Annotated in this window: 50 protein-coding genes and 1 pseudogene (1 of these 51 cut by a window edge); 27 read left to right on the top strand and 24 right to left on the bottom strand. The window is 66.8% G+C overall.

Annotated elements, in window-relative coordinates:
- The first annotated feature begins 100 nt into the window (after positions 1–100).
- On the top strand, positions 101–1,033 hold the full coding sequence (locus ACFVJ5_RS06070) for a fatty acid desaturase family protein (RefSeq protein WP_379218772.1): 933 nt from the start codon (positions 101–103) through the stop codon (positions 1,031–1,033).
- Between the two features lie 41 nt (positions 1,034–1,074).
- Positions 1,075–1,845, top strand: coding sequence for a hypothetical protein (locus ACFVJ5_RS06065; protein WP_379218771.1), 771 nt, complete (start codon positions 1,075–1,077; stop codon positions 1,843–1,845).
- On the opposite strand, the gene ACFVJ5_RS06060 is transcribed toward ACFVJ5_RS06065, so the two are convergent.
- A complete protein-coding gene (locus ACFVJ5_RS06060; protein WP_379218770.1) occupies positions 1,823–2,965 on the bottom strand; it encodes a hypothetical protein in 1,143 nt (380 codons plus the stop codon). The genes ACFVJ5_RS06065 and ACFVJ5_RS06060 overlap by 23 nt on opposite strands.
- Positions 2,966–3,248: 283 nt before the next feature.
- Between ACFVJ5_RS06060 and ACFVJ5_RS06055 the strand changes: the two genes are divergently transcribed.
- Both ACFVJ5_RS06055 and ilvD read left to right on the top strand, forming a co-directional pair.
- Positions 3,249–4,088 carry an acyl-CoA thioesterase domain-containing protein gene (locus tag ACFVJ5_RS06055; RefSeq protein ID WP_379218769.1) on the top strand — a complete coding sequence of 280 codons (840 nt, stop codon included), beginning with the start codon at positions 3,249–3,251 and terminating at the stop codon, positions 4,086–4,088.
- 72 nt (positions 4,089–4,160) lie between these two features.
- Entirely contained in the window at positions 4,161–5,852 is a 1,692-nt protein-coding gene (gene ilvD / locus ACFVJ5_RS06050) for a dihydroxy-acid dehydratase (RefSeq protein ID WP_379218768.1), read from the top strand.
- 24 nt (positions 5,853–5,876) lie between these two features.
- Here ilvD and ACFVJ5_RS06045 read toward each other — a convergent pair whose 3' ends face one another.
- On the bottom strand, positions 5,877–7,004 hold the full coding sequence (locus ACFVJ5_RS06045; protein ID WP_379218767.1) for an NADH:flavin oxidoreductase: 1,128 nt from the start codon (positions 7,002–7,004) through the stop codon (positions 5,877–5,879).
- A gap of 114 nt (positions 7,005–7,118) precedes the next feature.
- Between ACFVJ5_RS06045 and ACFVJ5_RS06040 the strand changes: the two genes are divergently transcribed.
- Positions 7,119–7,550: a MarR family winged helix-turn-helix transcriptional regulator gene (locus ACFVJ5_RS06040; RefSeq protein WP_379218766.1), complete on the top strand. Its 432-nt coding sequence runs from the start codon at positions 7,119–7,121 to the stop codon at positions 7,548–7,550.
- Between the two features lie 314 nt (positions 7,551–7,864).
- Positions 7,865–8,860: an AraC family transcriptional regulator ligand-binding domain-containing protein gene (locus tag ACFVJ5_RS06035; protein WP_379218765.1), complete on the top strand. Its 996-nt coding sequence runs from the start codon at positions 7,865–7,867 to the stop codon at positions 8,858–8,860.
- Here the strand turns inward: ACFVJ5_RS06035 and ACFVJ5_RS06030 are convergent.
- The gene (locus ACFVJ5_RS06030; RefSeq protein ID WP_379218764.1) at positions 8,850–9,041 is read right to left on the bottom strand and encodes a hypothetical protein; all 192 of its coding nucleotides are present in this window, start codon (positions 9,039–9,041) and stop codon (positions 8,850–8,852) included. The genes ACFVJ5_RS06035 and ACFVJ5_RS06030 overlap by 11 nt on opposite strands.
- A gap of 216 nt (positions 9,042–9,257) precedes the next feature.
- Between ACFVJ5_RS06030 and ACFVJ5_RS06025 the strand changes: the two genes are divergently transcribed.
- A complete protein-coding gene (locus tag ACFVJ5_RS06025; RefSeq protein ID WP_379218763.1) occupies positions 9,258–11,093 on the top strand; it encodes a glycoside hydrolase family 15 protein in 1,836 nt (611 codons plus the stop codon).
- Between the two features lie 74 nt (positions 11,094–11,167).
- On the opposite strand, the gene ACFVJ5_RS06020 is transcribed toward ACFVJ5_RS06025, so the two are convergent.
- Positions 11,168–11,536 carry a VOC family protein gene (locus ACFVJ5_RS06020; protein ID WP_379218762.1) on the bottom strand — a complete coding sequence of 123 codons (369 nt, stop codon included), beginning with the start codon at positions 11,534–11,536 and terminating at the stop codon, positions 11,168–11,170.
- A gap of 67 nt (positions 11,537–11,603) precedes the next feature.
- On the opposite strand from ACFVJ5_RS06020, the gene ACFVJ5_RS06015 reads away from it, so the two are divergent.
- The gene (locus ACFVJ5_RS06015) at positions 11,604–12,839 is read left to right on the top strand and encodes an AI-2E family transporter (RefSeq protein WP_379218761.1); all 1,236 of its coding nucleotides are present in this window, start codon (positions 11,604–11,606) and stop codon (positions 12,837–12,839) included.
- 17 nt (positions 12,840–12,856) lie between these two features.
- Here the strand turns inward: ACFVJ5_RS06015 and ACFVJ5_RS06010 are convergent, their stop codons facing one another.
- A complete protein-coding gene (locus ACFVJ5_RS06010) occupies positions 12,857–14,110 on the bottom strand; it encodes an MFS transporter (RefSeq protein WP_379218760.1) in 1,254 nt (417 codons plus the stop codon).
- Between the two features lie 75 nt (positions 14,111–14,185).
- Positions 14,186–15,169 (bottom strand): helix-turn-helix transcriptional regulator, encoded by a 984-nt coding sequence (locus ACFVJ5_RS06005; RefSeq protein WP_379218759.1) that lies wholly within the window; start codon positions 15,167–15,169, stop codon positions 14,186–14,188.
- Positions 15,170–15,232: 63 nt separating this feature from the next.
- Between ACFVJ5_RS06005 and ACFVJ5_RS06000 the strand changes: the two genes are divergently transcribed.
- Together ACFVJ5_RS06000 and ACFVJ5_RS05995 are read left to right on the top strand one after the other, a co-directional pair.
- Positions 15,233–16,375, top strand: a complete 1,143-nt coding sequence (locus ACFVJ5_RS06000) for an epoxide hydrolase family protein (RefSeq protein WP_379218758.1) — start codon at positions 15,233–15,235, stop codon at positions 16,373–16,375.
- A 40-nt stretch (positions 16,376–16,415) separates the two neighbouring features.
- A complete protein-coding gene (locus ACFVJ5_RS05995; protein ID WP_379218757.1) occupies positions 16,416–16,823 on the top strand; it encodes an SRPBCC family protein in 408 nt (135 codons plus the stop codon).
- Between the two features lie 135 nt (positions 16,824–16,958).
- On the opposite strand, the gene ACFVJ5_RS05990 is transcribed toward ACFVJ5_RS05995, so the two are convergent.
- Positions 16,959–18,404: an MFS transporter gene (locus tag ACFVJ5_RS05990; protein WP_379218756.1), complete on the bottom strand. Its 1,446-nt coding sequence runs from the start codon at positions 18,402–18,404 to the stop codon at positions 16,959–16,961.
- A gap of 84 nt (positions 18,405–18,488) precedes the next feature.
- On the opposite strand from ACFVJ5_RS05990, the gene ACFVJ5_RS05985 reads away from it, so the two are divergent.
- Positions 18,489–19,247 (top strand): helix-turn-helix domain-containing protein, encoded by a 759-nt coding sequence (locus tag ACFVJ5_RS05985; RefSeq protein WP_379218755.1) that lies wholly within the window; start codon positions 18,489–18,491, stop codon positions 19,245–19,247.
- 58 nt (positions 19,248–19,305) lie between these two features.
- On the opposite strand, the gene ACFVJ5_RS05980 is transcribed toward ACFVJ5_RS05985, so the two are convergent.
- From ACFVJ5_RS05980 to ACFVJ5_RS05970, 3 genes are all read right to left on the bottom strand, one after another.
- The gene (locus ACFVJ5_RS05980; RefSeq protein ID WP_379218754.1) at positions 19,306–19,638 is read right to left on the bottom strand and encodes a hypothetical protein; all 333 of its coding nucleotides are present in this window, start codon (positions 19,636–19,638) and stop codon (positions 19,306–19,308) included.
- A 131-nt stretch (positions 19,639–19,769) separates the two neighbouring features.
- Positions 19,770–21,362 (bottom strand): MDR family MFS transporter, encoded by a 1,593-nt coding sequence (locus tag ACFVJ5_RS05975; RefSeq protein ID WP_379218753.1) that lies wholly within the window; start codon positions 21,360–21,362, stop codon positions 19,770–19,772.
- Positions 21,359–21,997 (bottom strand): helix-turn-helix domain-containing protein, encoded by a 639-nt coding sequence (locus ACFVJ5_RS05970; protein ID WP_379218752.1) that lies wholly within the window; start codon positions 21,995–21,997, stop codon positions 21,359–21,361. The genes ACFVJ5_RS05975 and ACFVJ5_RS05970 overlap by 4 nt, the downstream gene beginning before the upstream one ends.
- A 133-nt stretch (positions 21,998–22,130) precedes the next feature.
- On the opposite strand from ACFVJ5_RS05970, the gene ACFVJ5_RS05965 reads away from it, so the two are divergent.
- Positions 22,131–23,300 carry an AI-2E family transporter gene (locus ACFVJ5_RS05965; protein WP_379218751.1) on the top strand — a complete coding sequence of 390 codons (1,170 nt, stop codon included), beginning with the start codon at positions 22,131–22,133 and terminating at the stop codon, positions 23,298–23,300.
- On the opposite strand, the gene ACFVJ5_RS05960 is transcribed toward ACFVJ5_RS05965, so the two are convergent.
- On the bottom strand, positions 23,297–23,935 hold the full coding sequence (locus ACFVJ5_RS05960; protein ID WP_379218750.1) for a TetR/AcrR family transcriptional regulator: 639 nt from the start codon (positions 23,933–23,935) through the stop codon (positions 23,297–23,299). The genes ACFVJ5_RS05965 and ACFVJ5_RS05960 overlap by 4 nt on opposite strands.
- Before the next feature lie 203 nt (positions 23,936–24,138).
- On the opposite strand from ACFVJ5_RS05960, the gene ACFVJ5_RS05955 reads away from it, so the two are divergent.
- From ACFVJ5_RS05955 to ACFVJ5_RS05940, 4 genes are all read left to right on the top strand, one after another.
- On the top strand, positions 24,139–25,560 hold the full coding sequence (locus ACFVJ5_RS05955; protein ID WP_379218749.1) for an NAD(P)/FAD-dependent oxidoreductase: 1,422 nt from the start codon (positions 24,139–24,141) through the stop codon (positions 25,558–25,560).
- The gene (locus ACFVJ5_RS05950; protein ID WP_379218748.1) at positions 25,553–27,343 is read left to right on the top strand and encodes an FAD-dependent oxidoreductase; all 1,791 of its coding nucleotides are present in this window, start codon (positions 25,553–25,555) and stop codon (positions 27,341–27,343) included. Before ACFVJ5_RS05955 ends, ACFVJ5_RS05950 begins: the two co-directional genes overlap by 8 nt.
- Before the next feature lie 239 nt (positions 27,344–27,582).
- On the top strand, positions 27,583–28,995 hold the full coding sequence (locus ACFVJ5_RS05945; protein ID WP_379218747.1) for a hypothetical protein: 1,413 nt from the start codon (positions 27,583–27,585) through the stop codon (positions 28,993–28,995).
- Between the two features lie 5 nt (positions 28,996–29,000).
- On the top strand, positions 29,001–29,561 hold the full coding sequence (locus tag ACFVJ5_RS05940) for a DUF5134 domain-containing protein (protein WP_379218746.1): 561 nt from the start codon (positions 29,001–29,003) through the stop codon (positions 29,559–29,561).
- Between the two features lie 68 nt (positions 29,562–29,629).
- Here the strand turns inward: ACFVJ5_RS05940 and ACFVJ5_RS05935 are convergent, their stop codons facing one another.
- The 3 genes from ACFVJ5_RS05935 to ACFVJ5_RS05925 form a co-directional block, all read right to left on the bottom strand.
- The gene (locus ACFVJ5_RS05935) at positions 29,630–31,786 is read right to left on the bottom strand and encodes an MMPL family transporter (RefSeq protein WP_379218745.1); all 2,157 of its coding nucleotides are present in this window, start codon (positions 31,784–31,786) and stop codon (positions 29,630–29,632) included.
- Complete coding sequence (locus ACFVJ5_RS05930) at positions 31,783–32,040, bottom strand: hypothetical protein (RefSeq protein WP_379218744.1); 258 nt, start codon at positions 32,038–32,040, stop codon at positions 31,783–31,785. The genes ACFVJ5_RS05935 and ACFVJ5_RS05930 overlap by 4 nt, the downstream gene beginning before the upstream one ends.
- Positions 32,041–32,187: 147 nt before the next feature.
- The gene (locus ACFVJ5_RS05925) at positions 32,188–32,640 is read right to left on the bottom strand and encodes a hypothetical protein (RefSeq protein ID WP_379218743.1); all 453 of its coding nucleotides are present in this window, start codon (positions 32,638–32,640) and stop codon (positions 32,188–32,190) included.
- A gap of 315 nt (positions 32,641–32,955) precedes the next feature.
- Between ACFVJ5_RS05925 and ACFVJ5_RS05920 the strand changes: the two genes are divergently transcribed.
- On the top strand, positions 32,956–33,711 hold the full coding sequence (locus ACFVJ5_RS05920) for an oxygenase MpaB family protein (RefSeq protein WP_379218742.1): 756 nt from the start codon (positions 32,956–32,958) through the stop codon (positions 33,709–33,711).
- A gap of 63 nt (positions 33,712–33,774) precedes the next feature.
- On the opposite strand, the gene ACFVJ5_RS05915 is transcribed toward ACFVJ5_RS05920, so the two are convergent.
- The gene (locus tag ACFVJ5_RS05915) at positions 33,775–34,689 is read right to left on the bottom strand and encodes a hypothetical protein (RefSeq protein ID WP_379218741.1); all 915 of its coding nucleotides are present in this window, start codon (positions 34,687–34,689) and stop codon (positions 33,775–33,777) included.
- Positions 34,690–34,920: 231 nt separating this feature from the next.
- On the opposite strand from ACFVJ5_RS05915, the gene ACFVJ5_RS05910 reads away from it, so the two are divergent.
- Positions 34,921–36,450: an aldehyde dehydrogenase family protein gene (locus tag ACFVJ5_RS05910; protein WP_379218740.1), complete on the top strand. Its 1,530-nt coding sequence runs from the start codon at positions 34,921–34,923 to the stop codon at positions 36,448–36,450.
- Positions 36,451–36,543: 93 nt separating this feature from the next.
- On the opposite strand, the gene ACFVJ5_RS05905 is transcribed toward ACFVJ5_RS05910, so the two are convergent.
- The 5 genes and pseudogenes from ACFVJ5_RS05905 to ACFVJ5_RS05885 all read right to left on the bottom strand — a co-directional run bounded on the left by ACFVJ5_RS05905 (position 36,544) and on the right by ACFVJ5_RS05885 (position 43,180).
- Positions 36,544–37,209 (bottom strand): TetR/AcrR family transcriptional regulator, encoded by a 666-nt coding sequence (locus tag ACFVJ5_RS05905; protein ID WP_379218739.1) that lies wholly within the window; start codon positions 37,207–37,209, stop codon positions 36,544–36,546.
- Positions 37,210–37,280: 71 nt separating this feature from the next.
- Positions 37,281–38,147, bottom strand: coding sequence for an oxygenase MpaB family protein (locus ACFVJ5_RS05900; RefSeq protein ID WP_379218738.1), 867 nt, complete (start codon positions 38,145–38,147; stop codon positions 37,281–37,283).
- Positions 38,148–38,330: 183 nt separating this feature from the next.
- The gene (locus ACFVJ5_RS05895; RefSeq protein WP_379219792.1) at positions 38,331–40,001 is read right to left on the bottom strand and encodes a GMC oxidoreductase; all 1,671 of its coding nucleotides are present in this window, start codon (positions 39,999–40,001) and stop codon (positions 38,331–38,333) included.
- 8 nt (positions 40,002–40,009) lie between these two features.
- Positions 40,010–41,661 (bottom strand): annotated as a pseudogene (locus ACFVJ5_RS05890) (acyl-CoA synthetase).
- 34 nt (positions 41,662–41,695) lie between these two features.
- The gene (locus tag ACFVJ5_RS05885; RefSeq protein ID WP_379218737.1) at positions 41,696–43,180 is read right to left on the bottom strand and encodes a flavin-containing monooxygenase; all 1,485 of its coding nucleotides are present in this window, start codon (positions 43,178–43,180) and stop codon (positions 41,696–41,698) included.
- 135 nt (positions 43,181–43,315) lie between these two features.
- Here ACFVJ5_RS05885 and ACFVJ5_RS05880 point away from each other — a divergent pair, with 135 nt between their 5' ends.
- Positions 43,316–44,350 carry an AraC family transcriptional regulator gene (locus ACFVJ5_RS05880; protein ID WP_379218736.1) on the top strand — a complete coding sequence of 345 codons (1,035 nt, stop codon included), beginning with the start codon at positions 43,316–43,318 and terminating at the stop codon, positions 44,348–44,350.
- Between the two features lie 103 nt (positions 44,351–44,453).
- Entirely contained in the window at positions 44,454–45,602 is a 1,149-nt protein-coding gene (locus ACFVJ5_RS05875) for an acyl-CoA dehydrogenase family protein (protein ID WP_379218735.1), read from the top strand.
- A gap of 71 nt (positions 45,603–45,673) precedes the next feature.
- Here ACFVJ5_RS05875 and ACFVJ5_RS05870 read toward each other — a convergent pair whose 3' ends face one another.
- Together ACFVJ5_RS05870 and ACFVJ5_RS05865 are read right to left on the bottom strand one after the other, a co-directional pair.
- Positions 45,674–47,839: a 3-hydroxyacyl-CoA dehydrogenase NAD-binding domain-containing protein gene (locus ACFVJ5_RS05870; protein WP_379218734.1), complete on the bottom strand. Its 2,166-nt coding sequence runs from the start codon at positions 47,837–47,839 to the stop codon at positions 45,674–45,676.
- Positions 47,840–47,876: 37 nt separating this feature from the next.
- The gene (locus ACFVJ5_RS05865; protein ID WP_379219791.1) at positions 47,877–49,091 is read right to left on the bottom strand and encodes an acetyl-CoA C-acetyltransferase; all 1,215 of its coding nucleotides are present in this window, start codon (positions 49,089–49,091) and stop codon (positions 47,877–47,879) included.
- Between the two features lie 76 nt (positions 49,092–49,167).
- On the opposite strand from ACFVJ5_RS05865, the gene ACFVJ5_RS05860 reads away from it, so the two are divergent.
- The 7 genes from ACFVJ5_RS05860 (at position 49,168) to ACFVJ5_RS05830 (ending at position 55,972) form a co-directional block, all read left to right on the top strand.
- Positions 49,168–49,824: a TetR/AcrR family transcriptional regulator gene (locus tag ACFVJ5_RS05860; protein WP_379218733.1), complete on the top strand. Its 657-nt coding sequence runs from the start codon at positions 49,168–49,170 to the stop codon at positions 49,822–49,824.
- 218 nt (positions 49,825–50,042) lie between these two features.
- Complete coding sequence (gene hpnE, locus ACFVJ5_RS05855) at positions 50,043–51,452, top strand: hydroxysqualene dehydroxylase HpnE (protein WP_379218732.1); 1,410 nt, start codon at positions 50,043–50,045, stop codon at positions 51,450–51,452.
- 124 nt (positions 51,453–51,576) lie between these two features.
- A complete protein-coding gene (locus ACFVJ5_RS05850) occupies positions 51,577–52,806 on the top strand; it encodes an acyl-CoA dehydrogenase family protein (RefSeq protein ID WP_379218731.1) in 1,230 nt (409 codons plus the stop codon).
- Positions 52,806–53,954, top strand: coding sequence for an acyl-CoA dehydrogenase family protein (locus tag ACFVJ5_RS05845; RefSeq protein WP_379218730.1), 1,149 nt, complete (start codon positions 52,806–52,808; stop codon positions 53,952–53,954). Before ACFVJ5_RS05850 ends, ACFVJ5_RS05845 begins: the two co-directional genes overlap by 1 nt.
- Positions 53,955–53,956: 2 nt before the next feature.
- Positions 53,957–54,577, top strand: a complete 621-nt coding sequence (locus tag ACFVJ5_RS05840) for a QsdR family transcriptional regulator (RefSeq protein ID WP_379218729.1) — start codon at positions 53,957–53,959, stop codon at positions 54,575–54,577.
- 13 nt (positions 54,578–54,590) lie between these two features.
- Positions 54,591–55,415, top strand: a complete 825-nt coding sequence (locus ACFVJ5_RS05835) for an enoyl-CoA hydratase-related protein (protein ID WP_379218728.1) — start codon at positions 54,591–54,593, stop codon at positions 55,413–55,415.
- 86 nt (positions 55,416–55,501) lie between these two features.
- Entirely contained in the window at positions 55,502–55,972 is a 471-nt protein-coding gene (locus ACFVJ5_RS05830; RefSeq protein WP_379218727.1) for a MarR family winged helix-turn-helix transcriptional regulator, read from the top strand.
- A gap of 67 nt (positions 55,973–56,039) precedes the next feature.
- Here ACFVJ5_RS05830 and ACFVJ5_RS05825 read toward each other — a convergent pair whose 3' ends face one another.
- Entirely contained in the window at positions 56,040–56,321 is a 282-nt protein-coding gene (locus ACFVJ5_RS05825) for a hypothetical protein (RefSeq protein ID WP_379218726.1), read from the bottom strand.
- 700 nt (positions 56,322–57,021) lie between these two features.
- Positions 57,022–57,671, bottom strand: partial view of an MFS transporter gene (locus tag ACFVJ5_RS05820; RefSeq protein ID WP_379218725.1) — the final stretch only. The gene runs 892 nt beyond the window's last position; only the last 650 of its 1,542 coding nucleotides appear in the window; its start codon lies off the right edge, out of view — the gene reads right to left on this strand; it ends in the stop codon at positions 57,022–57,024.

Below are 57,671 nucleotides of genomic sequence, written 5' to 3'. Positions count from 1 at the left end.
GAACACCAGGTTCGCGGTGCCTTCGTGCCTGTCACGCGTGGTGCGCTGATGGCAGGATAGGGGCGGAGTTTGCCTGATCTATCCGGAGCACCGCTGCACCATGACTCGAACTCGCACCCCGCGCCCCTCCGATGTGCCGCGAGCTGTCGGCGGCGACCTGGTGAATGTGCGACTCATCGCGGCGGCGTTGACAATCGGCGTCACCCAGCTGTTCGTGATCCCGCTGCTACTGCTCCCACGGAATGCCGCGTGGGGCTGGGCCCTGGTGCCGCTGACACTCACCATCACGCCGTTCTGGTCACTGATCCACGAGGCCGTTCACGGGTCGCTGCTACGGAATCGGACCCGCAACGACCGGATGGGACGCATCCTGGCGGTGGTGTACGGATCGCCTTTCGCGATGCTGAAAGTGGGCCACCTGCTCCACCATCGATACAGCCGGGTCCGTGAGCGCAGCGAGATCTACGACCCGGCGACGACCACTCGGCGGGCCGCCGCTCCCCCGTTCTATCTCAAACTGTTCGGCGGTTTGTACCTACTCGAAGTGCTCACGTTGCTGCTCGCGCTGATGCCCGAGCGAACCATCCGCGCACTGGGCCGTCGGGTGGACGCACCGGATTCGGTCGGTGGTCTCGTACTCGAACGAGTCGCCCAGCCGGTGGTTCTGGGAAAGGTCCGCACCGATGCCGCCGCGATCGTCGTCCTCCACACCGCCGCGTTCCTCGCCTACGGCGCACACGGCTGGATGCTGCTCGCCGCGCTCGGCGGCCGCGCCCTCATCATCTCCCTCTCCGACAACGCCTACCACTACGGCACCGACCTCGAATCACCCAGAGCGGCAATGAATCTGCGCCTGCCCCGCACGCTCGAACGCTTCGCCCTCAGCTTCAATCTGCACGACGTGCACCACCGCCACCCCGGCCTGCGCTGGTACGAGCTGCGCTCCCGATTCGACTCCGAAGGCGCTCACTACCACCTCGGCTGGTTCCGCGCGGTTGCCCGTCAACTCCGCGGTCCGATCGAACTGACCTGATCTCGCTCGATCCGCGGCGCCGGGTGAGGCATCGTAGATCCATGCCGCTGACGATTTCGGTTCTCGCGGACCGCCCCGACCTGTACGACGCCTTCACCGAAATGGCCGACTCCTGGCCTGAATTCATGCGCCACGACCCCGTCGGCAACCTGTACTACTCGATGCTGGATCGGTTCGCCGACTACATCCTGGTCTGCCAGGACGAGGCCGGCGAGGTGGTCGGTCGAGCCTATTCCGTCCCGTTCCGGCTCGGTGCGGCCGACCTCCCCGACGACGGCTGGGACGGCGCGATTCGGCGCGGCATCCACACCTCGGCGACCGGCGCACAGCCTGACACGGTGTCCGCGATCGAGATCGTCATCGAGCCGAGCAGGCAGGGCACCGGGCTGAGCGCGGAAATCCTCGCCGCTCTGCGTGACAACGCCGCTCGGCTCGGATTCGCCGAACTCGTGGCACCCGTGCGCCCCAACGGAAAAGCCGACATCGAACAGCCGATGAGCGCCTACGCCGGGCTGACGAGGCCGGATGGGCTGCCGGTCGACCCGTGGCTGCGCGTCCACGTCCGTGCCGGCGGCACGATCGACAGGATCGCAGCGCGATCCATGGTTATTCCTGGGACGCTGGAGGAATGGCGTGCGTGGACCGGCCTGCCGTTCGACACCAGCGGGCCGGTGCTCGTGCCGAAAGCGCTGGCCCCGATGTCCTGTTCGGTCGAGCACGGTGTCGCGGTCTATGTGGAGCCCAATGTGTGGATCCGGCACCCGACAGGAGCGACGGCTTCATCGCGGATCAGCGCAGGTCGAGGTCGGTGACGGTTTCGGGACCGAGTGCGATGCGGGCGTGCCAGGTCGATGGCTCCCACGGATCGGGAGCCATGCCCTGATAGCGGGCCGACAGGTCGAGGTAGCGGGAGCCACCCACCTCGGCGGCCACGAATTCGTAGTCGTACCAGGTGAGGTCCGAGCCGGTCGGCACGTGGAGTTCGGTGCTGTCGCTGGTCCCGTCCGCGTCCTCGACCGCCTCCCTGGCCTCGAGCTCGCGGACCAGAATCGGCACCGACGCATAGAGTTCCAGGCTGGTGGCGGTGGCGAACCGGTCGGCCGGATAGTGACCCTGCCAGGCCGACGGATCGGCGAGTGCCACGTCCTGGAGCGGCTCGACGACAACATGATTCGACGGCGCCGGGGCTGACGGGACTGCGCTGCAACCAGATCGACCGCGCAGGAGTGCGTTCACGGTCACCAGGACCGAGGTGGGTTGCCCGGAGCCCGGTGTCGCCCCGGTGGACCAATGCGGTGGGGTGTCCCCGTCGTGTCCGGCCATGAGCTCGACGATCGTGGCAGCCTCGGCACCGTCGACAGTGGCGCACAGCGCTCTGCCGTAGCCGCCGACACCCAAGGGGCGCTGTGTGAGTGGGATGGCGAACGGCCATCTGGTCGGCTCGGGCAACGGCTCGTCGTCCTGTGACACCGCGGGCTGGAACGCGATGTCGAGGGCGGTCGGCGTGTACGGCGCACGACGCTGCACCGTGAGCTGCGAGTCGTCCGGCAGTGCTCGCAGACGGTCGATCACGTTCCCCAACCGGCGCATCTCACCATTGCCGGAACGCGTCCGCGACTCGGTGTCCAGGCCGTAGACCGAGACACCTACCGGCCCATCGAAGTTCGCGTACACCACTGTCGTCGGCTGGTCTGTCGGCGGCGAGAACTCGCGGTAGTGGGCATCGTCGAAGGAGAGTTCGTCGAACCACGCACGAACCTGCTCGATGCCATCGTCGGTGAGCCGGGCCCAGTACACGCCGAACACGCTCTGCTCGGCACCGTCGTCCACAGTGGTGAAAACGGTACCGTCGCGACGCAATTCGAAGAACGGAACCCGTCGGCTCCCGACCCGCTCGGCCTCCAGGAATCCCGGGGACTCCGCGATCGACACCAACACATCCGCGTCACGCGCGGTGGGCGGATCACTCTCGCCGCGGCCGAACACAGTGCACGCACAGAGCGACGACACAGCGAGGAGCATCGCACAGAGAGCAACAGATCGGTGGGCCATATCCGAGCCTAACGCAGGCTGTGATCTTCCACGGCCGGGTAGCCGCCCCCTCCCGATGGCCGCATCATGGATGGATCGCCGACTCTCAGATCCGGGCATCTGTCAGTCGCGTGCCACCGGTGCCGCGCGTACGGCGAGACTGCCCATGCCTAAGGAGTCGCCGGTGAGTCATGCATTCTTTCGCGCCCAATTCGATCCGATCGGTCGCACCGAAGTACTCCATCCCGAACCCGAGGCGAGCAGCGGATGGATCGGTGGGCAGCTACGCGGGATGGCTGTCGGCGCGGTTCTGGCGCGCGCGGTGGAGCGCGAGCTCATCGTTCGCGAACGGACCGACTTGCGGCCGGTGCGGTGGACGCTCGACCTGTTTCGCCCGGTGTTCGTGCGGCCCTGTACAACTCGTGTCGAGGTGATACGCGACGGCCGCCGACTGTCGTTGCTGGATGCGATGCTGATCCAAGACGGCCGACCCGTCGCGCGGGCCGGCGCGCTGTATCTGCGCCCTGGCCCGACACCGGACGGCATCTGCTGGTCGCCGGAGACGGCCGCGGATCCGCCGCCAACCGACCGCGAACCTTCGGCCGGTCAGGATCGCGTGTACTTCAGCGAGGAACAAGGGTGGAGTCCCGACGCCCGCACCCACCACAACGCTGCCCGCACGGGGATCTGGCACCGACCGATCGCGGTCGTGGCCGGTGAGCAACCGACGCCGTTCCAGTTCGTCGCGGGACTCGCCGATGTGACGAATGTGGTCACCAACCTCGGCAGCAACGGCCTGGAATACATCAACGCCGATGCCACGCTCACGTTGACCAGGCTTCCGGAAGGCGACGAAGCCGGGCTGGTCGGCCTGGATCGGTTGGCCCAGGACGGCATCGCGCTGGGCACCGCGGCGATCTACGACCGCAAAGGCGTATTCGGTACCGCGACAGTCAGTTCGCTCGCCAACACCAGGGGCACCGCGGACCTGAGCGCTATCGGGGGGCTTCGTCATCGCCCGTGACCGCGGAGTAGTTCGCGCCGTTCGCGGCTGCGCCATCGTGGCGATTTCAACCCGGCCTCGTAGGCTTGCGCTATGGCACACGACACCGATCAGCCCGTCGACATCAAGCCACGCTCCCGCGACGTCACCGATGGACTCGAGAAAACTGCCGCTCGTGGCATGCTCCGCGCGGTCGGCATGGGTGACGAGGACTGGGTCAAACCGCAGATCGGTGTGGCCTCGAGCTGGAACGAGATCACTCCGTGCAATCTGTCGCTCGACCGGCTGGCCAAGGCGGTCAAGCGCGGCGTCCACGCCGGGGGCGGTTTCCCGCTCGAATTCGGCACGATATCGGTCTCCGACGGCATCTCGATGGGCCACGAGGGGATGCACTTCTCGCTGGTCAGCCGCGAGATCATCGCCGATTCCGTCGAGACCGTGATGATGGCGGAGCGCCTCGACGGTTCGGTGCTGCTCGCCGGCTGCGACAAGAGCCTGCCGGGCATGCTGATGGCCGCCGCGCGACTGGACCTGGCGAGCGTGTTCCTCTACGCGGGGTCGACCCTGCCCGGCAATATCGACGGCAAGGACGTCACGATCATCGACGCGTTCGAAGCTGTCGGCGCCTGCATCAAAGGTCTGATCACCCCCGCCGAGGTCGACCGCATCGAGCGGGCGATCTGTCCGGGCGAAGGCGCGTGTGGCGGCATGTACACCGCCAACACCATGGCCTCGGCGGCCGAGGCACTCGGGATGAGCCTGCCCGGATCGGCCGCGCCGCCTGCCCCCGACCGTCGCCGTGACGACTTCGCCGAGAAGTCCGGCGAGGCCGTCGTCGGATTGCTGCGCAAGGGAATCACGGCCCGCGACATCATGACGATGGAGGCGTTCGAGAACGCCATCACGGTCGTCATGGCACTCGGCGGGTCGACCAACGCCGTACTGCACCTGCTGGCCATCGCCCGCGAGGCCGGTGTCGGCCTCACCCTCGCCGACTTCAACCGGGTCGGTGACAAGGTGCCGCACCTGGGCGACCTCAAGCCGTTCGGCCGCTACGTCATGAACGATGTCGACAGGGTCGGCGGCATCCCCGTCGTGATGAAGGCCCTGCTCGACGCCGGTCTCATGCACGGCGACGTCATGACCGTCACGGGCGCGACCATGGCCGAGAATCTCGCGCACATCGAACTCGGCCTCGACGGCGATGTCATCCGCCGCCTCGACCGGCCGATCCACCGCACCGGCGGGCTCACCATCCTGCACGGCTCGCTCGCGCCCGAAGGCGCCGTCGTGAAGAGCGCCGGTTTCGACTCCGATGTCTTCCGCGGCACGGCTCGGGTGTTCGACGGGGAACGGGCCGCGATGAACGCGCTCGAGGACGGCACCATCGTGGCCGGTGATGTCGTCGTCATCCGCAACGAGGGACCCAAGGGCGGACCCGGCATGCGCGAGATGCTCGCCATCACCGGCGCGATCAAGGGCGCGGGCCTCGGCAAGGACGTACTGCTGCTCACCGACGGCCGGTTCTCCGGCGGCACCACCGGATTGTGCGTGGGGCATGTCGCCCCCGAAGCGGTGGACGGCGGCCCGATCGCCTTCGTCCGCGACGGCGACCCGATCGTCCTCGATGTCGCCAACCGCATCCTCGACGTCGAGATCGACGAGAACGAACTCGCCGCCCGCAAGGTCGGCTGGGAACCGCTGCCGCCCAAGTACACCTCGGGGGTGCTGTCGAAGTACCGCAAACTCGTCAGCTCGGCCGCACACGGCGCCGTCACCGGCTGACGGCGCCGCCTCGGCGAGTGTCGCTCAGCTCAGCGTCTTCAGCGCCGTTCCGTCGTAGGGCTTCACCTCGTCGATCCGCCCCGCCAGGACCTTGGAGGCCCACTCCGGGTCCTGGAGAAGGGCTCGGCCGACAGCGACCATGTCGAATTCGTCGCGCTCCATGCGATCGAGGAGGTTGTCGAGGCTGCCGAGCTCGGCGCCCTGGCCCGAGAACGCACGGAGGAAATCGCCGTCGAGGCCGACCGATCCGACGGTGATCGTGGGCTTGCCGGTGAGCTTCTTGGTCCAACCCGCCAGGTTCAGCTCCGAGTCATCGAACTCAGGGAGCCAGTAGCGGCGGGTGGAGGCGTGGAAGGCGTCCACACCGGCCGCGGCGAGCGGAGCCAGGATCGCCTCGAGCTCCTGCGGCGTCTCGGCCAGGCGTGCGTCGTAGGCCTCCTGCTTCCACTGCGAGTAGCGGAAGATCACCGGGAACTCGGGCGAGACGACCGCCCGGACGGCGGCCACGATCTCGGCCGCGAACCTCGTGCGGGCCACCGCGTCACCGCCGTACCCATCGTCGCGGCGGTTCGTGCGCTCCCAGAGGAACTGGTCGAGCAGGTAGCCGTGCGCACCGTGCAGTTCGACACCGTCGAAACCGATGCGCTCGGCCGCCGCGGCGGCCTCGGCGAAGGCGCCGATGACGTCGTCCAGGTCACGCTGGGTCATCGCCTTGCCGGCGCCCTCGGTGCCGTCGACGCGAATGCCGGAGGGGCCCACGGCGGGCGCGTCGACATAGGGCTGCTCGCCCTGATTGCGCACCATGCCGATATGCCACAGCTGCGGCACGATTGTGCCGCCCGCCGCGTGGACGTCCTCGGCGACCTTCGCCCACCCCGCCAACTGCTCCGCACCGTGGAACCGCGGCACACGATCGCTCTGCCCGGCCGACTGATGGCCGACATAGGTCCCCTCGGTGACGATCAGGCCGACGCCCGCGGCGGCGCGGCGGGCGTAATAGGACCGGACATCGTCACCGGGAACGCCGCCGGGCGAGAACATCCGCGTCATCGGCGCCATCACGATGCGGTTCGGGACGGTCAGGCCGTTCAGTGTGATGGGCCGCGAGAGGATCTCGGCCGTGCGGGAGGCCTCGGACTGGGTGACGATCACTGGATACTCCTCAGAGTTACTTGACAAAGTCGAAGGTTGAGAACTTCAAGCAATGCCCACACGCTAGAGGCAGATATTTGAGATAGTCAAGTTTCTGCGGATAAGCTGACTCGCATGGAAGAAGCTCCGCGCGTCGATACGGCCCAGCTCATGGAGCTGCTCTCGGTGGCGCTCGGTGTCTATTACGGGGACTTCACCGCGGCGGCGGCGAGCGAGAACCTCACGGCGAGCCAGGGCAAAACGCTGACAGTGCTGCGCCGAGGGCCTGTCGCGATGCGCGCCCTGGCCGAGACCTTGTCCTGCGACGCGTCCAATGTCACCGGGATCATCAACCGGCTGGAGAAGCGCGACCTCGTGCGCCGCGAAGCCAGTGCGTCCGACCGGCGCGTCACCCATCTCGTCATCACGTCTGAAGGCGAGCGTGTCACCGATACGATCCGCGCGAAGATGCACGCGACGCAAGACGGCCTCGCGAAGCTCAGCGACCGAGATCGAGATCGTCTGTTCGCCCTGCTGGAGCGCGTTTTCGTCACCGGCGCCGACTGAGCTGTCGATCGGGGCGCGGCGCCAGAAGGCCGAGGGAATCGAACGTTCGGACAGCACAGTTCCGCGGTCATGACTCACCTTTGGCACTCGAGTACTGGGCATCCATCGTTCCGCGGCGGCGATCGGAGCCGCCGGCATGATCGCCGACCAGAATCGCGATTGCTTTCGCGACCTGCGCGGAACTGGTAGAACCGGATCAAACACGAGGTGCCGATCTCGAAGCGCCGAGACGTTCGCCGACGGACTCTCCCGATCGGTCGACGCGTGCGGCTGAGAGACGTTCGTAGATCGGCATGCTGCCACGAGGAGACGTCATGGCTACCGACCAGAGCTTGCTGCACCGTTTCGTCATTTCCCAGCTCGGCGCAGCCGGGCTCGATCGTGCGCAGCTCATTCGGGATACCGGGGTGCCGGATTGGTCGATGACCGGCCACGACGTGCATCTACCCAGTGCGACGTTCTCCCGGCTGTGGGAGGTCGGTGAACACCGCCTCGGTCCCGACGTCGCCCTGCAGGTGGCCCGGCGCTACGAGCTGTCCAGCCTCGGGTTGTACGACTATCTGTTCGCGTCCGCGCCGACGCTCGGCGCCGGGCTGGCGACCTGCGGTCCCTACATCACCGCGGTTACCACCAATCACCGGTTCGACCTGGTCACCGAGACCGAGAGCGAATCCACCCTGTACCTCGAGATGCTCGATGGCGAAGGTCGTGGCAGGGACCACACCCAACTGTGGGGATTGTCGGCCGTCCTGAGTCGCGCGCGCCGGGTCCTCGACGATCCGTTGAACCCGGTGCGCGTCTCGCTGCGCCAGGCCGCTCCCGCGCATGTCGACGGCTTTCGCGCCGTGTTCGGCTCCGCCACGCTGGAATTCGACGCCCCCGCCGACTCGATGACCTTCCGCTCCGCGGACCTGGATCTGCCCCTGACCACCGCGGATCCCATCCTGGCCGCGGTCCTGGAACCGCTGGCCGCCGCCCTGGCGCCGCCGCCGACCCTTGCCTCGGCCTGGCCCGCACGAGTGGCCGACGCCTTGGACGAGGCCATCGAAGCCGGAGCGGTCTCCCTCGACAGTGTCGCCCAGATCCTCAACATCAGCCCTCGCACCCTGCAGCGACGGCTGGCCGAATCAGGCACCACCTGGCGGACCGAACTGGACCGGGCGCGCAGCGCGCGGCTGTCGCGAGCGGCAGGCTCGCTCAGCGGCACCAAGCAGGCGGAACTGCTCGGCTACTCCGATGCGGGCTCGCTGCGCCGGGCAGCCCGGCGCTGGTCGGCGGGTTCCCACTCGGTTCCGACCGTCACGTCCTGAGGTAGGTCGAGGCGATCTGCCAGAACGTTTCCCGCTCCAACAAGTGGAAGTCCCATCCGTCGATGAGGTCGCGGAACGTGGCGACAATTCCCGCTACGTCGAAATCATCGCGGGTCGCGGTTCCCTTCGACTCCAGCGCGGAAATCACGTAGACAGTGGCGCTCTCCCTGGTAACCGACACCGCACACTCCCATCGTTCAGACTGACCATCCGAACGTAAGTGTCGAATCGCAGCGCAGCCACGACAAGAACAGAACGCGCCAACCTCATGCCGAACGCGCCAACCTCGCCGCCGAGGCATGGGAATCACCCGTTCCGGATGAGGCCGACGCCACCCTTCGCTGGTTTGCTGAACCTCGCCGACCGCGCGAACGGCGGTCCGAGGCGAGGAGTGTCCGTGAACTCGTACCCGCCGATCGACGAGCACGGCATCGTCGGAGATCTACAGACCGCGGCGCTGGTATCGGCCGGCGGAACGATCGACTGGTGGTGCGCGCCACGATTCGACTCACCGAGTGTGTTCGCGTCGCTGCTCGACAGCGAGAAGGGCGGACATTGCTCGCTCGCCGTCGACACCACCAACCCGGTGACCATCCGGCAGCTGTACCTGCCCGACACCGCCATCCTGGTGACGCGGTTCTCCGGGCCCGACGGCGTGGGCGAGGTCGCCGACTTCATGGAGCCGATTCGCGGCACCGAGCCCGCCGACCGGCACCGATTGGTGCGAGTCGCGCGGGTGGTGCGCGGAAGTTTCACGTTCACTCTCGCGTGCCGCCCTCGGTTCGACTACGCACGCGCCACCCACACCCTCGACCGAGTCGATGAACGAACCGCCGTCTTCCGCTCCGACGTCGCCGATCTGCATCTGCAATCCACCGACCCGATCGCGCTGCACCCCGACGGCGCCGATATCACCGCGCGTTTCACCTTGGCCGCCGGTGAGCGAGCCGCGGTCGTGCTGACCACCGCCCCCGCCGGCGCGGATTTCTCCTCGGCACCGATGTGGGCGACGATCGCCCACGAGTTCGACCAGTGCCGTCGCTTCTGGCAGACCTGGTTGCGCTCGTCCACCTACCGCGGTCGCTGGCGGGACATGGTCAACCGCTCCGCGATCACGCTCAAACTGCTCACCTACGCCCCGACCGGCGCGCCGATCGCCGCGGCCACCATGGGGTTGCCCGAACAGATAGGCGGCGAACGCAATTGGGACTATCGCTACACCTGGATCCGGGATGCCTCGCTGTCGGTGCGGGCGCTGAGCGACCTCGGCTTCACCGAGGAGCCCTATGCCTTCCGTCGGTGGCTGCGCGACCGGGTCGACGCGGGCGGCACCGCCTCCGGCGAACCCTTGCAGATCATGTACCGCGTCGACGGCGACCCACACCTGGACGAGATAACGCTGCCCCACCTGGAGGGATACCAGGGTTCGGCGCCGGTGCGGGTCGGCAACGGCGCAGCTGACCAGATCCAGCTCGACATCTACGGCGAGGCAGCCGACGCGTTGGCGCAGGGGACCGATATGGCCGCCATCGCCGGCTGGCGGACATTCAGCGGCCTCGTCGACTGGCTCGCCGACAACTGGGATCGCCCCGACGAGGGCATCTGGGAAACTCGCGGCGGCCGCCAGGAATTCACCTACAGCCGGCTGATGACCTGGGTGGCCTTCGACCGCAGCATCCGCATGGCGAACGCGCACGCCAGGCCCGCCGACGTGGTCCGCTGGACCGCCGAACGCGACGCGGTATTCCGGCAGATCATCGACCGCGGCTGGAGCGAGAAACGCCGAGCGTTCGTGCAGCACTTCGCCACCGACGTACTGGACGCCTCGCTGCTGCTCATGCCCCGGATGAGATTCCTGTCCCCCACCGACCCGATGTGGCTGAGCACCCTCGACGCGATGGACAAGGAGCTGGTCAGCGACAGCCTGGTCTATCGATACGACCCCGAGGCCTCACCGGATGGCCTGCGCGGCACCGAGGGCACTTTCAACCTGTGCAGCTTTCTCTATGTCGAGGCCCTCGCCCGGACGGGCCGACTGCAACAGGCCCGCTACGCCTTCGAGAAGATGCTCACCTACGCCAACCATGTCGGCCTGTTCGCCGAGGAGATCGGTCCCTCGGGTGAGCAGCTGGGCAACTTCCCGCAGGCCTTCACCCACCTGGCCCTGATCGCCGCGGCCATCGCGCTCGACGAAGAACTCGATCGTGCCGAGGCCGAGCCGCCGTCGAACTGATCCGCTCACCAGCGGTGCGGGCACACACCTCCCAGGCAGCACTGCGTGCCATTGTGCACAGCGTGCCAGTTCGCTCAGCTCTCGGCGGCGACGACGCAGAACTCGTTGCCGTGCGGGTCCTGCAGGACGGTCCAGGCGAAACCGGGCAGTGAGTGTTCGCCGTGGACCGTGGCCCCCAACGCCGTCAGCCGGGCGACCTCGGCCGCGCGAGCCGTGGTCTGGAAATCGATGTGCACCCGGTTCTTGGTCACCTTCGGCTCGGGAACCAACTGGAACGCGAGGTAGCGCCCCTCCCCGAAACCGACGCCGGGCGGGGTGATCATGACGTAGTCCCCGGAGTCGACGAGGACCGAGTAACCGAGTGCGGAGCTCCAGAACTCGGCCAGTTCGGCAGGATCGCTGCTGTCGATGGTGATGCCGCCGACAGTGATGGTTTCCGACATGGACGAAACGCTAGGCCGTGGCACCGACAAGTTCCGGTGGACGCGGCGAGCGTGCCAGACTAGCGACGTGAGCGGGCCGGTGAAGAAGACCAGTGGGGCACATCCGAACGACAAGCCTTCGCCTGATCGCGGAGACGTGATCGGTGGCGGGATCCTGTGGCTGGCCAAATGGGCGCTGTGCATCGTGGCGATCGCGGCGGGCGCATGGGTACTCGGCACGATCACCGCCCGGCTGTGGGTCGTGATCCTGCCCGTGGCGCTGGCGATCGTGGTGACCACGATCCTGTGGCCACTGACCCGCTGGCTGACCCGGCGCAAGCTGGCACCCGCGCTCGCCGCGTCGATCACGCTGCTGGGGTTCGTCGCACTGCTGGCCGGGGTCGTCGCGCTGATCGTGCCCTCGGTGGCCGATCAAGCACCTCAGCTCGCCGACAAGGCCACCGACGGGGTCAACCAGGTTCGCGGCTGGATCCAGGGACCACCGCTGCGCATCCGTGACGAGCAACTCGATTCCGCGGTCGAGGCGATCATCGGACGACTCCAATCCAGCGGCGCGCAGATCGCCAACGGCGTGTTCACCGGCGTGTCCACCGCGACATCGCTCCTGATCACCGTGTTCTTGGTGTTGGTGCTGGTGTTCTTCTTCCTGAAGGACGGGCCGCGTTTTCTGCCCTGGATGCATCAGGTGTTCGGCAACCGCAGCGGGCGCCACGTCGAAGCCGTCCTGGAACGCGTCTGGGCGACACTGGGTGGCTTCATCCGGACTCAGGCGATCGTCAGCATGGTCGACGCCGTCCTCATCGGCGCGTCGCTGTTCATCCTCGATGTGCCACTGGCGTTGGTGCTGTCGGTGATCACCTTCATCGGCGGATTCATCCCGATGGTCGGCGCGTTCGTCGCTGGCGCGCTCGCCGTCCTCGTTGCGCTGGTCGGCAACGGGCTCACCACAGCGTTGATCGTGCTCGGCATCGTCATCGCCGTGCAGCAGCTCGAAGGCAATGTGCTGCAACCGGTCCTGCAAAGCCGCAGCATGGAGCTCCACGCCGTCATCGTGCTGCTCGCCGTCACCGCGGGCGGCTCGCTCTACGGCATCACCGGGGCCTTCCTCGCCGTGCCCGTCGTGGCGATGATCGCGGTGATCATTCGCTATATCGGCGAGCAGATCGACATCGCCACCGGAGCACAACCCGACGGCGACGAGCCCGACGGCGACGAGCCCGACGGCGACGGGTCCGATACCGGCGAGGCCGCGGTGGCCGCGCCGACATCCGACTCCGGAGCAGCGCCCGAACCGAGCACCTAGCGCCGCGCGCATCCGGCTCAGCGACCGCGCGAAACCTCCGCACGATCTCGGTCGTCCTCGCCGACCCCGAACGAACCCGAACCGATGCGCGACCGATCGGCCAGGGCGATCACACCCGCCGCGGCCGTCGCCGCCGCGGCGGCAGCGACCAGACCCGGCCAGCCGAACCAGCCGATCGCCGCGGCCCCGAACGCGGTGCCCAAACTTCCCCCGACAAAGTAGACCGACATATAGGCGCTGTTGAAGCGGGCAGGCGCGGCGGAATCGATGGCCAGCACCGCACTCTGATTGGCGACCTGCGCGGCGAACAGTCCGGCATCGAAAAGGCCGAGACAGATCAGAGTCACCACGGTGTTGGCCAGCGCGACGGACAAGACGACGACCGAGCTGAGAGCGAGCGCGAGACCGACCAGGATCACCTTCCGGTGGCCGACCCGATCGGTCCAGCTGCCGGCGATCCTGGTGGCGAAGACGCCCGCCAGCCCAGCGCAGGCATACAGGCCGATCCGTTCGGGGGAATACGAGTACGGCGGCTGCGACAGCGCCACCGCGAGCCCAGCCCACACCGCACAGAACGCGAAGAACCACAGCGCGCCTCGCGTCGCCGCCCAGCGCAGCGCGGCGACGCGGGCGAAGAGTTCCGGCATTCCCCGCACCGTATCCAGATATCCGGCACCTGCCCGCCCACGCGCCGCGGGCAACACGACATACGACACCGCCCCCACCACGACACAGGGCACCACGAACACCAACAGCATTGCGCGCCAACCGATCATCTCGGTGAGCCACCCACCGACGATGCGCCCCGCGAGGATTCCGGCCGAAATGCCCGCGGTGACGATCCCCAGGACAGTGGCCTGCCGACGAGGCGCCGCGAATCGCCCTGCCACCGAGCTCAACTGAGCACCGACAGCCGATCCCGTGCCGACAACACCGATGACGATCCCCAGGGCCCATGGCGAAGGGGCCACCGCCCCGGCGACCGACGCCAGCGCCAGCGCCGCGAACTGCGCCGCCACCACGGTGCGGGGCGCGACTCGGTCCACCAGCGGCACCAGCAACACCAGCCCCGCCAGATAGCCGATCGGGCCGCACGCCAACGCGGTGCCGATCGCCGTCACGGAGGTCTCCAGCGATCCGGCGACCTCGGCGACGGCCGGTTGCAGCAGGTAGACACTGGCAGTCGCCAGCGCGGCGGCCAGCGCCATGAACCACACGACCGGCGTCCGCAACACCGTGGTCGAAATCTCTGGAATCCGTTCGCTTTCCATGGGACCGACGATAGGAATCGCACCGCTTCGGATCCGGCGGAAAACGGACGACACCGTCGGTCCGGTGCTGGGCGCTCAGTCTGGTGCGCGGCGAGGTGCGTCGTCGCGCGGTGCGATGGCCGCGGTGACTCGGTCAGCCAGCGCGCGCAGGTGTTCGATGAGTTCGGGTGGTTCGTGTACGTGGAACCCGAAGCCGAAAAGCCCCGTGTAGACCGCTATTTCGTCGAGCGAGTTCGAGCCGGTGTGCAGCAGGCAGTGCCCTTCGTCGATCGCCTCGATGACCCCGACAGTCGGCGGGATGCGATCCGCCGCCACGGCCGCCGACACCTCCAGCGTGATGCGGGCCTGATAACGGTAGGCGGAGGTGCTGACACCGCGGGACACCCAACCGGCCAGATCGACTTCGGGCGCCTCGCGTGGGGTGAACCGTGGCCCGGTGGGAACGCGCGGGTGGAGGCGGTCGACACGGTAGGTCCGCCAATCCTGCTTCTCGACGTCCCAGCCGACCAGGTACCAGCGCCGCCCCGTATGCACGAGGCGATGAGGTTCGGCTGTTCGCCGGATCTCGGTGCCGTCGTGGGTGCGGTAGTCGAACCGGAGCTGTTCGTGGTCGCGGATCGCGGCGGCGATCGCGGTCAGTACCTCGGGGTCGACCGTCGCGGTTCCGGCGGGCACGGTGACGGTCGCGGCCTGCAACGCCGAGACCCGGTGTCGCAGCCGTGACGGCAGGATCTGCTCCAGTTTCGCCAGCGCCCGTAGCGAACTCTCCTCGATACCGGTGACCGATCCGCCCGCGGCCGTGCGCAGTCCGAGGACGACGGCGACCGCCTCGTCGTCGTTCAACAGCAGCGGTGGCAGCTTGGCGCCCGCGCCCAACCGGTATCCGGCGGTGCCGGCGACCGCGTGCACCGGGTAGCCGAGGGTGCGCAGCTTGTCGATGTCGCGACGCACTGTGCGAGCGTCGACCTCGAGGCGTTCGGCCAGGTCGGCCCCCGTCCACACCCGGGGCGTCTGTAGCAGCGACAGGAGTTCGAGGAGGCGAGCCGAAGTTTCCAACACAGTTCGCATTCTCCCCCGCTGCTAGGGCAGAAGCTGTCCTAGCAGCCTCGTAGCGTGGTTCTCATGAGCGAAGCAATCACTCCTTTCCGCATCGACGTCCCGCAGTCCCAGCTCGACGATCTCCATCGACGCCTGGACGACACCCGCTGGCCGGACGGTGTGAGCGGAGTCGGCTGGGCGCAAGGTATTCCGCTCGACTACACCCAGGAACTGGTGCGGTACTGGCGTACCACCTACGACTGGCGGGCGCAGGAGGCGCGACTCAACGCATACCCGCAGTTCCGCACCGAGATCGATGGTCACGCGGTGCATTTCCTCCATGTCCGGTCGGCCGAACCCGGTGCGATGCCGTTGATCCTCACCCACGGGTGGCCCGGGTCGATCGTGGAGTTCCTCGACGTGATCGGGCCGCTGACCGATCCGGTCGCACACGACGGCCGGGCCGAGGACGCGTTCGACGTCGTCGTGCCGACGATTCCCGGCTTCGGGTTGTCCGGTCCCGCGATCGGCTGGTCGACCGGCCGGGCCGCGCGAGCCTGGGCCGAGCTGATGCGCCGACTCGGCTACGAGCGCTACGCCGCGCACGGCGAAGACACCGGTGCGGCCATCTCGCGCGAACTGGCGGTGATCGATCCCGACCACCTCGTGGCGCTGCACGTGACCATGATCGCCTCGGCCACTGTCACTCCCGAGACGGCCGATCTCGACAATCCCGCCGAGAAGCGGGCCCTCCAGCTGGCTCAGCGGGCCCAGTACGAACTCGGCGCGTACGCGATGTTGCAGGCCACCCGCCCGCAGACGCTGTCCTACGCACTCGCCGATTCCCCGGTGGGTCAACTGGCTTGGATCGTCGAGCGCTTCAAGGACTGGACCGATTCGACCGATGTGCCCGAGGACGCCGTCGACCGTGACACGATGCTCACCAACGTCATGATCTATTGGCTCAACGGCACCGCCGGTTCCTCGGCGCGCTACTACTACGAAGGCGCCGCGACGTGGGGCCAGCCCGAGCCCGCGACCGAGGTACCGGTCGCGGTGGCGGTGTTGCCGAACGACCTCGGCGTCCCGGTCCGTCGCATCGCCGAACGCAACCACAACATCGTGCGCTGGACCGAATTCGATCGCGGCGGCCACTTCGCGGCCATGGAGGAACCCGACCTCATCACCGACGACCTGCGCGCCACCTTCCGCGACTACCGGCGATAGCGCCCCTCATACACATCCACGACAGAAAGCGACACAGAGTATGGCCTCCGTGCACAAGGAGATCCTCATCGACGCCGACCCCGCGCAGGTGTGGGCGGTCATCAGCGACTTCGCCGACGGTCCCGCCCGGATGGCGCCGGGCTTCGTCACCGACAGCCGGCTCGTCGAGCCCGGGGTCAGGACCGCCACCTTCGCCGACGGAACAGTCGTCCGCGAGCGCCTCATCGCCCTCGACGAGCAATCACGCCGAATCGCCTATTCCGTCATCGGCGACACCATGCAACCCACCCACGACAACGCGTCGATGCAGGTCTTCCCGCACGGTGACGGCCACAGCCGATTCGTCTGGATCCACGACGTGCAACCCGACGACCTCGCCGTCCCGATGGGCGCAGCAATGGACCACGGCCTGAGCATCTTCAAGCAGACGATGGAGACCCGCCGCTGACACCCCCGACGCCGGACTCGACGTGAACCACGTCGATGCGCTCCCGCTCGATCGCCTCCTGGAAATCAGATTCGGTGACGGGCGGGCGCTGCCCCGGAGTCGCCCTCGCCCTGGGTACCGGCCTCGGTCCATTCATCAGCGCTCCGTTCGATCTGGTTCGTAGGGCGATCGAGTGGAGCGAGTACGCAGCATCGTCGCGATCAGCACCGCAGCGAGCCCGACGAGGGCGGCGGCGATGGTGAGGGCGTAGGAGAACGCTTGGGTCGCGGCCTGCCGCGCGTCGATCGAGTCACCGCGTCGCGAGGCAAGCGTCACCAGGATCGCCAAACCCAGTGCACCGCCGAGTTGTTGGACCGAGCTGAAAACAGCGGAGCCGATTCCGGCATCGTCCTCGGTGGTGCCGGTGAGCGCGGTGACCGCCAAAGCGGGCAGGCTCATCCCGCAGCCGATGCTGGTGACGAGCAGGGCGGGCAGCACCCCCGAGGCGTAGCTGTCCAGGCCGTCTATGCCCGACATCAGCACCAGGCCCGCCGCGCTGACAAGAAGTCCGGTCACCAGCGCAGCACGCTCGCCGAGCCGGTTCACCGCCCGCGACGACAACCACATCCCGATCAGGATCCCCGCCCCGAAAGGCAGATACGCCAGACCCGCGGTGAAAGGTCCGTAGCCGAGGACGGTCTGGAGGTGCAGCATCAACAAGAAGGCCATCGCGTAGAAGGCGGCGGAGAACAACAGGGTCGCCCCGCCGGCCACCGCGCGTGGCCGACAAGCCAGAAACGACAACGGAACCAGCGGTTCATCGGTGCGCCGCTCCACGACCACGAACGCCACCGCCAGCAGAACGGCGCCGATCATCGCCATCGTGGAACCGACTTCGCCCCAACCGGTTTCGGACACCCGCAGCAGGCCGTAGACCAGCAGCACCGGTGCGCCGGTGATGAGGGCCGCTCCCGCGACATCGACCCGCGTGCGCCGTCCACTCCGGCTCTCCGCGACCCATCGTGGCAGCAGCACCGAGGCCACGACGACGACCGGAACATTGATCAGGAAAACCCATCGCCACGAAGCGAACCCGGTCAGCGCCCCCGAGATCACCAGCCCCGACGTGGCGCCGACCGCGGCTGTCGCACCCCAGATGCCGATCGCCTTGGCGCGTTCGCCCGCACCCGGATAGAGCAGAGTGAGCAGCGCGAGCGCGGCCGGGCTCGCCATCGCTGCACCTGTGCCCTGGATGAATCGCCCCGCCACCAACTGCCATGGTTCCTGCGCGAGCCCGCACAACACGCTCGCGACACCGAAAAGGGCTACCCCACCGAGGAATACCCGGCGCCGACCGAGGAGATCGGCCACTCGCCCGAACAGCAACAGGAAGCCGCCGAAGGCGAGGATGTAGCCGTTGACCACCCACGCGAGGCCCGCGGTGGTGAATCCGAGGTCGTCACGCACGGTGGGCAGCGCGACACTGACCACGTTGTCGTCCAGGTTCAGCATGAACTGGACCAGGCAGAGCACGATCAGCACCGCGCGGCGGCGAGCCAGGTCTGCGTCCGAGCCGGATTCCGCCGTGGAGATCGAAGTCATGCATCGACGGTAGGCAGCGAACACCGATGGCTGCTAGACGTCACCAGGCCAACTGATAGCGCGTTGAGGACATATACTGAGGGCATGCCCGCACCCGCCTTCGAACCCGCTCCCCCGGGCGTGGGCGCGATCGTGGTCGGTAGCTTCCCGCTGGCGGCCGGACAGTGGACTCACGAGCACTACCACCCTCAGCACCAGCTGGCTTGGACGCGCAGCGGCGTGCTCGGTGTCGCTGTGGGCCAAGCGCATTGGATCGTGCCACCGACCCGCGCGTTATGGCTGCCCGCGGGGGTCGCGCACAAGACCGGTGCGAGCCGCGACGCCGTGCTGTGCAGCCTCTATTTCGAACCGGACCGCTGCGACGTGAACTGGTCCGAACCCACCGCGGTCCGTGTCGACGGCTTGCTGGCTCACTTGATCGCGCACCTCGCCCAGAGCACGCTGTCCGATGATCAGCGGCTACGCGCCGAGGCGGTCGTCCTCGACCTGTTGCAGCCCCTGCCCGCGACGCCGATCGACGTGCCACACCCCGTCGACGAACGAGTACGCGCGGTCACCGACGCCCTGCTGGACAACCCGGCCGACCCGCGCAGCCTGGAAGCCCACGCCCGGACCATCGGCGTGAGCCGCCGCACGCTCACCCGATTGTTCGTGCAGGACACCGGGATGAGCTTCGACCGCTGGCGTACCCATGCGAGAATCCAGGCCTCGCTGCCACTGCTCGCCGACGGCCAGCCCGTCTTCCGCGTCGCGCACACCGTCGGGTATGCCACGGCTAGTGCGTTTCTCGCGGCCTTCCGCCGAACGGTCGGCACATCGCCGCGACGATACTTGGACGGCTGAACCGAACAGCCGGAACCCGCACGACCAACAGGTGGTCGACAGCCCCGGCCGCACCTTGTCAGTGAGCTCCGGCAGACCTGTTCGCCTGACGCCGGACGCTGAGCTGCGACATCCAGGCGACGCTGTCGATCGTCGCGACCCGCACCTCGGTCGCGATCGCTTTCATGTGCCCCTCGTCGAAGAGCTCGACCGAGGCGCTGCTGATCGTCCCGGTCTCGTCGACGCCGGCACTCCAACTGCCCGCCAGCCGTTTGTTCATCTCCGCCACCGCGTGGCGGCGCACCCGATCCCAGCTCAGGTCCGGATGCACCTCGTTGACAGTCCCGGTGCACAGCCAGTCGTCGAGCGTCATTCCGAACAGTTCCGACCACTGCTCGGTATAGATAGTCACTAACTCGCTCCTTCTGATCGGCGCTGCGGGCGTCGCACGGTGTCCGACAGGAATGATAGGGCCGCGCTACCGAAATCGTCAGCGGGCCTTATACATTCGCCGCCGCAGTGCCGGATCGACGGGCGGCCCGCTCAGCTCTCCTCGACGAGGTCCGGCTCCGTCTCGGCCATCACCGCTTCACCGCGCGCGACCATTCCCGCTTCGTCGGACAGTGTCAGATGCGGGATGAACAGCGCGAGCGCGAACGCCAGCACCGCACCCGGGATCAGGTACCAGAACCCGGGGACCAGCGCGTCGACGTAGGCGCTGACGATCGCGTCGTGCAGGTTGTCCGGCAGGTTCTTGACCACCGAGGGGATCAGTGCGCTCGGGTCGACTTTCGCCGCCGCCGCTTCCTGCCAGTTCGCCTGGAACGCGCCGGTGAGGTTCTCGGTCAGCCTGCCGGTGAAGATGGAACCGAAGATCGCGATGCCCAGCGCGCCACCCATTTCACGGAAGTAGTTGTTGGCGCTGGTCGCCGTGCCGATCTGATCGGGTGCCACCGCGTTCTGCACCACGAGCACGATGATCTGCATGATCAGGCCGAGGCCGGCGCCCATCACGAACAGCATGGCCGAGACCAGCCACATCGAGGTGTTGGCGTCCAGGCGGGTCAGCCACAGCATGTCGATCCCGATCAGCGCGGCGCCGATCGGCGGATATACCCGGTAGCGACCGGTTTTGGTGATCGCGTTCATCGAGGTGATCAGCGTGAGCATCATGCCGATCATCATCGGGATCAGCAGCAGGCCCGACACCGACGCGGAGGTACCGCTGGCCATCTGCAGGTAGGTCGGGATGAAGCCGATCGCCGCGAACATCACCAGACCGACGAGGAATCCGATCAGCGAGGTGAGCACGAAGGTGCGATTGCGGAACAGCCACAGCGGCAGCATCGGTTCCTCGGCCCGCGACTCGACGAACACGAAGGCCGCGACCACGAGGACGAGGGCGGCGATCATCGACACCATCACCGTCGAGCCCCAGGCGTACTGCTTGCCGCCCCAGTCGGTGATCAGGATCAGCAGGGTGGTCGCGGTCGACATGAGCACGATGCCGAGGTAGTCGGGCCGGAACTTGGGCCGATGGCTGGGGATGTTCAGGTAGCGGAAGGCGATGAACAGAGCGGCGATGCCGATCGGCACATTGATCCAGAAGCACCACCGCCAGTCGAGGTGGTCGGCGAACAGTCCGCCGAGCAGCGGTCCGGCGACCGAGGTGATACCGAAGACAGCACCCATCGGAGCCATGTACTTGCCGCGGTCCTTGGCAGGCACCACATCGGCGATGATGGCCTGGGCCAGGATCATCAGACCGCCGCCACCCACGCCCTGCAGACCGCGGAAGGCGATGAACTCCCAGAACCCGGTCGACGCGGCGGCGCCGATCGACGCGGCGGTGAAGACGGTGATCGCGAACAGGAACAGCCACCGCCTGCCGAACATGTCGCCGAGTTTTCCGTAGATCGGCATCACGATGGTGGTGGCGAGCAGGTACGAGGTGGCGGTCCAGGCCATGTGGGAGACGCCGCCGAGTTCGCCGACGATGGTCGGCATCGCGGTGCCGACGATCATCTGATCGAGGCTGGCCAGGAACATGCCCGCGATCAGAGCGGAGAAGATCAGCCAGATCCGCTTCTGCGTCAGGACGATCGGGGTGGGCGGCGAGTCGGCCGTCGTGGTCATCGGAGCATCTCCCTTGTGCTGTCGTCCGGCCGGAACAGCCGGGCGGCCATGGCGCAGTGCTCGTGCAGCGCTGCCGCCAGCGACCCGTTCGGATCCGCGGCCAGCGACATCGCCGCCCGCGTGGTGATGGTTGTCATGATTCCCGCGGTGAGCGAGGCGAAGGCGGGGTCGACGTCGGCCCCGCACCTGGCCGCGAGGAGTTCGGCGATGGCGGCTTCCATCCGGGCGCCGGAGGCGATGAAGGCGGCGAGCACTCTCGGCTCGGCCATGACCAGTTTGGTGACCAGCGAGATACCCTCGCGCACTTCGCTTTCCGGCTGGAAGCCCGCGGCGTGCAGCCAGGTGAGGTCTTCGATGAGCACACCGGTCGGACCGCCTTCGACGAATTCGCGTCTGGCTTCGGGCGTACCTATCTCACCGATCGGGCCGACCACCGCGTCCAGCTTGGTCTCGTAATAGTTGAAGAAGGTGCGCGGGGAGACGCCCACCGCCTTCGCGATGTCGTCGACGTTCGTCGCGTCCAGCCCGCGCTCGACCGCCAATCGCCGTGCGGCGAGGCACAAATCGAGCAGGGTCCGTTGCTTCTTCTGTTCGCGCAGACCGACCGAGGCCTGCTTGACCGGCTCCTGAGTCACGCCCACAAATTAGCACAAACTGCAATATTTCAGAAACTGCAACTATTGTCCCGAGTGGCGGGCCGACTCCTCGGGCAGGTCAACGCCGCGTTGATGCCGGGAAAAGGGCCGATCCGGGGCGACACTGAGAGTCGTGGACATCACCCCCGAGGACAACGTTCCGCAGGCGCCCGCGCGTACCAGAATGCCGACGTGGCTACCTCGGGCGATGGTGCTGGCACTGGTGTTCTTCGGGCTCTTCCTGCTCGCGGACTGGGCATTCCACCGGCTGACCGGCATCCTGATCATCTTGTTCGTCGCGTTCTTCATCTCGCTGGCGATGGAGCCCCCCGTCGCACTGCTGGTGCGACGGGGGGTGCCGCGCGGTCTCGCCACCGGCCTGGTGTTCATCGCCACCTTCCTCTGCGTGCTGGCCTTTCTCGCCGCCTTGGTGACCTTGCTCGTGGAGACCGCGACCAACCTGGCCCATGAGACGCCACGACTGCTCGACGAGGGCGTCGACTGGGTCAATCACACCTTCGGACAGCACTTCACGATGCACGACCTGAGTCAACGGCTGCTGCGCGAATCCGACCTGCTCGAGAGCTACGCGCACACCGCCGCCGACAATGCCTGGGGCGTGTCGACCACCGTGCTGGGCGGCTTGGCCCAGGTCCTGACCATCGCGCTGTTCAGCGTCTACCTCACCGCGGGCGGCCCGAAGGTGCGTCGCACGGTGTGCTCACTACTGCCGCCCGCACGCCAGCAGACCTTCCTGCACGCCTGGGATCTCGCCATCGACAAGACCGGCGGCTACCTGTTCTCGCGGTTGTTGCTGGCGATCGTCTCCGCGGTCGTGCACGGGGTATTCCTGTCGATCCTGCACCTGCCCAACCCCATCGCCCTCGGTGTCTGGTTCGGCGTGATCTCCGCGTTCATCCCGACCATCGGCACCTACATCGCCGCGATCGTTCCGGTTTTCGTCGCGCTGACGGTCGATCCGATGGACGCGGTGTGGATCATCGTGTTCGCGATCGTCTACCAGTGGTTCCAGGACTATCTGCTGCAACCTCGCATCACCGCGCGCACCGTCGACGTCAACGCCGCGATCGCCCTGCTGTCGGTGCTCGCCGGTGGCGCGCTGCTCGGCGCGGTCGGTGCGCTGTTGGCCATCCCGGCCACCGCGACAGTGCAGGCGTTCCTGTCCGAGTACGTGAAACACTATGCGGTGACCGAGGATCCGCGCATCGATCAGACGACACCGCGCCGCAAACGCTCCGCCCCCGCAGCCGAGAAGGCCGTCTCGCAGAAGGACAGCGACTAAGGCGCGTCACCATAGATGACGAGCCAGATCGCGCGACCGAGTGATTCGGCCAATTCCTCCTCGCCGATACCGGTTTCGGCGGCGAAGGCGACGGAGATCGTGCGTTCGACCATCGAGGTGAGAATCAAGGCGGTGGCTCGGGGATCGAGCTGCGGGCCGACGCGACCGGCTACCTGTTCGGCCGCCAGCCGGGCACGCACCAGTTCGGCGAAGGTCGCCACTCTGGAACGCCAGTAGGCACCGACTTCCCGGTCGTAGGAGCCCACTTCGGTCAGGGCCAGCAGCAGATAGCGATGGTCGCGGAAACCGCCGATCATCGCGCGCATGGCCAGAACGACTCCGGCTTGCTGATCGGTGTGCTCGGCACTCCACCACGTCTCGGCCGCGGCGAACAGATCGGTGGTGGCCAACTCGGCCATCCGGATCAGCAGCCTGCTCTTGTCCGGAAAGTAGCGATAGAAGGTAGATCTCGCCGACCCGGACGCCGCGGCGATCTTCTGCACGGCGATCTCGGTGAAGGGCGTGCCGTCGGCCAGCAGGTCTTCGACCGCGGTCAGTACGCGACGTTCGAATTCTGCCCGCCGGTCGTCAGCGGGTTTGCGCGCCGATCGCGGGACACGGGTCAGTGAGGGCATCGGATCTCCGTCGCCGATGCCGCAACGGGTGCGCTGGCATTGCCCATGCGACCCATTGTGCCCGTAGACCCGCGGGCCGCCGGGGTGGCGGGGCACGGGCCGCGGCAATCCCCCTGTCCCGGTTGGCTGTTGACACCTGAACGCAGACCGCCTCATCATCAATCGGACACACTGTCCGAGACTCAGTGACCGAGGTGGTTCTCATGGTCGATTCCCCCGTCGCTGCGGTCGAAAGGACCGACGTCGTCGTGGTCGGAGCGCGCTGCGCGGGATCGGCTACCGCGGCGACACTCGCGAGGGCGGGACGCGCCGTGGTCGTGCTCGACGCCGCCGCCTTGCCGTCGGACACCCTGTCCACTCACCTGCTCTGGCCGGCCGGGCTGGCAGAACTCCAGCGCCTCGACGCGTTGGCCGCCGTCGAAGCACTCGGTGCGCCACGACTGACCAGGGCCTACGCACAGGCCGCCGGCCACGGTGTCGGTTCCGGCTTTCCCTCGGTCGACGGCATCGACTACGCGATGTGCGTGCGCCGTACCGGACTCGACGACGTGCTGGTGCGCACCGCGGTGAACGCGGGCGCGCAGGTGCGGCCGCGCTGCCGGGTCACCTCGGTGGTGTGGGACGGAAACCGTTGCGCCGGTGTGCGATACCGAGACGCCGCGGGCCAGACCAGGGAGATCCGCGGCGCGCTCGTTGTCGGCGCGGACGGCCGGCGCAGCACCGTCGCCCGCGCGGTGGGCGCCGAGCGACCGTTACTGACCGTGCCGAGCGGGCGCGACTGCTACTTCGCGTATTGGCGCGACGCCGCCGACGCCCCCCGCCACATCGCCGCCCAGTGGCGTGCCGGCGCCGACCTCGGCACCGCCTTCCCGTGCGACGACGGCCTGGTGCTCAGCCTGGTGCAGCCGCCCACGGTCAGCGACCTCGGACGCGGTCCCGGTTCGGCGGAACGCCGCTACACCGAGGCCATCGCCCGAATTCCGGACCTGACCAGCCGACTGCGCGGCTGTGAGCGCGTGGGCCGGATCCGTTCCGCCACCGGCATTTCCTCCTACTTCCGGCGTTCCGCGGGCCCGGGCTGGGCACTACCCGGCGACTCCGGGCATTTCAAGGATCCCGTCACCGCGCAAGGCATCCGCGACGCCCTGCACTACGGACGCACCCTCGCCGAGTCCGTCGACGAGGTTCTCGACGACCCGCAGGCACTCGACGCGGCCTTGTCGGAATGGGAGCGCCGCCGCGTCGTCGAGTGCCGCGAGATCTTCCACTGGACGAACCGGCTGGCACGAGGCGAAACGTTGCGGCCCTTGGAGATCGAGCTCTACCGCACCGCTGCCGACGACCCGGAACTGGCGCAGATCACCGCGGGCATCTTCTCCCGCACCCACCGGCCTGCCGAGCTGTACACCCCGTCGCGCGCACTGGGCCTCGCAGTCCGCGCCTCGGTCCATCAGTGGACACACCTGCCTGCCGTCCTCGCCGACATGGCACGCGAGATCCGCGACTCGGCCGGCGAATGGCGAACCACGCGAACAACCCTGCGCGGCAACGCATCCGATGCCACCCCACCGCCGAAACCGCCTTTCACCCTCACCACCGCAGGTCCAGGAGAACACCATGCCTGATCAGCCGACACCGTTGTCAGCACCGATCACCCGCCGCACCGCGCTGCGCGCCGGGCTCATCGCCGGGACCGCACTAGCCGTGACTCCCCCGGCCTTCGCGGCAGCGACGACCGCCCGGCGTTCGCCACTATTGCGCTCCGGAGGTAAATCGGTGGCGATATTCGGTGGCGGCATGGCCGGACTCAGCGCCGCGCACGAGCTGGCCGAACGCGGCTACGACATCACCGTCTACGAGCCCGCGTTCCTCGGCGGAAAGGCCCGCAGCATGGGGGTGCCGGGGACCGCGTCACCCGGTCGTCAGCACCTGGCGGGTGAACACGGATTTCGCTTCTTCCCCGGCTGCTATCAGCATGTTCCCGACACGATGAGCCGAATCCCGTTCCCCGGCAACCCGAACGGCGTGCTCGACAACCTGGTGCGGGTCGAGGGCACGGTCGCCGGATTCCAGGACCTGCCGCCGATCTTCGCCCCCGTCGAGCTCGGTGGACTGAGTCAGTTGACGCCGGAACTGGTGCACAACAGTATCGTCGGCGCGCTCGGCTTCATCCCCGACCTACCGCCACACGAGCTGGCGTTCTTCGCCAAACAGATGCTCGTGTGGTTCACCTCCAGCACCGAACGACGTTTCGGCCAGTGGGAATGCGTGACCTGGGAACAGATCATGCAGGCCGAAGGAAAGTCGCCCGCCTACCGCAAGTACCTGGTGAACGCGCTCACCCGGATCACCGTCGCCGCGAAGCCACAGACCAGCTCGGCACGAACCATCGGCACGATCGGCGAGGCGCTGGTCCTCGCCGCATCCGGCACGGTTCCGCAATTCGCCGGCGGCGTCGATCGAATCCTCAACCGCCCGACCAACATCGCCTGGATCGATCCGTGGGTCGACTACCTGCGCACCCTCGGCGTCCGCTTCGTCATGGGTCAGGGCCTTTCCGCGTTGCGGATGGCCGGCGGTCGCATCGCCGCCGCGACGATCAGTGGAACAGGCGGGACCACGACCGTGACAGCCGACCACTATCTGTGTGCCATGCCGGTCGATCGCGCCGTCGACCTCCTCGACGACGCGATCATCGACGCCGATCCACGCCTGGGCGGGATGCGAAACCTGGTCACCGACTGGATGGTCGGCATCCAGTACTACCTGCGCCGCCCCACCGACATCCCCGAGGGACACATCGCCGCGCTCGGCTCCCCCTGGGCCCTGACCGCCCTGCGCCAAGCCCCCATGTGGGTGGGCGACTTCCCTGCCACCTACGGCGACGGCTCGGTGCTGGAATGTCTGTCGGTCGATATCTCCGACTGGGACACGCCCGGAATCCACTTCGGCCGCACCGCCAAGGATTGCACCGCGGCCGAAATCGCCACCGAGACCTGGGCGCAGCTCAAAGCCTGGCTCAACACCGGCACCGACTGGTTACGCGACGAAGACATCCACTCCTGGCATCTGGACCCCGGCATCACCTGGTCCGGAACCACCATCCACAACGAAACCCCGCTGCTGGTCAACACCGTCGGCTCCTACGACGATCGCCCCGACGCGCACTGCGCGATTCCCAACCTCTACTTCGGCGGTGATCACGTTCGCCACCACATCGACCTGGCCACCATGGAGGGTGCCAACGAATCCGGTCGCGCGGCGGCCAACGCCATCCTCGACGCCGCCGACGATCCGAGTCCCCGCGCCCAGATCTTCCCGCTGGTCTCCCTCCCCGCGTTCGCCGCTGCCAAAGCCGTCGACGCGGATCGCTTCCGCGCCGGTCTCCCTCACCTACTCGACGGCTGACCTTGACCATCCACGATTTCTGGTGCACGCTGACACCACATCATTGTGGTGTCAGCGTGCACCACAATGATCAAGGCCCGCACAGAATCGGATGAGGTAACGATGCCCTGCTGTCTGTTGGCGAGCTACCTCGTCGCGGGATTCCAGCGCCTGCGCCGTCGCCCGGCCACGGAGACCGAAACCGCGAGTTTCGCTCCCCCTGCGCGACGCCGAGGACCAGCTCGACGAACGGAGGCGGCGTGACGAGCGACGCGATCACGATGCCCGAGGTGACCGAATCCAGTCCGGAGGACCTCGCGTTCCAGCGCTTCGTTCTGGATCTGGCCCTGCAACCGCTCGACCGCTTCGACGGGTTCGACCGGATCGAGCAGATCGCGGCCAGCGCGCTGCGCTATCAGCTCAACTTCATCGGCTACGGACTCGCGATGGCCCAGTACACGCGCACCCCGGCCTTCACCGGCTATCTCGCCGAAGCCCAGCGCAATGCCATCGTGAAGATGTGCGACAAGCGCGTGTGGTCCTATTGGGCGACGGAGAGCCTGTTGGGATACGCCCGGCTCAACACCGACCCGATCCGCCACGCCAATGTCATGTACACCGGCTATTTCGGGGTGATGCTCGGCCTCTACGAAACACTCAACGCCGACAACACGTTCGACCAGCCCGGGTCACTGCGGCTGCGGTGGAGCAAGTCCCGAGTGCACGACTACGACTTCGAGCGGCTCACCCGCGCGATTCGTACGAACATGCTGGTGCGTAAGGACTGTCCGCAATACCCCTGCGAGCCCCACCTCATTTATCCGATCTGCAATGCGTTCGCGTTCAACACACTGGTGATGCACGACCGGCTGCACGGCACCGAACTCACCGGCGACCTGGTCGACCGGATCCGGCACAGCTACCTCCACGACGGATGGCGCACGCGCAGCGGACGGTTCATCCCGGGCAGACTCGGTCCGAAACTCACCATCAGCGCACCGGTACTCGCCTACGACGCGGGCATGGTGGCCTGGCTCAACGCGACCATGCCCGATCTGGCCCGCGATACCTGGAACACCATCCGGCAGCGCTTCATTCGGTTCGACGGCACCGAAGTGCAGCTGCGCGGTTCGGCTCGATCCCGCGTGGACCTCGGCAACTACAACGTGGTCAACGGCGACGGAATGACGAGGGTGTTCGTCGCGACCGCCGCTGCCGAGATGGGCGAGGCCGACCTCGCGGACGCACTGAATCAGTCTCTGGCAGAACATAATCGGCTCGTCGACCGAGCGGGCGCCCAGCGCTACGCCGGCGCGTCGACGGTCACCAACGCCCATCACGTCCTGGCTCGCTTCGCCCGCCCGGACGGGCTGCGCGATCTCATCCGAGGCAAGATCCCGCAGCAGTGGCGGACCGGTCCGATCCTCAGCGATGCCGCCTACCCGGATGTGCTGGTCGCCAAGGCGGTCACCGACGGCACCGCCCTCGATCTGGTGCTGCGACCGGGCGACGGCCCGCGGCGCGTTCGGCTGGGACTGCAACGGCTGATTCCCGAACGCTCCTATCAGCTCACCGGCGCCATCGAGGCCGCGGTGATCGCGGATGCCGATGGTACCGCTGTGATCGAAGTGGACCTCGGCGGACGCCACGTCGTGCGCGTCAGCCCCGTCTGAGCGCGGTGAACCACGCTCTACCCGGACCGGTGGGCTGGATCGCGATCGGCCTGTGTTCGACCGCCGCGCTCGTCGCGGCGGTCGACGCCCGTTCCGGCACGCCGACGAACAGTCGATACGGCGGTCGGGCAACCGAACTCGCCCATGTCGTCATGCTCGTCGCGATGGCGGTGATGTGGACGCCGACGGGTGGTGACCTGCCCGCCACGGTCTGGCGTGCCGTCTTCTCGGTGCCGGCGATCGCGATGTCGGTCTGGGTCGTGGTCGCGTTCGGTCGCCGCACCGACGACGTCGGCGCCGCGATCTACCACTGTGTGGCCGCGTTTGCGATGCTCTACGCGACCCTCGGGCAGCAGCACCACCATGTCCACGCGGGAGCGGAGAACCCATTGCCGGTCCCGCTGCTCGGCTGGGCATTCGTGGCGATCTTCATCCTCGACGCCATCGTCACGCTCGGCGCACTGACGTGGCAGATCGCCCATCGGCGACCGGCGCGGGCATTGTTCCCGCACTTGGTGATGGACGCCGCGACGGCCGTGATGATCTGGCAGGCGCTGAGCGCCTGACCCTCGTCGATACCGGTCGTCCCAGGTAGCACAGGAGCAGGGGGCCGGCGCTACCTGGGCGATCGACACTATTCGCGCAGCCGAACCTTCTCGAGGATCGGCCGCGCCCCGCGCGGTACCCACCAGTTCCAGGTGCCCGCCAGGCGCATGAAGGCGGGGACCAGAATCATGCGGATCAACGTGGCGTCCACCAGCACAGCCAGCGACAATCCGACGCCGAGCATGCGCATGATCGCGACCCCGCTCGTCGCGATCGCCGCGAAGATCACGATCATCATCGCCGCCGCCGCGGTCACCACCTGCCCGGAACGGGCGAGCCCGACCGCGACTGCCCGATCGTTGTCGGCCCTGGTGTGCCCGGAGCTCTCCCATTCCTCGGTGAAGCGCGCGAGCAGGAAGATCTCGTAGTCCATCGACAGCCCGAACGCCACACAGAACAGCAGGACCGGGACCGTGGCGACGGTGAAACCGGTGATCTCGGTGCCGAATCCACCGAGGTGTCCCGACTGGAACACCCAGACCAACGCACCGAAGGTCGCCGTGAGCGAGAGGACGTTGAGCGCCAGCGCCTTCAACGGCAGCAGGAGGCTGCCCGTCAGCAACATCAGCAGGATGAACGTGGTGACAGCGATCCAGGCCAGGGCTTTCGGGAAGGCGGCTGCGATACCCGCCGCCGTGTCGCGCTTCTGCTGAGCCAAACCGCCGAACACCGCGTCGCCGGGTGACGCGACCGCGTCGAGCTCGTCGAGTTGCCGCGCGGCGGCAGGTGAGTACGGATCGAGTGAGGTGGCGATCGTCAGATGGGTACTGTCGGCGCGCGCAGCGCCGGGATCGCCGGGACCCACCGGTTGGCCGCCCGCATAGGTCCCCGACGGCGCAAGCACCACATCCACATCGCGCACCCGAGACAGTGCGGCCGCGTACTCGGCCGTCGCAGCGTCGGCACCTTCGCGGTGGACGATGATCTGGACGGTGCCGGTGGCATTGGCGTCGAACTGCTCTCGGATCGTGTCACCGACCTGGCGTGCCTGCGCGGCGGCAGGCAGGACTCGATCGTCGGGCAAACCGACCTGGAGTCCCAGGACAGGCGCCCCCGCGATCAGCAGAATTCCCAGCACCGGCAGCGCGATCAGAACGGGGTGCTTCTGCACCGCCACCGCCAGTCGGTACAGGAACATCGACTCGACCGCAGCCGCCTCTCGCAACGGCTTTCGGGTGATCCGCTCACCGAGGAGTGTGAGCAGGGCGGGCACACACGTCAGCGCCAGCACGACCGACAGCGCGACCACGGCCACACCCGCGTACCCGATGGAACGCAGAAAGTTCATCGGGAAGAACGACATTCCGATCAACGCGATCGCCACCGTCACACCGGAGAACAGCACGGCCCGCCCACCGCGGCGCATGGCCAGTGATATGGCGGTGTGCTGGTCGTGACCACGAGCGATCTCCTCGCGGAACCGCCCGATGATCAGTAGTGAGTAGTCGATCGCCAGCGCCAGCCCGAGGGCGGTGGTGATGTTGAGCGCGAAGACCGACAGGTCGAAGACGAAGGTCAGCGCGAACAGCACCGCGGTGGTCGCGACGATGGCCAGCACTCCCACCGCGATCGGAATCGCCGCGGCGACGACACTGCGCAGGAACCAGATCAGCAGCAGAAATGTCAGCGGGATCGCGATCGATTCCGCCAACGCGAGGTCGTGCTCGGCGCGTTCGTTGATCTCCTGGAACGCCATCGCCTGTCCGCCCGCGGTCACGGTGATCTCGCCCGTGGACCCGGTATGTCGGGTGGCCAGGTCGGCCGCGGTCTTCTGCGCCTGGTTGTCGTCGCCGGCCAGACCCGCCACGATCAGTCCGACGCGTCCGTCCCGGTCGGTCAACCGGGCGTGGCTGTTCGGGTCGGTCCACGGCGAATCGACCGACAACACCCGGTCGTCGACGCGCAGGTCGTCCACGATGTCGTTCGCGCGATCGGCCCCGGCGCCGGTGAGTACATCACCGGGTGCTTCGACGGTGAAGATCAGCTGCATTCCGGCGATGTCGAATTCGCGGGCCAGTGCTTGCTCAGCCTGTGAGGACTCCGCGTCGGGGTCGAGAAACCCGCCCACCGACAAGCGGTCGGTGACCTGCGCACCGAGCAGACCGAACAGCACGAACGCGATACCCGCCACGGCGAGAACCAGTTTCGGCGCGCGGATCGCGATCGTGGCGAACCGTTCGATCATCGCAGGACCGCGCGATCGCCCGGGGCCCACGCGACCGGCGCCACGCTGTGCCCGTAGCCGAGGTCGACCGGTTCGCGCACCTGCCGGCCGAGGATCTCGCACATCTCGGCCACTCCGACCCCCTTCGCCTCGCCGCGCGTGGAGCGCGGACGGAGTTCGTTCCAGATCGCGTCGTCGGTGAACGCGTCGGCCAGCACACGCGCGCACTGTCCCCGCTGCCCGCGCTCGACGTTCGACGGCATTGTCGGTTGCATATTTGATTTCCCCTTCTCGGCGGGCACGGTGATCATTTGTGCGCGCCCTATAGAGGGCGTCGACCTTCGCGCCCTCGGCTGCCCCACCGAGCGCGGCGAGATACAGCGCCTGGTCGCCGGGCGGCAGCACCTGGCAGGTAGAGCACCTCACCGACCACTCCCGCCGCCGGCAGCAGCGCGTGGCGGGCGTCGTCGATCACCGCGTCGTCGTCGGCGACCGGTGCACTGAACACGACGTAGGGCCTGGGCTTCGAGCAGATGATCCTGTGCGGCAAGACCTTCCATCAGGTCACCGGGCGGCAGGGCCGACGCGCCGCGGACGTGGACGACCGGCCACGGCAGTTCGAGCCCGCGCAACGCGGCGTCGGCGCAGTCGAACGCTTCGGTGAGCACCGCGTCGAGATCGTAGTCCTGGCCCGGCGCGAACGAACTCGCGGAGCGCCGGGCCGGAATGAACCGCACGAGATTTCCGGAAATCGGCGGCACCGCGTCGAAGAACACGGGCCGTCGTGGTGCCGGTAGCCGCATCCGATCCGCCATCGCCTCGAACTCGCACGGGAGGTGAGCCCCCTCGAGAACCTGCACGATGTTAATCACCATTCTTCCGACGGTCGATCTACAGCGGAGACCCCCAACGGGATTGCGCTCGGTTGACCGCATCACTGACAGCACATACTGATCGCCACATGTTGCGTGCCACAACAGTTTTCACCGTAAACCGGAAGGATCATTCTTCACCTCTGCATGAAAGTTGATCAACCGTTGACAGACGTTCGAGATAATGAGAGCCTTCGAGAATCATTCTCTCAGACGCGCTCTGGTAGCCGCCGGTCTTCGAACGGGGTCAACGATGACCACACCACTTCCCGCATCCGCCGAACCGCACTGCCCGATGCGCGATTGAGGAAGTCATCGGTGCACCGCCAACGAGGAACCTCACTGCTTCACCGGTATGTCGGCGATCGACGATTCCTGCTCGCCTTGCCGCGTGCGGTGGGGCTGCAGATTCTGCACCCGGCCATCGCGACGGCGCTCGACGAGCACATGGCGATGCGGCTGTGGTACCACAAGGCGCGGACCGTCTCGCAGACGATCGACATGGCCTACGACGACCGGGACCAGCGGCACCGCATGGTCAACATCCATGGGCACATCAGTGGAATCGACGACCGCGGCACCCGCTTTCACGCGCTGAATCCGGACTTGTTCCACTTTCAGCACGCGACCTACGTGGAGACACTGGTCGTCGCGATCAATACCTTCATCTCGCCGATGTCCGATCGCGACCACGAACGCCTGTACGCGGAGTGCTGCGAATGGTATCTGCGGTTCGGGGTGTCCGCGCGGGCCATGCCACCGGACTGGGCGGGTTTCGGCGACTATTTCGAGCGGACCTGCGCGCAGCAGCTGCGCCTCACCCCAGCCGGTCGCACGCTCGCACCCGAGGTCTTGCGTCCGACCAGCTGGGTCCCGCGGCTCCTGCCGTCCGTAGCCGTGCGCGAGTTGCTTCACGGTCGCACCAGGGAACTACTCGGCGTGCAAGCGCGACCAGGAGATCGGGCCGCGTTCCGCTCCTACGCCACCGGCCTCCGGATGGCGGCGACGATCGCGCCGGCAGGGATTCGTTACGTTCCTTCGGCGCGCGCGCAGAGGTCGCTGCGGTCCGCGTAGAAGCATGGGCCACTCCGGGTCCGGGCCGACAGAGACCTTCGCCCCCGCCTGCCCGGTCCAGCGCTACAACAGCGGTGTCGACTCGGACGGACCCTGGCGATACCTGGTCACTGTCAACGCCTGCGGCTGCGCGTTGTATTCGGGGATGGGCAGCGGGAACCAGAAACTGCCGTCCAACCACACCTGACCCGCCAGCGGCGCGGGGTTCCCGAGCACATCGATGGCCTTGCCCGACGGCGGATTCCGGAAGGTGCCGACGTTCTCGCCGTCGATGAAGAAGTCGACGTACTCGTCGCCCACCGTGACCGCGTAGGCGTGATCGCGCGACATGATGCTCTCATCGAGCAGCTTGATCTGGGGGACCAAGGTGCCCGCTCGTTTGACCATCAGGAAGAAGCCGTGGGGCATATCGGCACCGAGCAGGTTCGCCGCCGGACTCAACGCGTCGGCCGTGGCGCCCAACGCGCCATGGGAACCGTTGTACATGAACCAGGCGATCTCCAGATCGAGCAGCGCTCGTGGGTCGATCAGCCGGTTCGACACACCCCAACCGGTCGTCCCGTTGTGGTCGACCATGTCGGGAGCACCCTTGATGTTCATCGTCATGGTCTGACCTGAGGTGAAAGTGGGCCGGGAGACCAACTCCGCGTTGTTATAGGGGAAGAGACTGTCGGTGGTGCGCGGTACGCCGAACGTCACCCCCGCCGGACCGAACCCGAGGCTCGAGTAGCCGACATCGGTGGTGCACCACTCCTGCGCCGGAGCCGTCGCGAAGTTCTCGTCCATCGTGCGATTCGGGAGCTGGTAGTCGGATCCGATCCAGCCTGCCGGCGCACGCGGACTCAGAGCGCCACAGTTGGTCATCCCGTCATCGACCACACCGGGCAGCTGAATATTCGGGTCAGCGACACCGACACCTGCCGAGGCCACCACGGCCGCGAACCCGACCCAGGCCGCAACGGCTTTCCTGATCACCATTTCGATTCCTCTTCCTCTTCGCCAGCGAGAGAATGATCGGTAACATAAAGCAGTGAAACACGGCCACCACCTCTCCGGATCTTCGCGAAGGCAGAGAAATAGCCGATGAACATGGTGTTTACGCCTCAACCCGAAGATCTGAGCCATCCACCGAAATGACAGAGTGATATACAAAACATCTCACTCTGTCTAAGGTGGTCCGTAGACCGATACGGCTATCCAGGAGAAAATGTGTCTGATTCCGCAACACCCACCGTCGACGCCACTGAACTGGCTGTTCGCAACCCGGCATCCGGAGAACTGGTCGGCACCGTCGCCGTGTCGACCCCGGAGGAGGTAGCCGCAGCCGCAGCCGCGCTGCGCAAGGCTCAGCCGCGGTGGGCTTCGATCAGCGCGGCCGGACGGAAGCAGTGGCTGCTCAAGCTGCAGGATTGGGTGCTCGACCATACCGACGAGCTGGCGGATTCGATTCAAGACGAGTCGGGCAAGCCCAGGGTCGAGGCAGAGGTCGAGGTCGCGTTCACTGTCGATCTTCTGGGTTACTACGCACGAAACGCCGCGAAATTTCTCGCCGATACCGCCGTGAGCCCCCACACCCCGCTGATGCGGATCAAGAAGTTGACCACCACCTACACGCCGTATCCGGTGGTCGGCATCATCACGCCGTGGAACTTTCCGCTCGCCATGCCTGCCTCCGATCTCGTTCCGGCGCTCGCCGCCGGTGCTGCCGTGCTGCTCAAGCCGTCGGAGGTGACCCCGCTGACCCCGCTCGCGCTCGCCCGCGGCTGGGCCGAGATCGGCGCGCCGCCGGTGTTCACGGTGGTCTCCGGGTCCGGCGCCACCGGTGCCGCGGTGGTCGACAACGCTGATTTCATCCAGTTCACCGGCTCCGGCAACACCGGGCGCCGCATCGCGGTCGCGTGCGCGGAACGCACGTTGCCCTACAGCCTCGAGATGGGCGGCAAGGACCCGGCGATCGTCCTCGCCGACGCCGACCTCGACCGCGCGGCCAACGGCATCGCCTTCGGTGCGCTGACCAACGCCGGGCAACTGTGCGTGTCGGTGGAGCGGGTGTATGTCGAGGCCCCGGTGTACGACGAGTTCGTGAACAAGCTTGTCGCCCACGTCAAGACGCTGAGGCTCGGTCGCGACGACCGCAGCGGCAACATCGATGTCGGTCCGCTCGCCAACCAGGCGCAGCTCGATATCGTCACCCGCCACGTCGATGACGCGCTCGCCCGCGGCGCGCGCGCTCTCACCGGCGGAAAGGCGACAGGCGAGGGGAACTTCTTCGAACCGACGGTGCTGGTCGACGTCGATCATTCGATGTCGTGCATCACCGAGGAAACCTTCGGCCCGACCATCCCGGTCATCAAGGTCGCTGATGCGAAGGAGGCGATCCGGCTCGCCAACGACTCCGAGTACGGGCTGTCGGCTTCGGTGTGGACGGGCAACAAGTCTCGCGGGCAATCGATCGCGCGGCAATTGACTGTCGGCGCGGTGAATATCAACGACGCCACCATCAACCTGTTCAACTTCGCGCTCCCCCACGGTGGTTGGGGTCAGTCCGGCACCGGGTACCGATTCGGCGGCGCGGATGGCGTGCGCAAGTACTGCCGCAAGCAGGCGATCACGGCTCCGGCGCTGCCAACACAGAAGTCCGAACTCGTCTGGTACCCGTACAGCCTGAAGAACTTCGGGTTCATGCGGAACGCGATGCGCGCGGCCGGTGCTCGTGGTCGGCGCCGCTTCGGCAGGTGAGTGAGCCTCGCAGCGGGTGGATGTCTCGCCGACCGGTGACACATCCGCCCGAGGCGAGCGGTGATCACTGCCCGCGAGAGGGAAGCAGCGAGGTCAGGCGCCGGCCTCGTGCGCCGCGGCGCGCACGTCCAGCGGACGGAACCCGGGTGCGATGTGATCGCGGGCGAACCGGCGCGCCGCCGCCTCGTCGTCGAGCGGGATGACCGTCGGCCTGGTCAGCACCAGCGACAGCGCGGTACGAGCCACCAACTCGGCCACGGGGAGCGGGTCGTAGGCGGGGAGCTTGCCCGCCTCCTGCAAGCGAGTGATGAACTCGGCCAAGAAGTCACGACCGAGCTCGATCACCGGCGCCCCACCGGTGGTCAGGTAGGGCAGCACGGTGGCGGCGTCGGTGGCGAGGAGGCGGTCGAGCAACGGGTTGTCGCGCAAGCCGAGGGCGAAGGCGACGAACAGTTCGACGATCTGGTCTTCGGCGCTGGCACCCTCGTCGGCCTGCCGGCGCATGGAGGCGTCGGCCTGCTCCAGCAGGTGGCGCACCTGCCAGAGCCCCACCGCTTGGACCACGTCGGTCTTCCCGCCGAACCGGCGGTACAGGGTCGCCAGGGACAGACCGCCGCGGCGGGCCACCTCAGCCATGCTGGTGCGCTTGATCCCGAAGTCCAGAAATGCGGCCAAGGCGCCGTTCAGGACATCGGCGTTATCGCGTTCGACGCCGCCGTGTCCGCGAATCCGTGCCAGCAACCTGATCGACTCGGCCATATCCCATTCCCCTCAGCTGACAAGAGCCCGAACATAATGTGGTCTGCCGGTAGCCCGCAACCTCGACTCTGTCAGACCAGTGGGCGGCCGAGCCGCTGACGCCGCCGCATGTCCCGGAGCACGGTCGAGTACGGCACGATCCGCGCACGGACGGGTAGCCGTCCGTAGACGGCCCCGATGGCCCGGAACATCAGCCGATGCCGGCGCTCCTGTTCGTCGGTCCACGGAAGGTAGAGCTGTGCGCGCATGGTTTCGGGCAGCAGTCCGGTGACAGCGAAACGATGAAAATTGGCAAGCCGACGCGGCCTCGGAACATTGCGCAAACCCACCAGCTTGCGCAGATATTCGGCGACCACGTCGTCGATCTGCATGGTCGCCAGCCCCGATTCGAAGTAGCTTTCGAAAGCCGCCAGGTCGGCGGGCCACATGTCGGGCCGCATCTGCAACCCGGTGCCGAACCTGGCCCCGTACTGCACGAAGACTTCCTTGGTTGCCCTGTCCAGTGGTCCATAGAGCCGTTCGTGGGTATCCATGACTCCCCAGCACAGGCAGACCGCGACCCACTTCTGCAGCTCGGGATCGAACGCGTTGTACTTCACCTCGGCGCCCGGCGCCGAACGAACGCGCCGATGGACGCTACCGACGGCCTGTCGATACACGTCCCGGTCCTCCTCGGTACCGAGCATCGCCACCGCGATGTAGGTCAGCGTGGTGCGCAACCGCTTCCACGGATGGACATCGGCGCGGCCGGACTCGACGGTGCTCTCGACGACGCCGTACCCCACCGGCCGGTTCGCGAGCTGCACGATCACATTCGCGCCTGCCCCGGCGAAGGCGCCGATCCCGTCGAGAAATCGCTCGATATCGAAGTCCTCGACGGTGCCGTATCGGCACCGCAGGACCTCGCCGAGATCGTCCACCATCACAGGATCGGTCACCGTTGACACTTCACGCATAGTCCTGCGCCTCCTTCTGCTGAGAGCCACTAAGGCAATGATACAGTGAGATGATATTCAACTAATCGACTCAGCGGGGGCTTTCGGTCAGTGCCGCTACGCACCGACGCCCCGCAGCGCCGACAGCGCTGCGGGGCGTCGTGGTTACTGAGCGATGGTGCGCGGTCACCCCTGAATCGAGTAGCGCAAGGCCGCGGGCGCGGTGGCAGGAACAGCGGGTTGCTTCGGCAGGATCGGCGCGAGGCGGACGTAAGCCGAACCCAGTGCGGGACGGGGGTCGATCTCACCCTTGTTGGGCCAGAACGCCATCGCACGCTCTGCTTGAGCGGTGATGGTCAACGACGGGTTCACCCCGAGGTTGGCCGTGACCGCGCTGCCGTCGGCGATGTGCAGGCCTGGATACCCGTAGACCCGCTGCCACGGGTCGACCACACCGGTGTCGGCGGAGTCGCCGATCGTGGCACCGCCGATGTAATGCGCGGTGGCCGGAATACCCAGGAGGTCGGTGACCAGATTTCCCGCGTCACCATCGATTTCGGTGGCGTACTCGCGCGCGATCTCGTGTGCGATCGGGATCCACTCGGGATTCGGCTCCCCCGACCCCTGTCTGGTGACCAGACGGCGCCCCTTCAACGAGGAGGTCAGCGAGTTGTCGAGTGATTGCATCACGAGCAGCACGACCGAGCGTTCGGCAGCACGGTGCACATTCTTAAGCCGGATGAACTCGAGCGGATGCGCCGCCACCATGAGCAGCAGCCGCAGCTCGCGGAACGCGCCGCCGTCGACCATCGGCAGGCCCTGGGTGAACAGCGCGTTCTGCCCCTTGCCGTACGAGCACACCTCGATATGGGTGTGCGGCTCGGGATGAATGGAGGAGGTGATCGCCACGCCCTGGGACATGTCGTATCGACTGCGACTGCAGACCGCGACCACTGCTTCGGAATTGCTTCTGGTCAGCTCCCCGAGCCGTGGCGACAACCCGGGCAGCACACCATCGTTTCGCATGCGATGCAGCAACTTCTGGGTACCCAACGCGGCCGCGGCGAAGACGACCTGACCCGCGGTGAACCGGCGCCGATCCCGGCGGACGATACCGCCGGAACGCATGGTCTCGACGAGGTAGCCGCCGTTGCCGTCCGGCCGTACCGCGGTGACCGTGGTGAGCGGGTGCACTTCGGCCCCGTTGCGCTCGGCCAGGTACAGATAGTTCACCGTGGTGGTGTTCTTCGCATTGTGTGTGCATCCGGTGAGGCATTCGGAGCAATGAATGCAGCCCGCGCGCGTCGGCCCGGCACCGCCGAAATACGGATCGGGCACCTCCGCGCCCTCCGCACCCTCGTTGAAGAAGACCCCGACGTTCGTGCGGTGGAACGTGTCGGCGACCCCGCGGCGCTCGGAAATCTTCAGCAGCACTTCATCTTTGGGCCCGACACGCGGATTGGTCTGCACGCCGAGCATCCGTTTGGCCTGGTCGTAATACGGCGCCAACTCCGATTTCCAGTCCGTGATGTGCGACCAGGCTCGGTCCTCGTAGAACGCGGGCAGCGGCTCGTACAGGGTGTTGCCGTAGATCACCGACCCACCGCCGACGCCCGACCCGCTGAACACCGCGCACTTGCCGAGCACGCTGATCCGTTGCGGTCCGGTCAAGCCGAGTCGGGGCATCCACAGCGACTTGCGGATATTCCAGTTGGACTTCGGGAAATCCTCGGGATTCCACCGCCGTCCGGATTCGAGAACGCCGACGCGGTAACCCTTCTCTGTCAGCCGCAGGGCGGTGACGCTGCCGCCGAATCCGGAACCGATCACAATCACGTCGTAGTCGTATTCGGTCATGGCTTCGCTCATCGCCCCACGTGTCCGTCGACGACGTACTCGGTCAGTGCCTTGCGCACGATCTTGCCGGTGGGATTGCGTGGCATCTCGTCGAGGAACACCACGTCGCGGGGCACCTTGTACCGGGCTAGATTCTCTCTGACATAGCTCCTGATCTCTTGCGCGTCCGGCTTCTCGTCCGTGGCGGCAACGATGAAGGCGCGCAATCGCTGTCCGAAGTCCGCGTCGTCGACACCGATCACCGCGACGTCGGCGACATCGGCGCGACCCGCCAGCAGATTCTCCACCTCCAGCGGATAGACGTTCTCGCCACCGCAGACGACCATGTCGTCGTCGCGGCCGTCGATGAACAGCAGCCCGTCGGCGTCGAAGTGGCCCATGTCCCCGGTCGACATGTACCCGTCGATGATCTGTTTGGTCTTCCCGTCGGTGTACCCCTCGAACGGGGCGACGGTGCGGGCGAAGATTCGCCCGGAGACGTTCGCCCCGGTGATTCGGCGATCCTCGCTGTCGTAGAGCGCGATGCGCGCGGTGACCGGTGCCCGCCCGACTGTGCCCGGCGCACGCCGCAATTCGTGTGGCTGGGCGACGGCGGTGATCGCGACCTCGGTGGAGCCGTACCGTTGTACAGCACGTCACCGAAGGCGTCCTGCCATCGGATCGCCAGGTCGGGCGGAAGCGGGGCGCCGCCGACGAAAACCGTGCGCAGCGTCGAGGTGTCGTACCGGGCGATGACCTCGGGACCGAGCGCGAGAATGCGGTTCAGCTGGGTCGGCACCGCGACCAGCATTTCGACCGAATGCCGCTCGATCGCGGACAGGGTGGCCTCCGCGTCGAAGCGGCGCCGCAGCACGATTTCGGCGCCGAGCGCGCTGGCTATGGTCCAGGTGCCCATGCCGGTGGTGTGGAAGACCGGAGTCGCGATCATGACGACCCCACCGCGAGGGAACGGCACCCGGTCGATCACCAGCGCAGTGGCGAACGGAGAGACCTTGGTGCGCGGCGCGCCCTTGGGCAGACCGGTGGTGCCGCTGGTGAGGATGATGAAGCCCGCGGGCCGGTCCGGCGGGGGCAGCGGGTCACTGCTGTTCGCCGACATCAGCATGTCGATGGTCACCGCGCTCGGCTGCATTGTGTGGTCCGCATCGATCCAGGTGAGGATCCGTGGCGTCGTCTCGGGCAGGGCATCGACGAGCCCGGCGAATTCGCTGTCGAACAGAATCGCGCGAACCTTCTCCCGCGCAGCGACTTCGGTGAGTTGCGGCTTGGCGAAACCGGTGTTCAGCATGGCCAGCCGCAACCCGGCCTTGCCCGCCGCCACCATCGCCAGCACCAGGCCGCGATGGTCACGAGCCAGCACGCCGATCACCTCGCCGCCGCGCAGGCCCTGCCCGAGCAAACCGTGGGCCAGAGCGTTGGACTGTTCGTCGAGCTCTCGGTAGGTCAGCACGCCGCGTTCGTCGGCCAGCGCGGGTTCGTCGGGCCGATCGGCTGCCCCGGCGCTGATCATGGCCGCTTGTGGGCCGTAGGAGTTGTTGAGCGCGATCATGCGTTTGATCCGGCGCGGTCGCCGTAGGTCGATCAGGCCGGTCTGGTGCAGTCGGCGCACCGCCGCCACCTTCTCGCATACGTCGGCCACGATGCCGTTCGTCAGCTTCATCGATGAGCCTCTTTCGAATTCCGGTCCGCGAATGTCACTGGCCCGCAGGCGTTGTCGTGCCGGCGTTCAGGTGATAGTGCTCGGGGCGCAGCGTTCGGGTCTGTAGGCGATAACTCGCGACCGCGCCCGGCCAGTTGTTGGTGATCCGGCCCGCGGCGTTGCGATACCAGCTCGAGCACAGACCCCACGGCGTACGGTCCAGCCGGGCTTGCAGCTTCACGTCGTATTCCTCGGCCACCGCACGCCGGACATCGAGGGTGTGCGCCGGATGGCGCGACAGTTCCTCGAGCGCCTGGCGGATGTAGCGGGCCTGCGATTCGATCATGTAGACGATCGAGCCGACGCCCAGGTTCGTATTGGGCCCGTACACCATGAACATGTTCGGGAATCCGGGCACGGTGATGCCGTGATAGGCGCGGGCTCCGCCCTGCCATTCATCCTCGAGCTTGCGCCCGTTCGCGCCGTGGATCGTCATCGGCCACAGGAATTCGGTGCCCTTGAACCCGGTTCCGTAGATGATCACGTCGACCTCGTGCAGCACGCCGTCGGCGGTTCTCACCCCGCCCGGCAGGACTTCGGCGATCTCGGTCGTCTCCACCCGCACGTTCGGCTGGGTGAGTGCCGGATAGTAGTTGTTGGAGAACAGCCCACGCTTGCAGCCGGCCGGGTAGTCGGGCGTCAGTTTCGCGCGCAATTGCGGGTCGGTGACCTGCTTGCGCAGATGATTCACGGCGATCTTGGTGACGAAGCCCCTGATCGCGGGGACATCGGCGATGCCCAGTGACAGGAACTCACACAGCGCCCAGACCGCGAATCGCTCGGCGAGGCGGACCGGCGGCACCGCCGCGAACATCCGGTGATGCCACGGCTTGTACTCGACATCGGGCTTGGGCAGCACCCACGCCGCCGAGCGCTGGAACAGTGTCAGCGCCGCCACCCGCGGCTGGATCGCGGGCACGAACTGGATCGCGCTGGCACCGGTGCCGACAACAGCTACCCGTTTGCCCGCCAGGTCAACGCTGTGGTCCCACTCCGCGGAGTGAAAAGCGGGTCCGGCGAACGAGCCGATGCCGGCGATGGTGGGCAGCGCGGGCCGCGAGAGCTGACCGACCGCGGAGATCAGCACGTCGGTGGTTGTCTCGTAACCGTCGGCGGTGCGCACCGTCCATGTCCCGCTCGCATCGTCGAATTCGGCTTCGGTCACCTCGGACCCGAACCGGATGCGCTCGAGCAGACCGTTGTCGCGTGCCACGTCCCGCAGATAGGCGTGAATATCGGACTGTCCCGAGAACCGCTTGGGCCAATCGGATTTCGGCGCATAGGAGTACGAGTAGAGCGGGGAGGGAATATCGCACCCGGCGCCCGGGTAGGTGTTCTCCCGCCACACCCCACCCACATCCGAGGCCCGCTCCAGGATGACGAGGTCATCGAAACCGTGGCGCAGCAGTTCCATCGCCATGCCGAGGCCGCCGAACCCGGTTCCGATGATGACAGCGGACGGCATTGTCCGAGTGCGCATAGCGGAGCTCCTCATGTCGTTGATCCCTCCGATCAACGGTAGGTCGCGGTCGACGCGGTGACGAGGACGCCCGAGGACAGAAAATTGACATTTCAGGCCATAATGGAGGGCATGCGCGCGCGGCAGGAGCCAGAAGTGGACACGTGGGACTTCCCCCGGGGTGTCGCCAGCGTCGCCGTGATGAACCGGTTCGCCGTCGAGCACGGAGCCGATGCCACCTCGATCCTCACCGGTACCGGCCTGTCCGTCGCCGACCTCGACTCCGCCGACCGCCAGATCGATGCCCGCACGGAGCTGCTGGTGGTGCGCAATCTGCTGCGCGAACTCGGAACCAGGCCCGCGCTCGGCATCGAGGTGGGACGCAGTTACCGCATCAGCGCCTTCGGCATCTACGGCTACGCCTGGATCACCAGCCCCACCCTCGGCGAGGCGATCTCCTTGGCGCTGAGCTACTTTCAGTTGAGCTTCGCGTTCTGCACACCGGTCGTGGAGTTCCACGACCAGCAGATGGTTGCCCGGATCCGACACGATCGGATCCCTGATGACGTCCAGCAATTCCTCGTCGAACGCGACACCTTCGCGATGCATCGGGTGCTCAACGACCTACTCGGCCGACCGGTGGACATCCACCATGCGCGGTTCGCGTTCCCGGAACCCGACTATGGCGACGCCGTCGCCGCGATCCTGGGCGTCGACCCCCGATACGGACAGGCCGAAACCAGCATCACGATCACCGCCGAGACTCTGAATCAGCCACTGCCGCAGGCGAATCAGGCCACACTCGCCCTGTGCCTGGCGCAATGCCGGGAACTGATCGATCGCCGGACCACTCGCACCGGGATAGCGGCTGACGTTCGCGACCACCTGCTGGCAGGCACCGGTACCGCGGGGATCGCGATTCCGCCGTCGGTGGACGCGGTCGCCCACGACCTCGGCACCACCGGCCGCACGCTACGACGACATCTCGCGACGGACGGCACCAGCTACCGCGTCCTGCTCGACGAGGCGCGGCGGGGTCTGGCCGAGGACATGCTGACCGCCACCGCGCTCTCGGTCGAGGAGATCGCCGTGCGGCTCGGCTACACCGAGGCAGGCCCCTTCATCCGCGCCTTCAAGCGCTGGACGGCCACCACTCCGGCCGCCTACCGGCGCACCCGAGGTCGCCGCTGATCACGGCGACCCGGACCGCCCACAGTTCACTATTGACGTTGTGCCAATATATCTGACAATCTGATTCCGCAGATTGAGGCAGATTGCGTCCTGGGAGGCACTGATGACCGCACAAGCGGGCTGGGTAGACGATGAGATCGTGGCCGTTCGCGAACTCGCGACGAAGTTCTTCGAGAAAGAGGTGCTTCCTGGCGCCGAGCGGTACAAACAGCAGGGTCACCCCGACCGTGACCTCTACCTCAAAGCAGGCAAGCTCGGGTTGCTGGCCCCGTCTGTTCCGGAAGAGTACGGCGGCGGAGGCGGCACCTTCGCCCATGAGGCGGCGATCATCGAGGCCCAATCGAGGGCAGGCGACACCTCCATGGGCCTCGCGATCCACTCCGGGATCATCGCGCCCTATCTCGTCGAGTTCGCCTCCGAACAGCTCAAGGCGCGCCTGCTGCCCAAGGTGGTCAGCGGCGAGTGCCTGCTCTCGATCGCGATGACCGAGCCGGGAACGGGATCGGACCTGCAGAACATTCAGACCAGGGCGGTGCGCGACGGCGACGAGTACGTCATCACCGGTTCGAAGATGTTCATCAGCAACGGCGCGCTCTGCGACGCGGTCATCATCGCCGCCAAGACCGACCCCGACAAGGGCGCCGCCGGGGTGTCGCTCATCGTCGCCGAGGTCGGTGACGACACCCCCGGCTTCACCCGCGGGCGGACTCTGTCCAAGATCGGCGGCACCGGCCAGGACACCGCCGAGTTGTTCTTCGACGGTCTGCGGGTGCCGGTCGGCAATCTGCTCGGCGAGGCCGAGGGCCAGGGCTTCTATCAGATGATGAAGCTGCTCCAGCAGGAGCGACTCGTCTGCGCGGTGATGGCCGTGGCGTCGATGGAGGCCGCGGTCGCGATGACCATCGCCTACACCAAGGATCGGCAAGCGTTCGGAAAGTCGCTGCTCGACTTCCAGAACACCAAGTTCGAGCTCGCCGAGTGCGCCACCATCGCCAGAATCGGTCGCGTCTTCCTCGATGACTGCCTCACCGACCACCTGGCGGGTGAGCTCGACGTGGCAACGGCGTCGATGGCCAAATACTGGCTCACCGATCAGTTGAGCGTGGTCGCCGACCGGTGCCTGCAGCTGTTCGGCGGATACGGATTCATGACCGAGTACCCGATCTCGGAGATCTTCACCAGTGCGCGGGTGCTTCGTATTCTGGCGGGAACGAACGAGATCATGAAGGAACTGATCGCCCGATCCCTGTAGCCGCTTCCAGCACAGAACCCCCGCCGCCCAGGAATACCGGGCGACGGGGGTTCTGTTCGTCGTCGTGACCGTCAGCCGAGAGTTTCCCCGGCGGCGGCCTTGACTCGCAACGACTCCGGGACCTCGAACCGGTCGCCGTAGGCGGCCCGCAGCTCATCGGCGCGCGCGACGAAGCCGGCCAGTCCGCCCGCGTACTGGTTGATGTACTGGATGACACCACCGGTCCAGGCCGGGAACCCGATGCCGAAGATGGAACCGATGTTCGCATCCGGCACGGTGCGCAGTACGCCCTCGTCGAAACACCGCACGGTATCGAGGGATTCGGCGAACAGCATCCGTTCCTGCATGTCGATGAACGCGATGCCGTGATCGTCGCGGGTGTACTTTTCGACCAGTCCCGGCCACAGGCCCAGCTTCTTGCCGTCGGCGTCGTATTCGTAGAAGCCGCGACCCTCCAGCCGGCCCGGGCGCTCGAAGTCGTCGACCATCGCGTCGACGAGCGGGTACGCCTTCGAGTCGACCCAGCCCTTGCCCTCGGCGAGCAGGTTCTCCTTCAGGCTGCGCCGAATCTTCTGCGCCAGCTTCATATTGATCTCGTCGGCCAGCGCCAGCGCACCGACCGGGTACCCGGCCTGGGTGGCGGCCTGTTCGACCGAGGCCGGATGCACGCCCTCGGCGACCAGCGAGATCGCCTCGTCCATGAACTGGCCGATCACCCGGCTGGTGAAGAAGCCGCGGCTGTCGTTGACCACGATCGGGGTCTTCTTGATGGCGAGGGTGTAATCGACGGCACGGGCGATCGCCTCGTCGCTGGTCTGGTCGCCGACGACGATCTCGACCAGCGGCATCTTGTCCACCGGGGAGAAGAAGTGCAGTCCGATGAAGTCCTTCGGCCGCTGCACGCCCGTGGACAGGTCGGTGATGGGCAGGGTCGAGGTATTGGAACCGAGCAACGCGTCCGCGTTCACCAGGTGTTCGATCTCGCCGAACACCTTCTTCTTCAGGCCCGGATCCTCGAACACCGCCTCCACGACGAAGTCACAACCGGCAGCATCGGAGGGGTCCGCGGACGGGTGGATGCGACCGAGGATCTCGTCGTACTTGTCCTGCGTGATCGCGCCCTTGCGCAGGGCCTTGTCGAGCAGCTTGGCCGAGTAGGCCTTTCCACGCTCGGCCGCCTCGATGGTGACGTCCTTGAGCACGACCTGCATGCCGGCGCGGGCCTGCACATAGGCGATGCCCGCGCCCATCATGCCCGCGCCGAGCACGAGGACCTTCTCCGGCGTGCGCACGGGGAAGCCTTCGGGGCGGCTGCCGCCCTTGTTGATCGTGCCCAGATCGAAGAACAGGGACTTGATCATGTTCGTCGAGACCTGGCCACAGATCAGGTTGGTGCAATAGCGGGTCTCGATCGCGAACGCGGTGTCGATATCGACCTGCGCGCCCTCCACCGCGGTCGCGAGCACCGCGATCGGTGCGGGCATCGGCGAACCCTTGAGCTGCTTGCGCACATTCGCCGGGAACGCGGGCAGGTTCGCCGCCACCGCCGGGCTCGACGGGGTGCCGCCGGGGACTTTGTAGCCCTTCACATCCCACGGCTGCGCGGCTTCGGGATTGGCCGTGATCCAGGCGCGAGCCTTGTCGAACATCTCCTCGCGAGTGGCGGCGACCTCGTCAATGATGCCGACCTGCAACGCCTTCGCGGGCTTCATCCGCTGGCCCTGGCCGACGACATCGAGCACCGCGCTGGTGATACCGAGCAGCCGAACCGTCCGAGTGACACCACCCGCGCCGGGCAGCAGCCCGAAGGTGACCTCGGGCAGGCCGAGCAGGCTGCCCTTGGCGTCGAGCGCGATCCGGTGATGGGTGGCCAGCGCGACCTCGAAACCGCCGCCGAGCGCGGTGCCGTTGATCGCGGCGACCACCGGCTTGCCCAGCTTTTCGAGCCGACGGAACGCCGCCTTGTAGGTGTCGAGGCCGAGTGCGATCTGCGGTGCGGTCTCCGGTGTCGCGTTCATCAGCAGGTTCAGGTCACCACCGGCGAAGAAGGTGTCCTTGCCCGAGGTGAGGATGACCCCGTCGAAGCTGTCGCGCTCGGCCTCGAGCCGGTCGACGGTCGCGGTGAGATCGCGGGCGAACGCCTCGGTCATCGTATTGGTCGACTGGTTCGGGTCGTCCATCGTGAGCACGAGCACCCGATCGGCGCCGAGCTCCCAGGCAATCATGTTGTCAGTCATTGCTTTTCGTTCTTCCTTCGGTATCGGAGTCCGACGCTCAGACGCGCTCGATGATGGTGGCGATGCCCATACCACCGCCGATGCACAGCGTGATCAGCGCGCGGCGCGCTCCCCGGCGCTCGAGCTCGTCGACCATGGTTCCGGTGATCATGGCCCCGGTCGCGCCGAGCGGGTGGCCCATGGCGATGGCACCGCCGTTGACGTTGAGCTTCTCGTCGGGGATGTTCAGCTTCTTCTGGAAGTTGAGCACCACCGAGGCGAAGGCCTCGTTGAGTTCGAACAGGTCGATGTCGTCGACCGTGAGCCCGGCCAGCGCCAGCACCTTCTCGGTCGCCGGGACCGGGCCGGTCAGCATGATCGTGGAATCGGCGCCGCTCACCGCGGAGGCGACCACGCGGGCGCGCGGCGTGAGACCCGCGGCGACACCGGCGGATTCACTGCCGATGAGCACCAGCGCCGAACCGTCGACGATGCCGGAGGAGTTGCCTGCGTGGTGGACGTGGGTGATCTTCTCGACATGGTGGTAGCGCTGCATCGCAACGGCGTCGAAGCCGCCCATCTCCCCCATCGCCGCGAACGACGGGGCCAGCCCGGCCAGGCTTTCCACTGTGGTGTCGGGGCGCATGAACTCGTCGTGGTCGAGCAGCACCGCGCCGTTGATATCCCGCACCGGGACAATCGATTTGGCGAAGTAGCCGCCCGACCAGGCGGCGGCGGCCTTGCGCTGCGAGCGCACCGCGAAGGCGTCGACGTCCTCACGGGTGAAGCCCTCGATCGTGGCGATCAGGTCCGCACCGACACCCTGTGGCACGAAGTAGGTGTCGTAGTTGGTGACCGGGTCCATCGCCCACGCGCCGCCGTCGGAGCCCAGCGGAACCCGCGACATCGACTCCACGCCACCGGCGATGACCAGCTGCTCCCAGCCCGACCGGACCTTCTGGGCGGCGGTGTTGACGGCTTCCAGACCCGAGCCGCAGAACCGGTTGAGCTGCACACCGGCGACGGTGTCGGGCAGCCCGGCCGCCAATGCGGCGGTCTTGGCGATATCGGCGCCCTGATCGCCGACCGGCGACACGACGCCGAGCACGATGTCATCGATCGCCGCCGGGTCGAGTCCGGGATGGCGGGTCTTCAGTTCGTCGATGAGCCCGACCACCAGGTCGAGCGGCTTGACGCCGTGCAGCGCGCCGGTCTTCTTGCCACGCCCACGCGGCGTTCGGATCGCCTCGTAGATGAATGCCTCGGTCATGATTCTCTCCTCGCTCGAATCTGACAACAGGATGCAGCAGATTTGGAAATCTGACAAGGCTTTGTGGCAGACTCGGCGCATGGTCAAGGATCGTGCGTACGCGGGTGTGCCTGCCGAACAGCGGCGCGCGCAGCGCCGGGTCACGTTCCTGGAGGCCGCCAGGGAGATCGTCGGCACCCAGGGCTCGGCCCGGCTCACCGTCGGCGGCCTCTGCCGCCAGGCCGGACTGACCGAGCGATACTTCTACGAGAGCTTCACCAACCTGGACGGCGTCGTCACCGAGGTCTACGACCAGGTCATCGGCGAGCTGACCGAGCTGATCGCCGTCCGCGTACGCGCCGCCCCCGATCCCCTGCGCGACAAGGTGCACGCGGCCATCGCCGCGGGCCTACAAGCGGTCGCCGACGATCCGCGGCTGATCCGCATCGCCTTCACCGAAGCCCAGCTCAATCCCGCCCTCAACGCACGCCGCACCGCGACGATCCGCGGCTTCGCCGCGCTGGTGCTGGCGACGGTGAACAAACAACTCAGCCCAGAAAGCACCGGGGCCGCGGGCGCATACGGCGAGCTCGCCGCCATGCACCTAGTCGGCGGGCTGTACGAGACCGTGTACGGCTGGCTCAACGGAGCACTCGACCTGACCAGAGACGAGCTCGTCGACGAATCGACCGAGATCTTCCTCGCCGTCGTCGAGCAGATTCTGGGACCGGAAAGCCTCCTGAGGCGCCGGAGTTAGCCCGACGCCTCGATCAACTGCGCGGCACACTCCTACGCCGCACACGTGCTGACCCCTTTCGGACGAGAGCGCTTCGCGCCTCAGCCCCGATCGGTCGTGCAGCGAGTTCCGTTCCGCACGAGCGGTTTCCACCCTGTACGAACACATCGACGTTGTGCGAGTATGACTGACAAATTCTCTCATTCATTCTCACATTCATCGATTGCCCGGAGGTACCGATGGGGCAGCAACAATCCCCGCACATCTTGGTCGCGGGGGCGGGCCTGGCCGGATTGGCCACAGCGGTCTGGCTCGCGGAAGCAGGCCACCGGGTCACCCTCGTCGAGAAGCGCGGACGTCTCGGCGGTCGCACCATCTCGTACGAGGTTCCCGGTATCGAAGGCAGAGTCGACAATGGTCAGCACCTGTTCGCCGGTTGCTACGACGCCCTGCTGCGCTACGTCGACACCCTCGGCACGCGGGAGCAGCTCTTGTGGGACGCACCACCTTTCGCGATCAGGACCGCCCCCGACCGGCTGCTGACCCTGCGCGCGCCCGCCTGGCTGCCGGGCGCGCTGCGCCGCGTCGTCGGACTGTCCTGGATGGCGTGGCCGCCGATCCCGCTGCGTGAGCGGCCCGCCGCCCTGCGCACCTGGGCGCGGATCGCCCGCGCCGCGCTGCGCCCAGCACCGGAACTCGACGATCTGACCGTCGATCGCTGGTTCAGGCAGATCGGTGCGCCGGAATCGTTGCGCGCGTTGGTGCTCGACCAGTTCGTCATCGGCCTGCTCAACGAGAAGACCGAGCGGGTGTCGGCCTCCATGTTCGTCCAGACCCTGCACTGGATCGGCAAGCGCGCACTGTCGGGCAATGCCAGGGCAGGCGACGCGGTCTGGCCGCGGGTGAGCCTGCACGAGTTGTTCGTCGCGCCCGCCGAGCGCTATCTGAGGGCGCACGGCGCGGAGATCGTCGTCGGCGCCGGTGTCACCGATATCGAGATCATCGACGACGGGCTCACCGGCGTGCAGCTCTCCGACGGACGTGTCATCGAGGTCGACGCGGCGGTTCTCACCTTGCCGCCGTGGTCGCTGACAACACTGCTCGATCGCGGCCGGCTCGGGCAGTACGACCATTTCACTCCTGTGCGCAAGATCGAGCCCGCCCCGATCTCGAGCGTCTACGTGTGGCTAAACCGCCCACTCAGGATGCGCAGGCTCGCGGAGAATCTGCGCGACACCACCATCGAGTGGGTTTTCGACACCACGGGCATGCACGGCGTCGAGACCGAGGCAGGGCACTGCTATTCGCTGGCCGTCAGCGCCTCGTGGGACGTCGTCCATCTGCCCAACGCCGAATTCACCGCGGCGGCACTGCGATCACTGGCCGAGCACTACCCCGAGTTCGCCGAGGCGCAGGTGTTGCGCACCCATGTCATTCACCAGCCGCAGGCGACCTTCTCGGCGCAGCCCGGTTTCGACGAGCTGCGCCTACCGCAGCGCACGCCGATCGACGGCCTGTTCCTCGCGGGCGACTGGACCGAGACCGGCATGCCCTCGACGATGGAGGCCGCTGTCGAGAGCGCGGTCCGCGCCGTCGGCGCAGTACGCGAACATCTCAGCCCCCGGACCGGCGCCGCCGGAATTAAGTGACTTTCCATTCTACGCGCTAACGCCTCCATATCCCTTGATTCCGGGCTGAGACAGAAGTACATTGTGTCTCACGCGGCCGCAAGTCTGCACGGACGCAATGGAGCACATCCCTCCGGGAGGGCTGATGGATTACGACTGGTCAGCGGCTGATCTGGCCTTTCGAGATGAGGTTCGGGCCTTTCTCGACGAGAAGCTGACACCCGACCTACGTCGCGCCGGACACTTGGCGACAAGTGTCTATCCGGATCACGATGCCAGCATGAAGTGGCAGCGCATTCTCCACGATCGCGGCTGGGCGGCACCGGCATGGCCGGTCGAACACGGTGGCTGCGACTGGAGCCTCACCCAGCACTACATCTTCGGCCGGGAGCTGATGCAGGCCGGTGCGCCCGCGCTGTCACCGATGGGCATCCGAATGGTCGCGCCCGCGATCGTCGCCTTCGGAACGACCGAGCAGAAGGCGTACTACCTGCCACGGATCCTCACCGGTGAGGTGTTCTTCTGCCAGGGGTATTCGGAGCCGGAATCCGGATCGGACCTGGCCTCGCTGACGATGGCCGCCGTCGACGACGGTGAGGATTTCGTGTGCACCGGCAGCAAGATCTGGACCACCCACGCGACCGAGGCCAATTGGATCTTCTGCCTGGTCCGCACCTCGCGCGAGGGGAAGAAGCAGCAGGGCATCACCTTCCTGCTCATCGACATGACCTCGCCGGGTATCGAGATCCGCCCGCTGGTGATGACCTCCGGCGAGCAGGTGCAGAACCAGGTCTTCTTCGACAGCGTCCGAGTGCCGAAGAGCAATGTGCTCGGCCAGATCGACGACGGCTGGACCGTGGCGAAATATCTGCTCGTCCACGAACGCGGTGGGGCACTGTCGCCGATGTTGCAGGTCATGGCCCAGGAAGTCGCTACCGCGGCAGCCGGGCAGACCGGCCCGGACGGCAATCCGCTGATCGATGACGCCACCTTCGCGGCGAAGTTGGCCGAGGCGCGGATTCGCACCGAAGTACTCGAGATCCTCGAATACCGAACGCTGGCGGTGCTGGCGCAGGGCAAGAACCCCGGCCCCGCCTCGTCGATGCTCAAGATCCTGGCCACCGAACTGAGCCAGAAGATCACCGAATTGGCGCTCGAGGCAGCGGGTCCGCGCGGTCGGGTGTACCAACCGCATGCGACGAAACCCGGCGGCCCGATCGCCGAATTCCGGCCACCGGCCGACGGCTATCGCAGCGGCGAACAGTGGCAGGCCGTCGCGCCGCTGCGCTACTTCAACGACCGGGCAGGCTCGATCTACGCGGGCAGCAATGAAATTCAGCGAAATATTCTCGCCAAGGCAGCATTGGGGCTCTGATGGACTTCACCTTCACCAAAGAGCAAGAACTCCTGCGTGATTCGGTGGCCGGATTCCTCGACGCCCGCTACGACCTGGAGCGGAGTCGTAGCGCGGTCAAATCCGACGCGGGGTGGCAGCCCGCTGTGTGGCGCGGTTTCGCCGAGGAGTTGGGCATCCTCGGTGCGACCCTGCCCGAGGATGTCGACGGTATGGGCGGTGGGCCGGTCGAAATGATGGTCATCGCCGAGGAACTCGGGCGCGCGCTCGTCGTCGAACCCTATGTCGACACGGTCATCATCGGGGCTGGGCTGCTGCGACGCAGCGGTGGTGCGGCTGCCGATGCACTGTTGCGGCAGATCGTGGCCGGTACGGCGCGTACCGCGTTCGCCGCACTCGAGCCGACCTCGGGCCATGCGATGCACGATCTTTCGACTACCGCGCGCCGCGTCGGTGATTCGTGGGTGATCGACGGCAGCAAGACCGTCGTGACCAGTGCGCCGTTGGCGACCCATCTGATCATCAGCGCACGCACCTCGGGTGTTCGGCGCGACGAATCCGGTATCTCGTTGTTCCTCAGTGAGTTCGATGCGGCGAATCCGCCGGCCGGGGTGGAGATCCACTCCTACCGAACGATCGACGATCGGGTCGGTTCCGATATCACGTTTACCGAATTCCGATTGCCCGCCGCCGCACTGCTCGGCGCGGAAGGCGAGGCCTGGTCGTCGATCGCGGCCACAGCGGATGAGGCGATCGCGGCGATCGCCTCGGAAGCGGTCGGATGCATGCGCAAGGTGGTGGCGGATACCGTCGAATACGCCAAGCAACGCAGGCAATTCGGTCAGCCGATCGGCAGCTTCCAAGTTCTGCAGCACCGCATGGTCGATATGTACATGGAGCTGGAACAGGCAATCGCCGCAGCGTATCTGGCGATCCACGCACTGGACGCGGCACCGGCGGTTCGGGCGCGGGCGACATCCGCAGCCAAGGTCACCGTCAGCCGTGCCGCTCGATTCATCGGCCAGAATTCCGTCCAGCTGCACGGTGCAATGGGCATGACCGAGGAACTCGCTGTCGGCCACTACTTCAAGCGGCTGACCGCGATCGAGCACGAATTCGGATCCACCGACCACCACCTCGCCCGCTACGCCGCGCTGACGAGGCCGTAGTCGTGACCAGCGGCGAAAGCCCGTCGCCGGAACCGGACGACCCGGCCTCGAGCACGCCTGCGAAACCGGCGCGTGAGGACGTCATCGACCTCGCGCACCAGTGGTTCCTCGAGGCCCGCCGCATCGATATGCAGCAGCTGGCGCGTGCATCGGGAATCGGCCGCGCCACGCTGTATCGCTGGTGGGGAAGCCGGGAAGTCGTCATCGGTGAAGTGGTGTGGCGGATCATCGCGGAGGCGATCGGCCGCGTCGAGGAACGTGGCGTGCGCGTGTCCGAGGATCCCGTTGAACGGTTCGTCCGCAACTTCGGCACCCTCGCGGATACGGTCCGCACCTTCGAACCGCTGACCCGATTCGTCGCCGACGACCCGGAATACGGTCTGCGCGTGCTGACTTCCGGTTACTCGGTCGTCCAGGGCCGAATGATCGACTGGGCCGCATCACGATTGACCGACCTGCCCGATCTCGATCCGCGCATCGAAGTCCGCGATCTCGCCTATGCGATCGTGCGCGTCGGCGAAGCTTTCGTCTGGAGCGACATCATCACCGGCGACCCGCCGCAGTCCGGCAAGGCCACAGCCATGGTCGAGTTGCTCGTTTCCGCCGCATCCGGGAAACGCTGAATCAGGAGTCGAATTGTCTTATAAAACCATCGTTTACAGCGTTGATGCGGCCGTCGCCACCATCACACTGAACCGTCCCGAGGCGCGCAACGGCTTCACCACCGAGATGGCCGACGAACTCGGCGCCGCCTTCACCGAAGCCGACCGCGACGACGCCGTTCGTGCGGTGATCTTCGCCGCCGAAGGGCGTGACTTCTGCGTCGGCATGGATCTCACAGCCGACGGATCCGATGAGGATGTCACCGATCCCGAATGGGTCGAATGGTCCACCCGGGTCGTGCGCCCGATGACCGAGCTGAACAAGCCCGTCATCGTCGCCATGCAAGGCGCTGCCATCGGTGTCGGCCTCTCCATGACCCTCGCCGCCGACTTCCGTCTCGCCGCAACCGATTCCCGCTTCGGATTCGTCTTCGCCCGCCGGGGCCTGTTCCCCGAGGGCGGTTCGCTCTGGTTCCTGCCGCGCATCGTCAGCCTGGCCAAAGCCAAGGAATGGATGATCACCGGCCGCGTTTTCGGCGCCGACGAGGCCCTCGCCGCCGGCCTGGTCACCAGCCTGCACGCCCCCGAAGACCTGCTGCCCAACGCTCGGGCCCTCGCCGCCGAACTGACAACCCAGGTGGCCCCTGTCTCCGTAGCCGCCATCCGCCGCGGCCTGGTCGCCATGTCCGGCGACAAAACCCCCGACGACGTCTTCACCCTCGACGCCCGCCTCATCTCCTACGCCTTCTCCAGCGCCGACCTGCGCGAAGGCGTCATGTCCTTCCTCCAGAAGCGCCCGCCGCACTTCACCGGCACAGTAGCCACCGAGCTCCCCCACCTCGACGATTGGCTGTCCTGAACCGGCGCAGCTGCTTCGGCAGGCCGTCCCGCTCGCCCGAGAGACCGACCAGGCCGGGACAGCAGGCAATTTTGTTCGTAAAGTTCATGATTGTGTCACCGAACTCGAATACCGCGGCTGTGGCCGGGGCGCTGTCCTTGCTGACTGTGAGACTCGATCGCCTACTGCGCCTGCATCACACCGACCAGCCGATCTCGTTGGTCCAACGCTCAGCGCTCACCACGCTCGTCCGCGACGGCGCGATGTCGTCGGGCGCGCTCGCCAGCAGAGAGGGGGTGCGGCCGCCATCGATGACGCGCACGATCAACGCGTTGGCCGCGCTGGGACTGATCGAGCGCAGACCCCACCCGTCCGACGGCCGACAGGTCGTCGTCTCGGTCTCGCGATCTGGTCGGTCACTGCTCACCGACAAGGTCTCGGCCCGTGACGCCTGGCTCGCCGGGCAGTTGAGCAAGCTCTCCGACGAACAGACCACCCTGCTGAGGCAGGCCCTGGTGATCATGGGCACCATCGGCGAGGCGGAACCCCTACCGAATGACCCTGTTCCCAGGGTGTAGGCCGGTCGGCTCGCCACAAGCTCACCGGCCACGGCGACATCGGGCGGCGGTCATGGCCGGATCGGCGTCAGACCCGGCGCATGAAGGCGAGCATGTAGTAGACATTGTCGATGTTCCGCTCGACCACACTGACCATCTGCCACCCCTGCGATTCGAGCATCTCGACACCGTTGAGCAGGTGTACGACAGGCTCGAAGATCGCGCGCTGATACGCGGCCGAACCGAACACCAAGCCGCCGGTCTGCGGTGAACTCAGCACCAGGTTGCGACGCGGATAGGACCTCAGGTCCACCGCGCCGTTCAACACGGCGATGACATCGAAGACAGGTCCGGGCGCAGGAGCATTCACGCCCACATCGTCCTACACCCACCAGCCCGGCACTTCTCATGACCACCACGACCGAACACTCCGATCGCCTCACGGACTTCCGGGCCGGGGAACCCTGATCGCTGCCAGCAGTGTCGGCTCCGGGTAGTCAGCGAAGTAGTCTGCTTCCCACGCGGCTCCGAGTACGAGGGCAGATCGGTGGACAATTCCCGAACGATCGTCGCCCTGGCGGTTCCCTCGGTCACAGCGAATCGGCGCAGGAGATTCCGTGCACCACTGCCGACGACAATGCACGAATCGGTCAGTTCGGCGCCGTTCGCCGCCGGACTGACCGCGACGCGGGAACTGATCCGCCGTCGGAGCCAGATTCCGTCGACCAAGCCCCGGACGAGTTCGGGTAAACGCAGCGGCGCAGCGCCGACAAGCTTGTCGGCGGCCTGAGCAGCGTGGAACTCGTGTAGCGACAATGAATATCGAGGCCGCCCGTCGGGACGCGGTATCGCTGTGTTCGACAGGTAGACGTCGATACGCCGACTTCGGTGCAATGCGAAGAACCGAACCATCCTGCGCTCCACCCGGCAGCTCCCCACCAGGAACGCAGCCCCGAGAAGTAGCCAAAAGGTAATGTTGGCAACAAGATTGGTTGCCACCGACTCAACGAACGACATCGCACGATCGTAGTCGCCACCGTGAGCCGAGAGGTTGACCGAATGCGCGTTACCTACGCCCGTGATGCCACGGTTTCGGCTGTCTTGTCGGTACGGCGTCTGCCCGGGGCCCACATGGCGATGAGTACGGCGGCGCCGAGAGTCAGGAATCCCAGTACGGTGGCGGACTCCTGCATGCCGTGAATGAACGCGGACTTCGCGAAATCGCCGAGCGGCTGCGCAGGCGGACCTGCGCGCTCCACCACCTCGAGCGCTGCCGCGAGCGAGTCACCGACCGGTTCACGCGCTGCCTCGGGGAGGCTGGGCAGGGCGGGGGCGATGCGCTCGCCGTAACCCGCCGCGAGCACGCTGCCCGCGATCGCGATGCCGATGGCGGCGCCGATCTCGCGGGCGGCATCGTTGACCGCGGCGGCGACACCGTGCTTCTGCACGGGTGTGCCGTCGACGATCGCGGCTGTAGCCGGCGCGGTGCACAACCCGATCCCTGTGCTCATCAGCAGCAGCGGGCCGAGGAGGTCCACATAGGAAGTGTGCGAGTCGACTTGCGCGATCATCAGCATCGCGCCCCCGATCGCCAGCAAACCAGCACAGGCGGGGATTCGCAGGCCCACCCGTTCCGCCACCCGGGGCGCGATCACGGAGATCACCACCATCGGCAGGCCCATGGGAGCGAGCGCGAGTGCCGAGATCAGCGGACGGTAGC

The organism is Nocardia sp. NPDC127606 (assembly GCF_042671725.1).
Lineage (GTDB): Bacteria > Actinomycetota > Actinomycetes > Mycobacteriales > Mycobacteriaceae > Nocardia.
This window is presented reverse-complemented; position numbering and strand designations above follow the sequence as displayed.

Bases quoted from the DNA above. Each gene is read 5' to 3' on its own strand.
- ACFVJ5_RS05950 (WP_379218748.1), top strand. From the start codon at position 25,553: ATGCCTGATCAGCCGACACCGTTGTCAGCACCGATCACCCGCCGCACC.
- ACFVJ5_RS06070 (WP_379218772.1), top strand. From the start codon at position 101: ATGACTCGAACTCGCACCCCGCGCCCCTCCGATGTGCCGCGAGCTGTC.
- ACFVJ5_RS05830 (WP_379218727.1), top strand. From the start codon at position 55,502: ATGATTGTGTCACCGAACTCGAATACCGCGGCTGTGGCCGGGGCGCTG.
- ACFVJ5_RS05845 (WP_379218730.1), top strand. From the start codon at position 52,806: ATGGACTTCACCTTCACCAAAGAGCAAGAACTCCTGCGTGATTCGGTG.
- ACFVJ5_RS05975 (WP_379218753.1), bottom strand. From the start codon at position 21,362: ATGACCACGACGGCCGACTCGCCGCCCACCCCGATCGTCCTGACGCAG.
- ACFVJ5_RS05860 (WP_379218733.1), top strand. From the start codon at position 49,168: ATGGTCAAGGATCGTGCGTACGCGGGTGTGCCTGCCGAACAGCGGCGC.
- ACFVJ5_RS05995 (WP_379218757.1), top strand. From the start codon at position 16,416: ATGGCCTCCGTGCACAAGGAGATCCTCATCGACGCCGACCCCGCGCAG.
- ACFVJ5_RS05935 (WP_379218745.1), bottom strand. From the start codon at position 31,786: ATGATCGAACGGTTCGCCACGATCGCGATCCGCGCGCCGAAACTGGTT.
- ACFVJ5_RS06010 (WP_379218760.1), bottom strand. From the start codon at position 14,110: ATGGAAAGCGAACGGATTCCAGAGATTTCGACCACGGTGTTGCGGACG.
- ACFVJ5_RS05875 (WP_379218735.1), top strand. From the start codon at position 44,454: ATGACCGCACAAGCGGGCTGGGTAGACGATGAGATCGTGGCCGTTCGC.
- ACFVJ5_RS06035 (WP_379218765.1), top strand. From the start codon at position 7,865: ATGGCTACCGACCAGAGCTTGCTGCACCGTTTCGTCATTTCCCAGCTC.
- ACFVJ5_RS05930 (WP_379218744.1), bottom strand. From the start codon at position 32,040: ATGCAACCGACAATGCCGTCGAACGTCGAGCGCGGGCAGCGGGGACAG.
- hpnE (WP_379218732.1), top strand. From the start codon at position 50,043: ATGGGGCAGCAACAATCCCCGCACATCTTGGTCGCGGGGGCGGGCCTG.
- ACFVJ5_RS06000 (WP_379218758.1), top strand. From the start codon at position 15,233: ATGAGCGAAGCAATCACTCCTTTCCGCATCGACGTCCCGCAGTCCCAG.
- ilvD (WP_379218768.1), top strand. From the start codon at position 4,161: ATGGCACACGACACCGATCAGCCCGTCGACATCAAGCCACGCTCCCGC.
- ACFVJ5_RS05925 (WP_379218743.1), bottom strand. From the start codon at position 32,640: ATGGTGATTAACATCGTGCAGGTTCTCGAGGGGGCTCACCTCCCGTGC.
- ACFVJ5_RS05985 (WP_379218755.1), top strand. From the start codon at position 18,489: ATGCCCGCACCCGCCTTCGAACCCGCTCCCCCGGGCGTGGGCGCGATC.
- ACFVJ5_RS05990 (WP_379218756.1), bottom strand. From the start codon at position 18,404: ATGACTTCGATCTCCACGGCGGAATCCGGCTCGGACGCAGACCTGGCT.
- ACFVJ5_RS05915 (WP_379218741.1), bottom strand. From the start codon at position 34,689: ATGGTGATCAGGAAAGCCGTTGCGGCCTGGGTCGGGTTCGCGGCCGTG.
- ACFVJ5_RS05885 (WP_379218737.1), bottom strand. From the start codon at position 43,180: ATGCGCACTCGGACAATGCCGTCCGCTGTCATCATCGGAACCGGGTTC.
- ACFVJ5_RS05870 (WP_379218734.1), bottom strand. From the start codon at position 47,839: ATGACTGACAACATGATTGCCTGGGAGCTCGGCGCCGATCGGGTGCTC.
- ACFVJ5_RS05905 (WP_379218739.1), bottom strand. From the start codon at position 37,209: ATGGCCGAGTCGATCAGGTTGCTGGCACGGATTCGCGGACACGGCGGC.
- ACFVJ5_RS06065 (WP_379218771.1), top strand. From the start codon at position 1,075: ATGCCGCTGACGATTTCGGTTCTCGCGGACCGCCCCGACCTGTACGAC.
- ACFVJ5_RS05850 (WP_379218731.1), top strand. From the start codon at position 51,577: ATGGATTACGACTGGTCAGCGGCTGATCTGGCCTTTCGAGATGAGGTT.
- ACFVJ5_RS05895 (WP_379219792.1), bottom strand. From the start codon at position 40,001: ATGACCGAATACGACTACGACGTGATTGTGATCGGTTCCGGATTCGGC.
- ACFVJ5_RS06020 (WP_379218762.1), bottom strand. From the start codon at position 11,536: ATGTCGGAAACCATCACTGTCGGCGGCATCACCATCGACAGCAGCGAT.
- ACFVJ5_RS05955 (WP_379218749.1), top strand. From the start codon at position 24,139: ATGGTCGATTCCCCCGTCGCTGCGGTCGAAAGGACCGACGTCGTCGTG.
- ACFVJ5_RS06040 (WP_379218766.1), top strand. From the start codon at position 7,119: ATGGAAGAAGCTCCGCGCGTCGATACGGCCCAGCTCATGGAGCTGCTC.
- ACFVJ5_RS05960 (WP_379218750.1), bottom strand. From the start codon at position 23,935: ATGCCCTCACTGACCCGTGTCCCGCGATCGGCGCGCAAACCCGCTGAC.